This window comes from Marinobacter sp. (assembly GCF_039977835.1).
In the GTDB taxonomy this organism is placed as follows: Bacteria; Pseudomonadota; Gammaproteobacteria; order Pseudomonadales; family Oleiphilaceae; genus Marinobacter.
In genome coordinates, this window is the sequence record NZ_JBDWCL010000045.1 from 1 (window position 1) to 57671 (window position 57671).

The 57671-nt window shown below is 55.5% G+C and carries 54 protein-coding genes, 1 tRNA gene and 1 pseudogene (1 of these 56 running past the window's edge); 28 read left to right on the forward strand and 28 right to left on the reverse strand.

From position 1 onward, the window contains the following. Positions 1–212 precede the first annotated feature (212 nt). A complete protein-coding gene (locus tag ABJM11_RS14230; RefSeq protein ID WP_348295578.1) occupies positions 213–1139 on the forward strand; it encodes a LysR substrate-binding domain-containing protein in 927 nt (308 codons plus the stop codon). A gap of 25 nt (positions 1140–1164) precedes the next feature. Here ABJM11_RS14230 and ABJM11_RS14235 read toward each other — a convergent pair. Both ABJM11_RS14235 and ABJM11_RS14240 read right to left on the reverse strand, forming a co-directional pair. Beyond that, positions 1165–1344, reverse strand: a pseudogene (locus ABJM11_RS14235) (hydrolase); the annotation flags it as partial. A 105-nt stretch (positions 1345–1449) separates the two neighbouring features. Continuing rightward, entirely contained in the window at positions 1450–2037 is a 588-nt protein-coding gene (locus tag ABJM11_RS14240; RefSeq protein ID WP_348295579.1) for a TetR/AcrR family transcriptional regulator, read from the reverse strand. Between the two features lie 59 nt (positions 2038–2096). Between ABJM11_RS14240 and ABJM11_RS14245 the strand changes: the two genes are divergently transcribed. The 3 genes from ABJM11_RS14245 to ABJM11_RS14255 all read left to right on the forward strand — a co-directional run bounded on the left by ABJM11_RS14245 (position 2097) and on the right by ABJM11_RS14255 (position 5460). After that, the gene (locus ABJM11_RS14245) at positions 2097–2606 is read left to right on the forward strand and encodes a DoxX family membrane protein (protein WP_348295580.1); all 510 of its coding nucleotides are present in this window, start codon (positions 2097–2099) and stop codon (positions 2604–2606) included. Between the two features lie 186 nt (positions 2607–2792). Then, positions 2793–3341 (forward strand): methanogen output domain 1-containing protein, encoded by a 549-nt coding sequence (locus ABJM11_RS14250; protein ID WP_348295581.1) that lies wholly within the window; start codon positions 2793–2795, stop codon positions 3339–3341. A gap of 13 nt (positions 3342–3354) precedes the next feature. Further along, a complete protein-coding gene (locus ABJM11_RS14255; RefSeq protein ID WP_348295582.1) occupies positions 3355–5460 on the forward strand; it encodes an EAL domain-containing protein in 2106 nt (701 codons plus the stop codon). 66 nt (positions 5461–5526) lie between these two features. Here ABJM11_RS14255 and ABJM11_RS14260 read toward each other — a convergent pair whose 3' ends face one another. Next, positions 5527–6279 carry a VIT1/CCC1 transporter family protein gene (locus ABJM11_RS14260; RefSeq protein WP_348295583.1) on the reverse strand — a complete coding sequence of 251 codons (753 nt, stop codon included), beginning with the start codon at positions 6277–6279 and terminating at the stop codon, positions 5527–5529. Positions 6280–6746: 467 nt separating this feature from the next. Then, complete coding sequence (locus tag ABJM11_RS14265) at positions 6747–6947, reverse strand: hypothetical protein (protein ID WP_348295584.1); 201 nt, start codon at positions 6945–6947, stop codon at positions 6747–6749. 451 nt (positions 6948–7398) lie between these two features. Between ABJM11_RS14265 and ABJM11_RS14270 the strand changes: the two genes are divergently transcribed. Beyond that, positions 7399–7833 (forward strand): Rid family hydrolase, encoded by a 435-nt coding sequence (locus ABJM11_RS14270; RefSeq protein WP_348295585.1) that lies wholly within the window; start codon positions 7399–7401, stop codon positions 7831–7833. A gap of 74 nt (positions 7834–7907) precedes the next feature. Here ABJM11_RS14270 and ABJM11_RS14275 read toward each other — a convergent pair whose 3' ends face one another. Further along, complete coding sequence (locus ABJM11_RS14275) at positions 7908–8732, reverse strand: MipA/OmpV family protein (RefSeq protein WP_348295586.1); 825 nt, start codon at positions 8730–8732, stop codon at positions 7908–7910. A gap of 302 nt (positions 8733–9034) precedes the next feature. Between ABJM11_RS14275 and ABJM11_RS14280 the strand changes: the two genes are divergently transcribed. Then, on the forward strand, positions 9035–10342 hold the full coding sequence (locus ABJM11_RS14280) for a carboxylate--amine ligase (protein WP_348295587.1): 1308 nt from the start codon (positions 9035–9037) through the stop codon (positions 10340–10342). A gap of 192 nt (positions 10343–10534) precedes the next feature. Next, on the forward strand, positions 10535–11851 hold the full coding sequence (locus ABJM11_RS14285) for an MFS transporter (RefSeq protein WP_348295588.1): 1317 nt from the start codon (positions 10535–10537) through the stop codon (positions 11849–11851). Positions 11852–11913: 62 nt separating this feature from the next. Here the strand turns inward: ABJM11_RS14285 and ABJM11_RS14290 are convergent, their stop codons facing one another. After that, the gene (locus tag ABJM11_RS14290; RefSeq protein WP_348295589.1) at positions 11914–12240 is read right to left on the reverse strand and encodes a rhodanese-like domain-containing protein; all 327 of its coding nucleotides are present in this window, start codon (positions 12238–12240) and stop codon (positions 11914–11916) included. Positions 12241–12414: 174 nt separating this feature from the next. Between ABJM11_RS14290 and ABJM11_RS14295 the strand changes: the two genes are divergently transcribed. Next, on the forward strand, positions 12415–12612 hold the full coding sequence (locus tag ABJM11_RS14295; RefSeq protein ID WP_348295590.1) for a hypothetical protein: 198 nt from the start codon (positions 12415–12417) through the stop codon (positions 12610–12612). Between the two features lie 16 nt (positions 12613–12628). Here ABJM11_RS14295 and ABJM11_RS14300 read toward each other — a convergent pair whose 3' ends face one another. After that, a complete protein-coding gene (locus tag ABJM11_RS14300) occupies positions 12629–12871 on the reverse strand; it encodes a hypothetical protein (RefSeq protein WP_348295591.1) in 243 nt (80 codons plus the stop codon). Positions 12872–12974: 103 nt separating this feature from the next. On the opposite strand from ABJM11_RS14300, the gene ABJM11_RS14305 reads away from it, so the two are divergent. Next, the gene (locus ABJM11_RS14305; RefSeq protein WP_348295592.1) at positions 12975–13880 is read left to right on the forward strand and encodes a LysR family transcriptional regulator; all 906 of its coding nucleotides are present in this window, start codon (positions 12975–12977) and stop codon (positions 13878–13880) included. Here ABJM11_RS14305 and ABJM11_RS14310 read toward each other — a convergent pair. From ABJM11_RS14310 to ABJM11_RS14330, 5 genes are all read right to left on the reverse strand, one after another. Further along, positions 13867–14559 (reverse strand): RES family NAD+ phosphorylase, encoded by a 693-nt coding sequence (locus tag ABJM11_RS14310; RefSeq protein ID WP_348295593.1) that lies wholly within the window; start codon positions 14557–14559, stop codon positions 13867–13869. The two genes, ABJM11_RS14305 and ABJM11_RS14310, sit on opposite strands and share 14 nt — an antisense overlap. Then, a complete protein-coding gene (locus ABJM11_RS14315; protein WP_348295594.1) occupies positions 14556–14957 on the reverse strand; it encodes an antitoxin Xre-like helix-turn-helix domain-containing protein in 402 nt (133 codons plus the stop codon). Before ABJM11_RS14315 ends, ABJM11_RS14310 begins: the two co-directional genes overlap by 4 nt. Positions 14958–15045: 88 nt before the next feature. Further along, positions 15046–15636, reverse strand: a complete 591-nt coding sequence (locus ABJM11_RS14320; RefSeq protein ID WP_348295638.1) for a RimK/LysX family protein — start codon at positions 15634–15636, stop codon at positions 15046–15048. Further along, the gene (locus tag ABJM11_RS14325) at positions 15636–16211 is read right to left on the reverse strand and encodes an ACP phosphodiesterase (RefSeq protein ID WP_348295595.1); all 576 of its coding nucleotides are present in this window, start codon (positions 16209–16211) and stop codon (positions 15636–15638) included. The genes ABJM11_RS14320 and ABJM11_RS14325 overlap by 1 nt, the downstream gene beginning before the upstream one ends. Positions 16212–16280: 69 nt before the next feature. Then, complete coding sequence (locus tag ABJM11_RS14330; protein ID WP_348295596.1) at positions 16281–16826, reverse strand: porin family protein; 546 nt, start codon at positions 16824–16826, stop codon at positions 16281–16283. 253 nt (positions 16827–17079) lie between these two features. Here ABJM11_RS14330 and ABJM11_RS14335 point away from each other — a divergent pair, with 253 nt between their 5' ends. Continuing rightward, complete coding sequence (locus ABJM11_RS14335; RefSeq protein ID WP_348295639.1) at positions 17080–18495, forward strand: TrkH family potassium uptake protein; 1416 nt, start codon at positions 17080–17082, stop codon at positions 18493–18495. 3 nt (positions 18496–18498) lie between these two features. Here the strand turns inward: ABJM11_RS14335 and glgP (ABJM11_RS14340) are convergent, their stop codons facing one another. The 6 genes from glgP (ABJM11_RS14340) to glgC form a co-directional block, all read right to left on the reverse strand. Further along, entirely contained in the window at positions 18499–21027 is a 2529-nt protein-coding gene (gene glgP, locus ABJM11_RS14340) for an alpha-glucan family phosphorylase (protein ID WP_348295597.1), read from the reverse strand. 30 nt (positions 21028–21057) lie between these two features. Beyond that, complete coding sequence (locus ABJM11_RS14345) at positions 21058–21828, reverse strand: glucose 1-dehydrogenase (protein WP_348295598.1); 771 nt, start codon at positions 21826–21828, stop codon at positions 21058–21060. Between the two features lie 19 nt (positions 21829–21847). Next, positions 21848–22207, reverse strand: a complete 360-nt coding sequence (locus tag ABJM11_RS14350; protein ID WP_348295599.1) for a PilZ domain-containing protein — start codon at positions 22205–22207, stop codon at positions 21848–21850. Between the two features lie 106 nt (positions 22208–22313). Next, positions 22314–23801, reverse strand: a complete 1488-nt coding sequence (gene malQ, locus ABJM11_RS14355) for a 4-alpha-glucanotransferase (protein WP_348295600.1) — start codon at positions 23799–23801, stop codon at positions 22314–22316. Then, complete coding sequence (locus tag ABJM11_RS14360) at positions 23798–25522, reverse strand: glycoside hydrolase family 57 protein (RefSeq protein ID WP_348295601.1); 1725 nt, start codon at positions 25520–25522, stop codon at positions 23798–23800. Before ABJM11_RS14360 ends, malQ begins: the two co-directional genes overlap by 4 nt. Continuing rightward, positions 25512–26777, reverse strand: a complete 1266-nt coding sequence (gene glgC / locus ABJM11_RS14365) for a glucose-1-phosphate adenylyltransferase (protein WP_348295602.1) — start codon at positions 26775–26777, stop codon at positions 25512–25514. The genes ABJM11_RS14360 and glgC overlap by 11 nt, the downstream gene beginning before the upstream one ends. 188 nt (positions 26778–26965) lie before the next feature. On the opposite strand from glgC, the gene glgB reads away from it, so the two are divergent. From glgB to glgP (ABJM11_RS14380), 3 genes are read left to right on the forward strand one after another with little or no spacing between them, the layout of a single operon-like run. After that, entirely contained in the window at positions 26966–28852 is a 1887-nt protein-coding gene (gene glgB, locus ABJM11_RS14370; RefSeq protein WP_348295603.1) for a 1,4-alpha-glucan branching protein GlgB, read from the forward strand. Next, a complete protein-coding gene (glgA, locus tag ABJM11_RS14375) occupies positions 28849–30300 on the forward strand; it encodes a glycogen synthase GlgA (RefSeq protein WP_348295604.1) in 1452 nt (483 codons plus the stop codon). The genes glgB and glgA overlap by 4 nt, the downstream gene beginning before the upstream one ends. Positions 30301–30344: 44 nt before the next feature. Next, on the forward strand, positions 30345–32897 hold the full coding sequence (glgP, locus tag ABJM11_RS14380; protein ID WP_348295605.1) for an alpha-glucan family phosphorylase: 2553 nt from the start codon (positions 30345–30347) through the stop codon (positions 32895–32897). Between the two features lie 19 nt (positions 32898–32916). On the opposite strand, the gene ABJM11_RS14385 is transcribed toward glgP (ABJM11_RS14380), so the two are convergent. Beyond that, a complete protein-coding gene (locus ABJM11_RS14385) occupies positions 32917–33576 on the reverse strand; it encodes a carboxylesterase (RefSeq protein WP_348295606.1) in 660 nt (219 codons plus the stop codon). 15 nt (positions 33577–33591) lie between these two features. Then, on the reverse strand, positions 33592–34797 hold the full coding sequence (locus ABJM11_RS14390; RefSeq protein ID WP_348295607.1) for a 1-acyl-sn-glycerol-3-phosphate acyltransferase: 1206 nt from the start codon (positions 34795–34797) through the stop codon (positions 33592–33594). Between the two features lie 152 nt (positions 34798–34949). On the opposite strand from ABJM11_RS14390, the gene recQ reads away from it, so the two are divergent. After that, positions 34950–36809 carry a DNA helicase RecQ gene (gene recQ / locus ABJM11_RS14395; RefSeq protein ID WP_348295608.1) on the forward strand — a complete coding sequence of 620 codons (1860 nt, stop codon included), beginning with the start codon at positions 34950–34952 and terminating at the stop codon, positions 36807–36809. A gap of 9 nt (positions 36810–36818) precedes the next feature. Here the strand turns inward: recQ and ABJM11_RS14400 are convergent, their stop codons facing one another. Beyond that, positions 36819–37370 carry a DUF4442 domain-containing protein gene (locus ABJM11_RS14400; protein ID WP_348295609.1) on the reverse strand — a complete coding sequence of 184 codons (552 nt, stop codon included), beginning with the start codon at positions 37368–37370 and terminating at the stop codon, positions 36819–36821. Between the two features lie 202 nt (positions 37371–37572). Here ABJM11_RS14400 and ABJM11_RS14405 point away from each other — a divergent pair, with 202 nt between their 5' ends. Beyond that, entirely contained in the window at positions 37573–38532 is a 960-nt protein-coding gene (locus ABJM11_RS14405; protein WP_348295610.1) for a hypothetical protein, read from the forward strand. Here the strand turns inward: ABJM11_RS14405 and ABJM11_RS14410 are convergent. Continuing rightward, positions 38515–40401, reverse strand: a complete 1887-nt coding sequence (locus ABJM11_RS14410) for a methyl-accepting chemotaxis protein (RefSeq protein ID WP_348295611.1) — start codon at positions 40399–40401, stop codon at positions 38515–38517. The two genes, ABJM11_RS14405 and ABJM11_RS14410, sit on opposite strands and share 18 nt — an antisense overlap. Positions 40402–40587: 186 nt before the next feature. Here ABJM11_RS14410 and ABJM11_RS14415 point away from each other — a divergent pair, with 186 nt between their 5' ends. The 4 genes from ABJM11_RS14415 to selD all read left to right on the forward strand — a co-directional run bounded on the left by ABJM11_RS14415 (position 40588) and on the right by selD (position 45721). Continuing rightward, a complete protein-coding gene (locus tag ABJM11_RS14415) occupies positions 40588–42135 on the forward strand; it encodes a bifunctional GNAT family N-acetyltransferase/carbon-nitrogen hydrolase family protein (RefSeq protein WP_348295612.1) in 1548 nt (515 codons plus the stop codon). 122 nt (positions 42136–42257) lie between these two features. After that, a complete protein-coding gene (locus ABJM11_RS14420) occupies positions 42258–42656 on the forward strand; it encodes a hypothetical protein (protein ID WP_348295613.1) in 399 nt (132 codons plus the stop codon). Between the two features lie 48 nt (positions 42657–42704). Beyond that, entirely contained in the window at positions 42705–43445 is a 741-nt protein-coding gene (locus ABJM11_RS14425) for a helix-hairpin-helix domain-containing protein (protein ID WP_348295614.1), read from the forward strand. Beyond that, complete coding sequence (gene selD, locus ABJM11_RS14430) at positions 43445–45721, forward strand: selenide, water dikinase SelD (RefSeq protein WP_348295615.1); 2277 nt, start codon at positions 43445–43447, stop codon at positions 45719–45721. Before ABJM11_RS14425 ends, selD begins: the two co-directional genes overlap by 1 nt. Here selD and senB read toward each other — a convergent pair. Next, positions 45711–46685, reverse strand: a complete 975-nt coding sequence (gene senB, locus ABJM11_RS14435) for a selenoneine biosynthesis selenosugar synthase SenB (protein WP_348295616.1) — start codon at positions 46683–46685, stop codon at positions 45711–45713. The two genes, selD and senB, sit on opposite strands and share 11 nt — an antisense overlap. 147 nt (positions 46686–46832) lie before the next feature. Here senB and ABJM11_RS14440 point away from each other — a divergent pair, with 147 nt between their 5' ends. The 4 genes from ABJM11_RS14440 to ABJM11_RS14455 all read left to right on the forward strand — a co-directional run bounded on the left by ABJM11_RS14440 (position 46833) and on the right by ABJM11_RS14455 (position 50574). Beyond that, complete coding sequence (locus ABJM11_RS14440) at positions 46833–47702, forward strand: putative selenate ABC transporter substrate-binding protein (protein WP_348295617.1); 870 nt, start codon at positions 46833–46835, stop codon at positions 47700–47702. Next, complete coding sequence (locus ABJM11_RS14445; RefSeq protein ID WP_348295618.1) at positions 47702–48352, forward strand: ATP-binding cassette domain-containing protein; 651 nt, start codon at positions 47702–47704, stop codon at positions 48350–48352. The genes ABJM11_RS14440 and ABJM11_RS14445 overlap by 1 nt, the downstream gene beginning before the upstream one ends. Positions 48353–48368: 16 nt before the next feature. Next, positions 48369–49835 (forward strand): ABC transporter permease, encoded by a 1467-nt coding sequence (locus tag ABJM11_RS14450; RefSeq protein ID WP_348295619.1) that lies wholly within the window; start codon positions 48369–48371, stop codon positions 49833–49835. A 145-nt stretch (positions 49836–49980) separates the two neighbouring features. Beyond that, positions 49981–50574 carry a hypothetical protein gene (locus tag ABJM11_RS14455; RefSeq protein WP_348295620.1) on the forward strand — a complete coding sequence of 198 codons (594 nt, stop codon included), beginning with the start codon at positions 49981–49983 and terminating at the stop codon, positions 50572–50574. Between the two features lie 11 nt (positions 50575–50585). Here ABJM11_RS14455 and ABJM11_RS14460 read toward each other — a convergent pair whose 3' ends face one another. Together ABJM11_RS14460 and ABJM11_RS14465 are read right to left on the reverse strand one after the other, a co-directional pair. Further along, positions 50586–50891: a hypothetical protein gene (locus tag ABJM11_RS14460; protein ID WP_348295621.1), complete on the reverse strand. Its 306-nt coding sequence runs from the start codon at positions 50889–50891 to the stop codon at positions 50586–50588. Positions 50892–50960: 69 nt separating this feature from the next. Further along, positions 50961–51443, reverse strand: a complete 483-nt coding sequence (locus ABJM11_RS14465; RefSeq protein ID WP_348295622.1) for a hypothetical protein — start codon at positions 51441–51443, stop codon at positions 50961–50963. Between the two features lie 122 nt (positions 51444–51565). Between ABJM11_RS14465 and ABJM11_RS14470 the strand changes: the two genes are divergently transcribed. The 3 genes from ABJM11_RS14470 (at position 51566) to ABJM11_RS14480 (ending at position 53820) form a co-directional block, all read left to right on the forward strand. Further along, positions 51566–52486: an ABC transporter ATP-binding protein gene (locus ABJM11_RS14470; protein ID WP_348295623.1), complete on the forward strand. Its 921-nt coding sequence runs from the start codon at positions 51566–51568 to the stop codon at positions 52484–52486. Between the two features lie 15 nt (positions 52487–52501). Then, the gene (locus ABJM11_RS14475) at positions 52502–53263 is read left to right on the forward strand and encodes an ABC transporter permease (RefSeq protein ID WP_348295624.1); all 762 of its coding nucleotides are present in this window, start codon (positions 52502–52504) and stop codon (positions 53261–53263) included. 65 nt (positions 53264–53328) lie between these two features. After that, a complete protein-coding gene (locus tag ABJM11_RS14480) occupies positions 53329–53820 on the forward strand; it encodes a DUF192 domain-containing protein (protein WP_348295625.1) in 492 nt (163 codons plus the stop codon). A 6-nt stretch (positions 53821–53826) separates the two neighbouring features. Here the strand turns inward: ABJM11_RS14480 and ABJM11_RS14485 are convergent, their stop codons facing one another. Next, a complete protein-coding gene (locus tag ABJM11_RS14485) occupies positions 53827–54618 on the reverse strand; it encodes an enoyl-CoA hydratase (RefSeq protein ID WP_348295626.1) in 792 nt (263 codons plus the stop codon). 127 nt (positions 54619–54745) lie between these two features. On the opposite strand from ABJM11_RS14485, the gene ABJM11_RS14490 reads away from it, so the two are divergent. Beyond that, entirely contained in the window at positions 54746–56212 is a 1467-nt protein-coding gene (locus tag ABJM11_RS14490) for a patatin-like phospholipase family protein (RefSeq protein ID WP_348295627.1), read from the forward strand. Between the two features lie 4 nt (positions 56213–56216). Next, positions 56217–57089, forward strand: a complete 873-nt coding sequence (locus ABJM11_RS14495; RefSeq protein ID WP_348295628.1) for a DMT family transporter — start codon at positions 56217–56219, stop codon at positions 57087–57089. A gap of 39 nt (positions 57090–57128) precedes the next feature. Here ABJM11_RS14495 and ABJM11_RS14500 read toward each other — a convergent pair. Beyond that, positions 57129–57215, reverse strand: a tRNA-Leu gene (locus tag ABJM11_RS14500). 86 nt (positions 57216–57301) lie between these two features. Then, positions 57302–57671: the 3' portion of a class I SAM-dependent methyltransferase gene (locus ABJM11_RS14505; RefSeq protein WP_348295629.1), read on the reverse strand. Its footprint extends 254 nt past the window's final position; the window shows 370 of its 624 coding nt (coding positions 255–624); its start codon lies beyond the right edge, outside the window — the gene reads right to left on this strand; its stop codon occupies positions 57302–57304.

Genomic DNA, 57671 nt, shown 5'->3' on the forward strand with positions numbered 1-57671 from the left:
GGGGATTCCGGCATCGTGACCAGCGATTCCGGAAAAACGTCCAAAATCGGTCACGATAAAACGGAATGAGCGGTCACGATCACCCGGAACGGGCGGTCACGTTCAAACGGAATGGGCGGTCACGATGGGCCGGAATATGCATCTGACGCAGATAACTGAATGTCGCGTCGTCTATGCTTAATTAAAACTTAACCGTAGGCAGAATAGAGCCCGTGCAAAAACTACCTCCATTAAGGGCATTACAGGCTTTTCGATACGCCGCCAGAGAATTGAGCTTCAAGGCCGCAGCGGAGGCGCTGAACATTTCCCAGGCAGCCGTCAGCAGCCACATTCGTGGCCTGGAGGATTTCCTTGGTTTCACGCTTTTTGTTCGCCTAACCCGCGAAGTGAGATTGACGCATGAAGGCAGAGCGCTTTCGGGGTATGTGGAAAAGGGTTTCCAGGAGTTGGAAAGGGGTATAGCGCTGTTTGCGCCAAACTCCGATCCCGGGCGCCTGACCGTGGCAACGGTGCCATCGTTTGCCAGTCGCTGGCTTGTACCCAGAATTGATTCGTTTCAGAAAGCTCACCCTGAGATCCAGCTAAGCCTTCAACCCAACCTCCAGTTAGTTGGTTTTCAGGGTGATGGTGCGGATCTGGCGATCCGTTTTGGTAACGGTGATTATCCCGGGCTCGAGTCCAGGCTTTTGCTCGAAGAAAAGCTGCTGCCGGTGTGCCACAGCATGCTCACTGATAGTGAGCCTGTGACGCCTGAGCGCCTGGTAACACTTCCGTGGCTTATCGATGAATCAATCGACATGGAAAGCTCGTGGAGAGCGTTTCAGGAAGAACTCGGCATCGAAATACCTGACAGTTCAATAACGCTTCGGGTAACAGAGGGAACGACACTTGTAGAAGCAGTGCTTGCAGGCAGGGGGATCGCGTTGATGCGATACAGCCTTGTTGCTGATCTTCTTAAAGCCAGCTTGCTTCAATGCCCACTCAACATTTCGGTGCCGGCGGAATACCAGTATTACCTGGTTGCACCGGCAGCAAAATTTCGCACGGATAAGGTTCGTGCCTTTGTGTCCTGGATTACTGGCGAAGTCGGTTGCCCTCAGCAGCCTAGCGAAATAGCCAGTTCGCTACCAAGCGAATGACCTTTGGCATAATCAGGTAAATCACGAGCGCAACTACCGTTGCCACGCCGGCAATCAGCAACTGTTTCTTGCCTGTGGCCTTTACTGCCTTCACGAAGTCGTCGTTGTCCCAGCAGTTGATCTGGCCAGGGCGAGGGAAGTAGGGCGTATCTGGAAACATTTCCTTGAGTTCAGGCACCATTGGACCATTGGGGCCATCCTCATATGGAACACTCCGTTTGCAAGTTTCGGGCTTCAGAACTCCCATCGAACCTCGCCACCACTAAAAAAGGCCATTGAATCGACAACCTTCTGGAGCAGATATGTATCGTCAATCGATTTTTTGGCTCCCATTGTTGCTTTTTGCGATATCCAGATGCCCGAGCACCGACTCGATCAATTCTGGCAACTCCTCGGGGTCGAGCAGTTCCTTCGCAAGCAATCGGTCGATCAGAATTCCTGAAAGGCCATGGACCAGGGCCCAAGCAGCGAGTGTGCCACTTTGATCCTGATCGGCCCTTCCGGTTTGCTTACGCAGCCGGTTAAAAGCCTCACTTGCGGAATCACTGAGAAACTGAGGTTTCGTGCGGTCCAACTCTGGACTGAACATGAGTTTATAAAGTGAGGGGTTTACAACAGCAAACGCAATATATGCCTCTCCCATTGCCTTGAGGGAGGTATCTTCTTTTGCTCGCAGGCACTGAGACAATTCGTTAAAACCCTCCGCTGCCAAGGCCGCTAGTAAGTCCTGTCTACTAGCAAAGTGGCGATAGGGCGCGCCGTGGGAAACACCTGTTCGACGAGCTAAATCTCTCAGACTCAGGCCACTGGCCCCTTCCTGTTCAAGTGTTTCGCGCGCTGCTTTTAGTAGTGATTCTCGAAGATCACCGTGATGATACTCAGATTTTTTTGAACTCAATGTTGACGCTGCCTACTTTAGAGTTTATGTTTACGTTGTCTACATCAGGGGAGTGTACCATGATTTTTTTTCTTTGTTTGCTTGTTCTGACCGGAGCTGCACTACTGCTCGGCTCATTCGGGGTGGCTTACCTACGTCAGGGACGTACCTGCATGAGGCTGGCACTGGCCATTGCTATGGTCATCTTCGGTGTCGATCACTTGCTAACCCCCGAACGTTATCTTGCCATGATTGATAGCTGGTTACCTTCGGCAAACGCCCTCGTCGCAGTAACCGGTTATTGCGAGATTGCGGGAGGCATTGGGCTGCTGATACCCGGACTGCAGCGCTGGGCAGGCCTTTTGCTCGCGGCTTATTTCGTTGCCGTGTTCCCTGCCAACGTCCACAACGCCCTCTATGGGCTTGATGCACAGGGATTACCTTCAACCCAGTGGTACTACTGGGTAAGGCTTCTCTTTCAACCACTAGCGGTGTGGTGGGCATTGTACTGCACCGGTTTTATTCGTTGGCCTTTCCGTAGAGCACGCCCTGAAATCGTTGGTCATGAGAATAAAGCTCCCGCTGGTTAAAGTTCGGCGCGGAGACTATCACTGCTGACCTTCTGACACGCTTTTCCGTGTTTCGGAGATAGGCTGAGCTGGCAGGTCAGTAGTTGCTAATCTTTAACTTGCAGCCTGCACCGATCGCCCTCCAAATACAGCTGTATTGTTGTACGCTGAGAGGCATCCATTGAACGCAATCAGTAGGACTCTGTTATGGCAGCGTTTGATTCCGACCCCCGACGCATACCAATAACCGAACTCGAGATACCGTTGGAAAGAGACCTCTTCCTTCGCAACCTGGTACGCGAACTGTCCGGCGTTTTGGAAGATGTTGTGGGACTTGAAGAAGCTTCCGGTTTTATCAGCATCGTCGGCCAGAATATTGGAAATCAAATGGACCTTGACTATAAAAAAGCCTTGGGAGTTTCCAATCTTACGAGACCACAGGTTGCAGAAGTGCTCGTGGATCTGAAAGACCGAATCAAAGGTGACTTTTATATTATCGAACAGAGTGATGATCGTATCGTGCTTGGCAACCGGGCCTGCCCCTTTGCCGAGCAAGTTATTGGGCGCTCTTCCATGTGCATGATGACCAGCAACGTGTTTGGCATCATTGCCTCCCAGAGCTTGGGTTATGCCAAGGTGTCCCTGGAAGAGACCATAGCCCGGGGGGATCCTGGCTGCCGAGTCGTTGTTCACCTGCAACCCAACGCCGAGTCCGAAGCTGCATCAGGACACGAATATTTCAAATCAGAAGCCTGATGATGAGTAGGGAATGAATAATAAATCCTGGGAAAGCCTGGTACCAGAGCCACTTCTGCTGTTGTCCGGTCAGGGTGAAGTGGTGGATGCAAACCTTGCGGCCCGTAAGATATTCCACGGTTTGGGCAATGGAATGGAGCTCCATGATCTGGTAATTGATCCGGCCAAACTTGAGTCTTCGATCCGAAACTGGGCTCGGAGTGGGGATTTTATCCGTGGCCAGGTGGTCATCAAGGGCCCAGAGGGCGAGCGCTACACGACGTACGGGGCCCGACTGCCGGGCGAACGGGGTTCAGTAACTCAAATAATCGTACGCTGTCGGGCCGAGAGTGCGGCTAACCAGCGCTTTGTCGAACTCACCCAGCGGGTATCCGCCCTCAAACGGGAGGTGTCTCGTCGTCAACAGATGGAAAGCCAACTGTTTGCCGAAAAAGAATTAGCTCAGGTAACCCTGAAGTCCATCGGCGACGCGGTTATTACTACCGATACGGAAGGACGTGTCAATTACCTGAATCCGATTGCAGAATCCTTGACTGGCTGGTCGGAAACCGAAGCGCGGGGGCTTCCACTACTCCAAGTCTTCGATATTGTAAATGAGCATACTCGATTACCAGCGGAGAACCCAGTATCACGGGTGATAGCGAGTGGAAACACGGTGGGGTTAGCGAATCATACGGTCTTATTGCACCGGGATGGGACAGAGTTTGCCATTGAAGATTCCGCTGCGCCCATACACGACCGGGCAGGGCGGCTCGTCGGGGTCGTCATGGTTTTCCACGACGTATCTCACGCTCGCCAACTGGCCGCAAAGGTCTCCCACCAGGCAAGCCACGACGGCCTCACCGGACTTCTTAACCGACAGGCTTTTGAACAACGTCTGCGTAATTTGTTAGAAGCGCCAGGGGGAACGGACGGCTCCCATTGTCTTATGTTTATGGATCTGGATCAGTTCAAGGTCGTCAACGATACCTGTGGTCACTTGGCAGGGGACGCTTTGTTACGGACACTAGGCCCCGTACTTCAGAAACATCTCAGGCATTCTGATCTGTTGGCACGCCTGGGCGGTGATGAGTTTGGGGTGTTGTTACAAGACTGCCCCGAATCTGTTGCACGGCGTATCGCCAAGGCTCTCAAAGAAGAGGTTGAGGATCTCGGCTTTACCTGGGGTGGCAAGCCTTTTCGCGTTGGCCTGAGCATCGGACAGGTTAATTTCAGTGATGACCGGTGGTCGTTGGCCGACCTGCTAACTGCGGCCGATAATGCGTGCTACCTTGCAAAGGAGAATGGCCGTAATCGAATCCATCTGTACAGAAGTGACGATCAGGCACTGGCTAACAAATTCCGGCAAACCCAATGGGTCGGGCGAATTCGGGAAGCATTTGAGGAGGGCCAGTTCCTCCTGCATTGCCAGCCTATCATGCCTACCTCCTATGCTTCCCAGGCCCTGACCGATAAAGAAGGAGCGCATTTCGAGCTGTTACTGCGTCTGCTCGATAAAGGTGGAAAACTGATTCCACCCATGGCTTTCATACCGGCTGCAGAGCGCTTCAATCTGATGGTGAACATTGATCAATGGGTGTTGGGCACGGCCTTTGCCCAATTAGCCAAGGCCGGCACCGAACGAGTTGGAACCTGTACAATTAATCTTTCAGGGGCGTCCCTGGGGGACGACGGATTCCTGAAGTTCATCACCAATTGCTTCGAGCGTTTTCCCGTTTCTCCCGAGGTCATCTGTTTTGAAATTACTGAAACGGAAGCCATAGCCAATCTGGCCAACGCTCGCCATATCATCCAGTCGCTGAAAACACTCGGGTGTCGTTTTTCTTTGGACGATTTCGGAAGTGGGATGTCCTCATTCGGTTATTTAAAGAACCTGCCGGTGGACTATCTGAAAATAGACGGCGCATTTATCAAGAACCTCACGAACGATCCAATTGACCGCGCCATGGTGGATGCCATCAACAACATTGGTCATGTTATGGGATTGAAAACAATCGGCGAATTCGTTGAGAACAGCAGTACCGTACGGGAGTTACTTGAGATCGGGGTAGACTACGTTCAGGGTTATGGCATAGCGAAGCCCGAACCCTTGGATACCTTCCTGGTAAACCTTCGGTAGGCCTAACGGCGTGTGATACTGCGCATAATGTATATTATGTTAAATACGATATTCACCGCTGAAGAACTAACCTCCTAATAACCCCTGCGCAAAATGCCCAGTAGCAAATGCCAGCCCCGCTGCAGCCGTACCCATGATCAGAGTCCGGAGTCCTGATCGCATTGCTGGTAAGCCATAGACGATACTTTTAAGCATTCCGATACCAAGGAAGACGACTCCTGCCAAACCAAGACTGGTCAGGAACTGAATCTGACTCTCCAGACCTGGGATTGCATAAGGCAGTAATGGTAAAGAACCGATCGACAAAAATGCGGCAAACGTAGTCAACGCGGCTCGGCGTGGGCTAAGTCCGGCACCCGAAAGTCCGTACTCTTCTCGCAACATGGTTGCTACCCACACATCGGGATTACGACAAATGGCCTCTACAACTTGCTCCAGCAATTCGCCGCCGAAACCCTTCGCCTGAAACAGTTGTCGAATTTCCTCGCGTTCACCTTCTGGCACAGCACTTATATGCTGACGTTCTGTGCGTTCAGCAAACTTGATCTGGTTCAACTGGGCCTGACCCGCTTCGTAATTGCTCACCGCCATGCTGAACCCATCTGCAATCAGATTTGCAAAGCCGAGTACTAACGCGACCTGTGGCGAGAAGCCTGCACCGAAGGCACCCGATACAACCGCAAACGTTGTGACGCAGCCGTCGATGCCGCCAAGCACAGCGTCTGGTAATGTCGACCTCTTAACGGGGCCAGCAAGCCGTGCACGAACGGCATTTGGCTGGTGCTCGCTGAGCAGTCTTTCATTTTCTGTGGGTGGCATGTTTCTCAGCCTCCTGTTCAGGACGCTATGTTGTGCTTTGGGATTATAGGCTCAGTTCGCAAGAAAACACCCCTGGCCTCTCTGGGTTTCACTATCGATGTGCAACGGTTTGAGAATGTCTTCTATAACGTGCCGCACGGCCGCAGCCATATCCCGGCCACCACAGAACTGTTTGCCCTTAAGAAAGCACCTTTCTTTGATCCCTGGTGAGTAGATTCTGATTAGCGACCAGCAAGAGCGCAGCAAGTGGGAGGCAGGCGACGAACAATAGCGACACAGCTGACCAACCGTAAGCAGCCACTACCCCCCTGCTACGGCCGGGCCAATCAACAACCCTATAATTACCCTGCATGGCGAAGCCGAGAGTGGCCCCAACCAACGCACCGTGTGGCGCGGACGGTGAGACAGTTGGCCGGATGTGGTTGATGCACCGGACAGACGAGCCTCTCGGCCCCGCGGCTAAAACGTTAAGAGCTATACTCAAGAAACGCTTTTAAGGTTCTCAAGTCCTTTTCAACAGCTTTTTTATCTTCCGCGAACTGCTTTTCAGACATACCTGTTGATAGTCCCGCAGGCAAACGGGGCAAGTTTTCCGGGTTGGAAGCGAACTTATAAACATCGCTTGGGCTGCGGTTGGTATAAACAGATATATGCCGAACGTCGTTCATTTGAGTTTCCTTTTCCTCGCACCCTGGTACTGCAATTGCCGCTAGCTATTCGGCTGGCGGCGCCTTAAATGCCTTACTGTAGTAGCCTGAAGGATCAAAGCAGCACACTCTCTTCTTACCAGAGGCAAGCATGTCATCTGCGCCGGAATCTTTGAGCATTGGCACTTGCTTCTTTGCGCAGAGTCGCGAAACCCCATGGGTTACCCTCACCGAGTTCTTTGGGCCGGCGTAGTTGTGTGGTGAAACGGGACTTTGTCTCTTCTCGCATTTTTAGTCCTTTAAAGATCAAGTGGGAGCTCCGAAATAGTACATCTGGCGTCTTATATGAAAAATACAACTTCTCAGCATGTCACAAACGCCGAGGCTCATCCGTCTACTTCAATAGAACCAACTATGGGACCGAACCATGTATTCCTACATAACCAGAGCTTTTCAATTTGGAGTAATATCTATGAGTATCATGCTGAGCAGCGCACAAGCCGGCGGGGTGAAGACCGATATCGTCAATCCGCCCGGCCTGTATAACCCTGCCCCCAACGGCTATAGCCACGCAGTTGTGGCGCGCGGAGGAAGCCGGGTTGCGTACATTGCTGGTCAAGGTGGTGAAAACGGGAACGGCGTATTGTCAGAGTCTTTTGCGGATCAGGTGGCCCAGGCCTATAGCAATCTTCAAACCGTACTGAAGGAGCTGGAGGCAAAGCCGCACCAGGTCACGCGCATCAATACATATGTGGTGAATTATGACCCCTCTTTACTGGATGTCATGACCCGCCATGTAAAAGACACCTTTGGTGATGCGCTGCCGGCGCAAACGCTTGTGCCGGTCCCGCGCCTGGCACTGGATGGCATGTTGTTTGAAGTTGACGCGACGGTCGTACTCGACTAATCGGATCAGGAGCCTATCGGCATGAAGGACCCGCCTGCGCGACAGTTTGTACTCACAGCGGACCTTAAGGAACCTCAAAAAACATAAATGAAGCCAACACCGATCTCCGCTTCATAATCATTCCGAGATATTGGGCTATCTGAAACCTCACTCCCATATGCTTCGTAAAGTGCTTCACCGAAGATCTGCCAGTTCTCGCTCACGTAATTACGGTAGCTTACATTGACTCCCGTTGATCTATACCCGCTATCAACATCGGTTTCCGGAAGGCCTGAATCCATCGCCTGTCGAGTGTCTACCCCAAAGTCCCGGTTGGCGAGCTTACCATCGTGGAACGTGACAACAGCGCCAATTTCCCAACCAGTGCCATCAGGCTGGCAGGCCAGGCAGGTTCCGGCGCCGAAGATCCCGAGCGTACCAATTTCTCCTGCAGAAACACGACCATCCAGAAAGTAACGCCAGTCTTCTGCAAGCGCATAACGCACCTCCAACAGCGCTGTCGCCCCAGAGCTGGATTCGCCTAACCCATCCAGTCTGCCATCTTCTGAATCATCCTCTTCACGGCCTTCTTCGTAGCCTACTGAGGCTTGAAACAACCAGGCATCCCTGGCCAACGTTCGCCAGCCAATTGCTTCACCTGCCCAGAAGAAAATGTGATCACCCGTTCGCCACTGAACAGCCCCGGCAGGATCCGCCTCAAACTCGAATTCGTCCGAACCTTCATAAGCAGTCTCATATTCAACGCTCAGCCCCAGGCCGACACCCCAACCATCGCCATCTGTAAAATCGCCGATAGAAGGAAGCGGAACGAGAGCGGTTCTGGTCTCCGTCGCATTTACCGGTCCAAAACATGAAAGAGCGCCTAGAAATGTGGCGAATGGAGGGACTATTTTCTTCACAGTTTTTCCCCTGATGGGCAGTAGGAGGCTATACGACTTACTCATCACTATAGATGAGTATTTTTACCGCACTACTGCTCTTTCGAGTTTAACCAGGCTCCGGGTTGATCCAGTGATGGATATCGTCGCCCGAAGTAAACTATTCCGGTGCTTTCTTTTCAATTTGTAACCGGGCCGACTATATTGTGGTAGTAACACGGATGTACTCATCCCCTGAACGACATTGCCTTAACGCTCAGCTTGTCTGGTCCGCCTCAATGTCGGCGCAGTTTTACCAGGTAAGCCAGCAAGGAGAACGTCGAATGTCTATGGCATCGGAAAAACAGTTACCCACAGAGGTGGCAGCCTGGCTCGATCCCGACATGGACTCGGTTAAAGGCACCGAGACACCGAAGGATCCGAACAAAGGTTACATCGCCCTACTCGGCTGGAGCGTCAACGCGATCAAGGCTGCACAGAAATTTGATCGCCGCTACATCGTCGTTGCTCCGGAATGGGCTGCGGATTTCTGTACCGCAAACAAGATACCCTTCATTCCATGGGATTTTATCCGGCTAAACGACCGGTCTCTTGAGATTGCCGAAAAACTGAAGGCGGAAGGCGTTGATGTTGCCATCCCGCTGTTCGAAGAAACCGTCGAGTGGTCCGGGGCGATCAATTCTGTCCTGCTCAACAACCCTCGTATGTATGGGCAGTCCATTCTGTTTCGTGACAAGGCTCTGATGAAGCGCCGTGCCCAGCTCGGCGGTATTCGTGTGGGTATCTTCGAGGAGGCCCACGAGAAGGAAGACATCGTGCGCTTTATGAAACGTGTTAACCAGACGCTGCTCAAGCTAGATGGCGACCCGGATGACCCGATTCACGTGAAAGCGTTCGATAAGGCCGGCTGTCTTGGCCACCGGATGATCCGCAAGATAGAAGAAATCGACACCATTCCGGCCGAGGAATATCCTCTGCTGATGGAAAGTCATCTGGATGGCTGGGAGTTCGCGGTTGAGGCCTGGATTCACGACGGCAAGATCAAGTTCCTCAATATCTCCGAATACGTTACGTTGGGGTACTCGGTATTCGTTCCCGCTACTGCCCAGCTCGAGAGCTGGCGGAATGCGATTACCAAGCAGATCGAGTTGCTGATCAAAACGTTCGATATTCAGTTTGGGCTGATCCACCCCGAGTACTTCGTTACCGCTGATGGCGAAATGTACTTTGGCGAAGTTGCCTATCGTCCGCCCGGGTTTAAAGCATTTGAGCTGATTGAACGTGCTTACGGCTTCAACGCTTACCAGGCTTCAATGTTGGTTTTTGATCCGAAAAGCACTAAAGAGGAAGTGGACAAATTCTTCCCCCGCGAAGTGGTTGACGCGAAAGGCTACGCAGGTTGCTTCGGTGTGTACCCAAGGCGTCGCGTGGTCAGCAAGCTGGAAATGCCCAAGGAGACGACTGAGCATCCCTATTTCGAGTCACACGAACTGATTGCACCGACAGAAGAAACCGTACCCGACAGATCGGCCTTTGGTACGCATTGGGGTCTTGTGTTTTTCTTCGGTGACGACCCCATCAAGATGCGGGATCTGTTGAAAGCACAGGAAGACCTGGACTTCTACGTCTAGAGGCCCTCAGAAACAATTGCGTTATTGCAGAGTTTGCCTTCCATGATTCTGGTCACCAGCACTCCAGGATCATGGAACGGCTAAGGCCCTGTCCTGGCCTCTCCCCTTTTATTCAGCAGCCTCATCCCCACAGTTCTTGTAAGGCATCATCAGACACGGACGCGCCTTTCCATCACCCTGACAGGAGGATTGATGCAAAGAACCATCACCAGTCTCTCGTCACTCATCCTGAGCATTATCCTGCTCATCATGGGCAACGCCTTCCTGATGACCCTGCTCGGCCTGCGGCTGAGTATCGAGGAATTCAGTGCCAGCGTTATCGGCTGGATTCTGGCGTTCTATTCCATCGGTTTTGTCGCCGGCACCCTCTACGCCGGACGGATTATCGAGAAGGTCGGTCATATTCGGGCATTCGCGGTTTTTTCCGCGGTACTCGCCGCCTCGATACTGATCTACCCCATGGCCGTTGAAGCCAGTTTATGGGGCCTACTAAGGGCGCTTGGCGGTTTTGTGATGGCGGGGCTGATGATCGTCATGGAAAGCTGGTTCAGCAGCAAGGCCGATAACCGGAACCGGGCCAGCCTGTTTGCGATATACCAGGTTATCTTCTTCCTCTCTACTGCGGGTGGCCAGGTAATGATCCGGGTGGCGGACCCCGCGGGTTTCATTCCGTTCTCCCTGGCAACGATACTGGTTGTTCTTGCATTGACTCCCCTGTCGATGACCAGTCGCGCGTCACCGGTTATTACAAAAGGCGACCGGCTGTCGTTAACCAGTCTCTATCGAAAATCGCCGGTAGGCACCCTGGGTGCGTTAATTGCCGGGTTGTTGATCAGCGCCTTCTACGCCATGGGCCCGGTGTACGCCGACCGGATTGGACTCGACCTCGGACAGCTCTCCAACTTCATGGCTTCTGCCATTGTGGCGGCCATGTTACTGGCCTGGCCTATTGGTCGCCTGTGCGATCATTTCGATCGTTACCGTGTGATGCTGGTTGCGGCCATTGTTGCCGGCCTGTGCAGTCTGGCCGCGGCCTTTATCGGCAACCTCAACATGATTGCCCTGGTTCTTTTTGTGGGGCTTTATATGGGCATCAGTGCCGCGATCTATCCCATTGCAGTGGCCATCACCAACGACCTGATGGAATCCCATCAGGTGACTGCGGCCAGCACTGCCCTGCTTCTCAGCTACGGATTAGGCAGCATCATCGGGCCGCTTATCAGCGCTCTGTTCATGGACATACTCGGGCCTCACGGGCTTTTCATCAGCAACACACTTATATTGGGTGGTCTGATCGTATTTATAGCGTTCGCGTCGAAACGCCGTCATCCGCCGGTGGAACAGCAGGAGCAGTATTACACCACAACCCCGGAAGCGGCCCTGGGCCTCTCGGAGCTTGACCCACGAAATACTGAATTCGAGGAGCAAGACGATGTGGACGATGGTGAAGTACCTGAAGGTACTGATGGGGGGGAAACAGAGAACGAGAAAAATGCGCCCGTAAGCTGAAAAGCCGTATGGAAGGCTGCCTGGAGTCGGGCTGCCTGCCATACGTTAACGGTGGAAATGGGTCAGGCGGCGCGTTTCTGGTCAAACCAGTCTTTGGTGCCGCCTTCATAGTCGTAGACCTTCGTAAAACCGGCCTCTTCCAGCTTCTGGGCTGCCTTGGGCGAAGCATCGCACTCGAAGTTCGCGCAGTAGACGACGATTTTCCGGTCCTTGGTGCCGGCAACCGCCTCTACCTGCTCCAGAAACGACGGCTCCTCCACCGGAACGTTGATGGAGGTCCGGATGTGTTCCCGGTTGAACGTATCCCGAGGCAACACATTGATGAGCACAAAATCCTCGTGCTCGGTTTCGTTCATTTGCTTGAGGTCATCACGGCTGATCTTCTGCATAGCGTTTCTCCTTCGCTGAGAAAATGGCTACCTCCTTCTTATACCATGATGGTCTCTGGATCGATTTCAAGGTGTTTTACTGCCTTCCGGTCTGTGCCCCCTCAAAACCGCCAATCTGTGTCTGTTCTGAAACGACGGGTTAAATACAATTTCATGAAGCACCCGAGGTGAATCATGAAATACGGTACAACCCTGACTGTCACGCTTGCAAAATACCTGGCCAATCACAAAACCCGCCGACAGCTGATGAAGCGCCTGAGAGGCATGCCAGCAAGGGAAGTGGATCGGTTGGCCTGGGATATTGGAATATCCAGAGCCGAGCTGCTGCACGAGGCTCACAGCCCGTTCTGGAAGCAGTGTCGTTCGGCGTGAGTCTTAAGGAAGAGAATTACTCCCGCCAGAAAGGTTTGTGCGCCTCCTCATACAGGCTGCCGGCCGGCACTCCTATATCCTTTTCAATCAGCTGAGTGTCCATTTCATAAAGCGAGTTTCGCAGACGATAGCGCCTGATCCAGCGGTCCAGGTACACCCTGAGGGTGCCATAAAGGCGTTTGAACGCGCGGTTTACGAAGTGTTGATTGCTGATGGCTGGGGAGGGGCGAAGTGCCGGGTTCATAGTGGTTGGTTTCATTTTCATCTTCCTATAAATATGAACGATGACTACAATGAAACCATTCTCGACCCATGTTTTAAGGTCGTCCATGGACATTATATGAACCCGGTGTTCGGAAAATATGAACATAAAACTGGACAGGCTCAAGTCATTTCTTCTCGTGGCCGAAGAGTCCAACCTGACTCGGGCGGCGGCACGCCGTCACTCCACGCCCTCCGCGGTCAGTGACCATCTGCGCCAGCTTGAGGATGAGTTCCAGGTGTTATTATTCGAGCGCAGCAAGCAAGGCATGGCCCTGACGGCGGCTGGCGAACGCCTGCTTACGCCGGTCCGTCAGGTGTTCACGGCGGTAGAGGACGTCCGCAATACGGCACTTTCCCTGCGTTCGTCGCCGCGGGCAACCCTCCGGCTCGGACTGAATTCTCCGCCAGAGTATCTTCGGATGGACGAGGTGCTCTACCGTAAGACAACCACCCTGCCTCACCTGACCCTTGAAATGCGAACGCGGTCGTCGGCCCAGATCATCGAAGAGGTACTGTCCGAAGAGCTGGACCTGGGCTACGTGTATGGAAAGTGGAAGGACCCGCGGCTCAGGATTGTGCCCCTGGCACCGGTATGCATTTCCGTGGTTGGGCCTGCAAATTCCGGTATCGACGCCTTGCCTGGAGATTTCGATGAGCGCCGGCGCCTGCCGTGGGTGTGGCCCAACCGCGATTGCCCTTTCTTTGATTTCATGACCGATCTGCTTGGCCCGCAGGCAAGTCTTTCGGAAGCTGCCACAAGCTCCGATGATGAGTACTCGACGGTCGTTATGGTGAAATCCGGTATGGGGTTCGGTCTTGTGGAAAGGGAGTTTGCATTGCAGTCGCAACAAAGGGGCGGAATTCGCCTGTTTGATGAGCCGGAGCTGAGTACCGATCTGAACCTTGTATGCGGCGTGCGCAGTTATGAACGAGCCGAGCTACGGGCCATGTTCGATCTGATTGTCGGCGAATGGCAGTCGCAGCGGGCTTTCACGCCCGTGTGAATTTATTGACGGAACTGATTTCCTCACCGTTCCAGATAAACTCGAAATGCGCACTCTGGATTACGCTGAGAACATGCCTCGGCGTGAATAACCCCCAGCATGTTGCGCCGGGTTTTCTCACGGAATGATATTGCAGCCCGTCAGAGCCCGCCTGGTAAAGCTCACGCCCAAAAGCCCGGGATGCAGCGTAACTGTTTTCGTCGTAGATCGGATCATTAAAGGAAATAGTCGTGGCGTCGTGAAGTTCTGTCTGCCCTATTTTGCATTTCAGCCCCCGGAAAACCAGGCGATCGTAGTCCAGGCCATGGACGCCTTGCCAGTACTTTGACTGATGATAGGCAACCTCGGCAATGGCGGTATCAATGCTGTCGCCCATATACAACACCCCGTACTGGCCGTCGCTGAAGCGACTACCGTCGGGGTTTACATGAGTAAACGGGCCGGTGGCATAGGAGCACCCCGATATTCCGAACGGTATGTCCTCTCGCCGCACCAGGTTGAGATTGCCCAGCTCTGTCTGCAAGCGGGGGTTGGTTATCGCCTGGAGTTCATAAAGAGCCTCGAACTCATCCTCATCAGCAACATCATCAAAAAGGCTGGTGGGTGGAAATTTCGAGTTGATCAGGCGATACCCGGTGAGGCTGGCCAGCTTGATGACTGGCGGCAGATCCACGTTCACCAGAGCCCCCCGCGCAGCACATCGATACGTTTGAAGGTTTCATAGAGCGCTGAGAACTGGCCGGTACTGATGACTTCCAGCGGGCTTTTGCCATTGAAATACGGATTGTCGTTCTTCAGCCCCATAAACCCGTAAACGTTCTTTGGGTTTTCGAAGATCATCCGCAGGCTACCGTGAATATTCACCAGATAACTCAGCCGCTCTATCTGATCGTGCGTCAGGTTAGCCTGTGCCGGATTCTTACGGTATTTGTAGTAGGCCGGACGTGAGATCTGCAGAATTTTCTGGACCTGCTCCGGCGTGCAGCCCCAGCGGTCCAGAATCGTGAACACAGTTTTGAGGCCAACGCCGGAGGCTCTGCTTTTCTCAACGGGTTCCAGCTTCTTTACGCTGCTCATGATTGATACCACCAACCTGCTTTTTAATGATGGTATCAGTGTATACATTTTCTGCGGTTTAGTCTACCTGGATACTACAGGCTCACGCTTAGTCAACGTGCTGGTCAGCCAGTTCAGCCAGGCTCTTGTGTTCACATTCTTTTTGAGAAAGGAAAGCATCCGACGAATCAATCAGGATGTTGTCATCACTCATAAAGCGACGTCCCAGCAGCGCCGGATAGGAAAACTTGCTGCGGTCAGTGAGTGAGAACTCGGTTTTGTGAGTGGTGCCGGCAATGCAGAATTCCATATTGACGACGAAACGACGCTGGGAGGGAGCACCCTTGCGTTTGATTTTAACGGTGCGCTCTACCGGTAAGCTGAATTCCAGGATAACCTCTTCCAGATTGGCTCCGTCAGCATCGTCCTGATCCTGATGATCGGCCAGTGGTAACTGAAAGCTCACCCATTCTTCGTCATCTTTTTCGAAAGGTTCCACATTGACCGCGTGCAGGGAGGAAGTCTTGGCCCCTGTATCCAGGCGGGCCTTCAGGCGAAGGCCTGTTTCTTCGAGTACCACCCATTCTACAAAACCAAGTTTTTCAGGAACGCTGTTTTCATCATTGTGTGCATTAGCCAGCAGCACTGCGGGGCTGAGGAAAAACACGGCAGCAATACACTTCATGGCTCTTGTCAGCATCATATATCCTCTGTGGCAAAATGTTTGAGTGCGGGAAAAAACTGTAGAAAACGGTGTTCCAACTCATCATCGTGTTCTTCTATTTCCTCGATAATTCCGCTGAACGCGTTAGTGAACCGGACACGACCTGCCACTCGATCCATAGCATATCCAATATTCTCGAGGTGCCTGTACGAGCGGAACCAGTCGTTACGCACAATCTGCCCGGTCACCCGCTGCATGGGTTCTGGCATCAGTGATGAATTGGCATCAAGCTCCCTGTATACCTGGTCAATGAAGGTATCAGATTCCACATGGCTGAAGAGTTTCCAGTTTCTTAACAGATAGTGATCATAAAGAATATCCAGGGCAACGCCGGCAAAACGTCGTCGTTGTGCGGAGAAAAGCCGTTTGCTGGCAATAACCTCAGGGTGACGATCCGTGAATGCGTCTACCGCACGATGATGGTACAGGCCTGTCCTGACCTTTTCTGGAAGATTTTCGGGAACCACGCCTCGGGCGAAATCGCCAAGCAGGCTTCCAACGCGGGCCTGGGGGTTGTCCGGTGCAAGAAAAAGATGGGCAAGGTGGTTCAAGGCGGCTCCTGACATTCTGGCGACAAACAGGCGCCTGCCGCCAGAAACCCAGACCCGGACTCAACCGGCTCAGAAGCTGAAGGTTACGCCCAGTCCAAGGCCGTCTACGGTAGCGCCGTCCTTGTCATAGTAACGCATGTATTCCAGGTTGCCAGCCAGTTCCTGGGTGAGGTCGACATTGACACCGGCACCGTACGAGAAGTCGGTTTCGTCTTCGGTTGTTGTGCCCAGGAATGATTGTGCTTCCAGCTCAACGCGGGTAAAACCGAAAACCAGATAGGGCGTGGCAGGCGACTCATTGGCCAGGTTAAGGGTGGCGTAGCCCCCGAAAAAGTTGTCCAGTGAGTAGTCAACGCCATTGATGCGGTCATCATCGACACCAAAACCGGCACGGGCTTCCAGACCAAAAAATGGCGAAAGCAGCCCCCCAACCTTGGCGGAGATCGCACCAACGTCGACTTCGTCGCTACCGTTTTCAACGTCGATGAAGCTGTAGTTCAGGCCGGCGTAAAGGCTGCCGCCACCGGATTTGTACATATCAGCATAGGCAGCCTGGGAAACGGCCAACGCCGAAACCGAGGCAAGGCCCAACATCAGCGCAATTGGCTTCTTCATACTCGATACTCCTTTTGGTTTTATAACCACGCTCACTTATGGAAGTTGCACCAGCCTGACGATGAACACCAGAAGCAGGATCCGGATTTACGTGGAATTTACAGTGATTTAATAAATCTGTAAGGCCCTGACACTCGGGGGGTTCTACCTTGCGAAAGCGCCAGGCCGCCTGTATTCTGTCGCGATCTCTTTGTTCAGCCGGCTTGAGCATCCTTTGAGAAACCTGAACCCCGTAATCTTCATCGTCAGCGTCATGTTCATACTTTTAAGTATTTTCATGGTGTTGCCCGTGCTTCTTCTAGCTAATTCTGAAGCGCCAAATGCCATGGCATTTGTGGAGTCGGCCACGATCTGCTTTGGCGTGGGCCTGCTGGGGATATTGGCCACCTACCGTCAGGCAAGAGATCTCAAGCCACGCTTCATGTTTGTGCTGACCGTCTCCAGTTGGTTTATCATCGCCCTGCTCTCCTCATTGCCGTTTTACCTCAGCGACCTTGGCCTCACTCTCGGAGAAGCCTTTTTCGAGGGCACTTCCGGTATTACGACCACCGGTGCTACCGTGCTTACCGGCCTGGATAGCATGGATCAGGACCTGTTGCTCTGGCGCTCGGTGCTGCAATGGATCGGTGGCATCGGCATCATCGGAATGTTCGTAGCGGTATTGCCCTTCCTGCGCGTGGGTGGCATGCGCCTGTTTGCCACTGAGTCCTCCGAGTGGACGGACAAGGCACTGCCGCGGATGAAAACGCTCAGCCGTGGCCTGCTGCTGGTTTACGTGGCATTTTCGGTCATCGCGGTGACAACGTACTGGTTCTCCGGGATGACTCTGTTTGATGCGTTCAACCATGGTTTGACCAGCATTGCGACTGGCGGGTTCTCTACCTCAGACCTGTCCATGGGCAAGTTCGATTCCAATCTGATTCTGCTGGAAGCGACGTTTTTCATGATGATCGGCAGCATGCCGTTCTTCCTGTTTGTGAGGGAACTGCATGGGCAACATGGTGTGCTGTTCCGGGACCAGCAGGTTCGCCTGTTCGTCAGCATTCTTCTGGTGATCCCTGCCTTACTGACCCTGTACCGATGGTATGTGTCGCCGGGCGAGTTCGATCTTGTAAACGGATATGTTTCAACGCTTTTTAATGTCACTTCGGTTGTAACAACCACCGGCTATGCATCTGAAGATTATTCGGCCTGGGGGCCGCTGGCATTCGTGTTGTTCTTCTTCCTGATGTTCGTTGGCGGGTGTTCCGGCTCGACTGCAGGGGGAATGAAGATTTTTCGCTTCCAGCTTTCGCTGATTGTGCTGCGGGAACAACTCATGCGCCTGTTGCACCCGAGAGCGGTATTCACCCGCAACTACAATGGCCGCGCGGTAAGTGATGAAATCATCTCCTCGATGATTGCCTACACCTTTATCTTCCTGCTGTGCCTGCTGATCATAACGATTGCATTAGCAGCGCTGCAGCTTGATTTCATTACCAGCCTTTCCGGAGCCCTGACGGTGCTGACGAACGTGGGCCCTGCCCTGGGTGGCACTATCGGTCCGGCGGGTACGTTTGCGCCGCTGCCTGAGGCAGCCAAGTGGATTCTGTCGGTAGGTATGCTGATGGGCCGGTTGGAAATTCTCAGCGTCGTCATTGTTCTCTCGCCTGCATTCTGGCGCAGCTGATGCCTATTTCAGCCAGAGTACGGCCGGATTTTCCAGCGGCAGATTCAGGCGTTCGTCCTTAACCCGCAAGCGTGGCGTGTAATGCCCTTCCGGGCGTGCAGGCACCATGCATTCATACAGATAGCTGTGGGGTGATCCGGCGAGTGGGCGTTTCATGGGCATTTCAATGACGGTGCGTGGCCCCCAGTCAGAAGCTTCTGCCACCAGTTCCATAGCGATGCGCGATACTTCAATACCGTCCAGATAGGCCTCTGCGGTGTAGGTCTGGCTGTCCCCTGATGCGCTGACATGAAAGGCGCTGAACCGCAGCCTCGGCCAGTGCCTGAGGAGCTCCTGATGCTCGGTAACCATCTCTGCTACGTTGGTGGGAAGACGCTGTTGTCCCTGTTCTACCATCGGCAAATAGAGCCGCTCCACATACTCTCGAACCATGCGGTTGGCAGAATAGGTCGCGGTTAACTGGTCCATACTGGCGCGTATCCGTTGCAACCACGACCGCGGGATTCCCTGCTCGTCTACGTTGTAAAATTCAGGAATGATTTCACGTTCCAGTAAGTCATAGAGTTCCCCGGCATCTGAAAGGTCGTGATCGTTCGAGTTGCAGAGTTCTTCGAACGTCGCTCCGGGGCGGATGGCCCAGCCAACCTCCCGATTCCACGCCTCGGCCCACCAGCCGTCGTGTTGGGAAAGGTTCAGGCCGCCGTTGACCAGTACTTTCATTCCGCTGGTCCCACAGGCCTCCCAGGGGTGCTGGGGACAGTTCAGCCACACATCCACGCCCTGGATGAGCTGGCTGGCCACACCAAGATCATAGTCTTCGATAAAGACCACCTTGCCTTCCACCTCCGGGCGACGGGAGAACGCCTTCCATTGCCGGATCATGTCTTTGCCGGGCCGGTCATAGGGGTGGGCTTTCCCGGCCAGCACGATCTGTAGGGGTCTGTCACGGCTGGCCAGCAGTCCCAGCAGGCGTTGCTGCTCCTTGAGCAACAGAGCCGGCCGTTTGTATTCTGTAAAGCGCCTGGCGAAGCCCAATGTGAGGGTTTCATTGTCCAGTAGCAGTCCACAGGCGGCGGCCGGACTATTACCGGGGTTCTGGTCACAATGTTGGCTGGCCAGGCGCCGCCGCAGGTATTGCACCAGGCGCTGGCGCTGTAATCGCCGCATATCCCAGAGCTCTTCGTCCGACACGCCGTTCATCGGACACGCATCCCGTAAGGGGCGTCGCCAGCGCTCAGTGCCGCAAGCCCGTGTCCATATAGCATCCGCTTCGGGCGAATCCCAGCTGGGAGTATGCACCCCATTGGTGACGTATTCCGCAGGAATGTCCTCGGCCGGCCAGCGCGGGAAAAGGGGCTGAAAAATAGCTTGTGAAACTTTTTGATGGATGCGGCTGACCCCATTGATCCGGCCGCTCATGCTCAATGCCAGGTAAGCCATGTTCAGGTTCTGGCCAGCCTGGTCTGATCCGGGTGTCACGCGTTCACTACCCAGCTTTACCAGTCCCTCAACGGTGAGATCCCTGGTTGCAAGCCAGGGGCTGAGATACAGGCGAAGGAGCGATTGGGAAAAGTGGTCAAAACCGGAAGCGACAGAGGTGTGGGTGGTGAACAGGTTGGTCGCCCTGGTCGCCATACGGGCGGTCTGAAAGTCGGTCTCCTGTTGTTCCTGCCAGCCAAATGCCCGCTCAATCAGGGCCAGAGCACAGTGGCCCTCGTTGAGATGACAAACTGAGGGCTGAATGCCCAGTTGCCTGAGCAATCGCCAACCGCCAATCCCGAGCACCATTTCCTGTTGCAATCGCTTTTCCGCGTCACCGGTGTATAGTTCGCTGGTGATGCCCCGATCCCCCGGCTCATTACGCGGGTCGTTACTGTCAAGCAGCAACAACCTGCAGCGCCCCACCTGCGCTTGCCAGGCTCTCAGCAGAACTGAGCGGCCCGGGAAAGGAACAATCACCCTCACCCACTGGCCGTCATCGTCCCTGAGAGGAGAAACGGGGAGCATGGTAGGGTCGTTGTACGGGTAAAATTCCAGCTGTTCGCCCTCAGTGCTGATGGCCTGCCGGAAGTATCCCTGCTGATACAGCAACCCGACTGCTGTCACGGGGACGCCGAGATCACTGGCCGCTTTGAGGTAGTCGCCGGCGAGAACGCCCAGGCCGCCGCTGTACAGTGGAAGGGACTCGCAAAGACCATACTCCATACAGAAGTAGGCAATGCCTTCGCCCAGTTCGCCCGGGCACTCGTCAGAATACCAGGTACTGGCCTGAACAAACCCGTGGTAGGCAGCAACCTGGTAGGAGTAGTGCTTCTGGAACTCCTGGTCCCTGGCCAGTTCCTGCAATCTGTCATCGGAAACGCTGTTCAGTACCAGCCATGCATTCCGGGTGGTCGCCCAGGTTTCTTCGTCGAGGGCGCGCCACAGTTCGTCACTGCCATGGTGCCATGTCCAGCGGAGATCCAGAGCGAGCGTAAACAACTCGCTCACGGATTCCGGTACGAATCGTGGCGTATAGGCTGCCAGGGGCATAGTGAACGTCCGATCAGGTCTGCGATGACATTAGCGCGCGGTGTAACCGCCATCAATGACCAGTTCGCTGCCGGTTACAAATTTGGACTCGTCCGATGCCAGATAGACCACGCCCCAGGCAATGTCATCGGGTTCGCCCATATGGCCGACAGGATGCAGCGCGTCTGTGGCTTTTCTCGCCTCTTCCGGGTCAAGCCCAGTGGTTTTCAGGTGTGCTTCAACCAGTGGTGTCCAGATAAATCCGGGATGAATGGAGTTGGAGCGAATGTTTTCAGTGGCGTACAACAAAGCATCGGTTTTGGACATCAACCGGACAGCGCCCTTGGAGGCGTGGTATGGAGGAATATCCGGTGCGCTGATGAGTCCATAGATGGACGACAGATTGATAATGCTGCCGACGCCTGCCTTTTTCATGTGGGGAATCGCGTGCTTGGTGCAGAAAAACACGCCTTTTACGTTCACATTCTGCACCACGTCCCACTCTTCCTCCGTGAGTTCGTGAGTGGGTTTGTTGGGGCCTGCGATGCCGGCGTTGTTAACCAGCACGGTCAGGCTGCCGAAGGTCTGTGCAACTTCGTCCAGAACCTGTTTTACTTCCTGTTCCTTGCTGACATCACAATGCCAGTAATCGGCCTTGAACCCGCGATCCGACAGTTGACTGGCGAGGGCCTTACCTTCCTGGTCATTGCAATCGAGAATAGCCACAGCTGCGCCCTCTTCTGCCATGCGGGTTGCAGTCGCTGCTCCAATTCCGACCGAGCCGCCGGTTATAACGGCAACCTTACCTTTCAGTCTTTCCATGGCACTGTTCCTTAAAATCTCAGTAGGCTTGCTGGCGGACGGGGAAATAGATCATCGGCCTGTGGTGTTTTGTCAGCCATTGAATGAGTGCAGAGACCGTAAAACTATCGTTATCAACCCCCTCGAAATCGACGCCCAGGCCATTGGGAGACTTACGGACAACATGGGCGGTGAGCCGGCGAAACTGCTTTTCCTGTTTGTGAGGAAAGCGAAATTCAAGCTCCAATGTCTGGTTCAACTGAACGTCTGTGTAGTCGGTAGCAATAAACAGCCCCCGCTTTGAAGCATCGCGGATCTGACCGGTAGCCACAGGCATTCCACGTTTGTAAACCAGCAGGCCAAGCTTTCCTTGTATACGTTTGCTGAGTCTGTGTTCCATGTTCCCCCCTGTGACTCATAAAGAACGCCAATTGTTTAAACGACCTGTTATTTATAGCGGAGTATTGCGTACACCTTTTTGATGTTGATCAATAATCGAGCAACCATCACGGCAGCCGTCCATGCCGCTGTACGGTTTCAGCAATTCTGTTTGACAGGTCGCTCCTGCAAAGATTCCAGTCCAATTGCCATATCCAGTTATTTATGACGGTTCCGGGCGTGTTGAATCTGGCCTCTGTACCGAGTCCCATAAAGTCCTGTAACGGCACAATAGCCAGGGAGCACACTGACCGGAATGCTGCATCAATCATTGGCCAGGGCATATCCTCTCCTGTGGCGCCCAGGTAATCGTAAACGTAGCGCCGGGTATGCTCGTCCAGGCTCTGGTACCAACCAAGCGTAGTGTCATTGTCGTGGGTTCCTGTGTATACAAGATCCCGGGAATGGTGGTTATGCAACAGGTGCGGGTTTTCCGGGCTGCCATCAAACCCGAACTGCATGACGGTCATACCCGGCAGCCTGAACCGGTTTCGCAGCTGTTCCACTTCGTCGCTGATGACCCCGAGGTTCTCGGCAACCAGCGGTAAATCCGGAAACCGGTTGAAACATGCTTCAAGAAAATGGTCCCCCGGGCCAGGCACCCAGTAGCCGAATCTGGGTTCCGGTGTTCTGGCCGGAATTTCCCAGTAAGCCTGGAGGCCACGGAAGTGATCAATACGAATGAGATCGAAAAGGTGGCGCTGGCTCTCGAGCCGCTCCAGCCACCACTGATAGCCATCTACTGCCATGGCATCCCAGTCATAGAGCGGGTTTCCCCAGTGCTGGCCTTCCGGGGAAAAATAATCCGGTGGTACCCCGGCAATCACAGTAGACTCCCCCTGTTCATCAAGCTTGAACAGGTGTCGGTTGGCCCAGACATCGGCACTGTCGTGAGCCACGAAGATGGGAATATCGCCAAACAGCACTATGCCCTTTCCCCGCGCGTAGTCACGCAGAGTCTGCCACTGATGATTAAACAGGAACTGTTCGAAACCAATCCTCGCCAGACGAAGCTGGTTCTGCTCAATGAAACTCTGTAATGCGCCGTAATCACGGTCACGAAGAGGTTGCGGCCAGTGAAGCCAGCCCGGTGCAGCCTGAATTTCGCGGATGCCACAGAACAGGCAGAAATCATCCAGCCAGTAAGCATTGGTATCACGGAAGTGTTGATAGCCGGCAAGATCCAGCCCATTCAGCCCCGCCCCTTCTCTGTTGAAGAAACGCTCTGCCGCCATTGTGAGCAACTGGTGCCGGGCATCAGGAGACGGTTGCGTCAGCTCCGCTTCTTTCAGCAGGTCAGCCTCGACAAGTTCTGACAGGTCAATATGATGCGGATTGCCAGCGTGAGCGCTCAGGGACTGGTACGGCGACAGGTCCGGATGTGTTGGCCCGATGGGAAGCGTCTGCCAGACACTCAGGCGACAGTCCCCCAGGAAATCGACAAAGGTGCGGGCGCTTTCACCCAGTATGCCCCAGGCTCCGGGTAAGCACGTTGGATGTAGCAGGACCCCGGCGCGGCGCGCACTGAACAGATCGTCGGCGCTGCTCGAAGTCATACCGTTTTATCCGCTTCATGCCCGGGCCGCATGGCGCCACCCCGGGCCGGGTCACCACTGCCCTGGCTAAGTTGCTGGAACACGGATGATGGTGCCGGATAACCGATCATTTCATAAAGATTTACCAGATGCCTACGGTACAGATGCTCGAAATCGCTGACGATCTGGGCGGGGTTGTAGTCCCCGAACCACCAGAACCAGTCCGAGCCTTCACAGATGGCCAATTGTTTACTTGCGGCTTCTTTCTGCTCCGCATTGAGGCTCCCGTTGTCCATCACCCTGTCGTAATGGATCTTCGCTTCACACAACAGGTCCCAGGCACGGTTCTTATCCGGGTCGCCAATCCAGGTGGAAAAAGTGCCGTAAATCCAGCTTCCCGCTACCAGGCGAGGCAGTCGGACCGGGTCGGCGACCGGGTGTGCAACCAGATCACTGTAGGTGGCCAACTCCAGGGTTGGATGTTTCGCAAGTACCCGGTAAAGTTCGTTTAGAAAGTGAAAGCCATTCTCCGGATAGTATTCCCAGGCGTTCTCTCCATCCATAATAACGGAAATGACCTGACGGCCCCTGTTCCTGGTATGCTTCGCGATGTTTTCCATATGATGGACCAGGTCACCAACAGCATCTTCGGCATGCCAGTCTGCATAGGTGAAACCAATAAGATCAGACAGGCCGTCGTCCCGAAAGAACACGTTGATGGCACTCTCACCGAAAATGTACGGCTGGTGAATCCCGTAATCAGGCAGTTCCGGGTATTCTTCCCGCGCCCGGTGCAGGCTGTTGTTAATGACCGAGTCTCCGCTGGCAGTCCACTGAAAGCCTGCGCTATCCAGTAATTCCAGTGTGGCCTGGCTCAGTCCGCCTTCAGAAGCCCAGCAACCAGTGGGCTCGACGCCAAAAAACCGATGAAAAACGGCTTTAGCCTGTTGCAACTGCCAGCCTGCCCGCTCGCCCCCGCCGGGATAGCTGCTGTGGACGGGCAGGATAATCTCAGGCATTGCTTCCCGGGCAGATTCCAGCTTCAGCAATAATGGCAGCATGGCGTGCGTATAAGGGCTTACAGAGAGCTCTACCTGGCCCTTCGCGGCCAGATGCCGGTACCTTGGCCCGATTCCGGACAATACATCGAAGATCACATCCAGCATGGCCCGGCGGTCATCCATCGTGAATTGGTGGCCTTTCTCCTGAAGGCTCTGAATACAGTGGTTTTCAAGGCGAATGGTCTCCCCCACCCAGCCCAGGTGATACCAGACCAGCAGGTCTGACAGGAACCGGCTGGAAATGTACCTCTGCAGTTCCGGTTTTTCCCGATAGATATCGGCCAGCTCGGCCAGTCGTGCAAAGGCGGGATAACGGCTGATGATTCGGTCCGAGTTCGCGCGGAGGCATTTCTCCATCAGGCCCAGGAAGGCCGGCGTGCCGGTTTCCGGCAGTTGGTCCGCTACCAGAGCAGCCAGTAGCGGGTCTCCGATCTCGCCGGCCCCATGTCGCCACTGTTCAATCTGGACCAGATAGATTTCAATCTGCTCAAGCAGAACCGGTGCAAAATTAACCACGGCCCTGGCCTCCGGCTCATGTTCCAGATGCGCCGCCATATCGCTGTAGTCCTTGATGGTGTGGAGGTACACCCAGGGAAACAGAAACTGTCCGGTACGCATATCCTGATATGACGGCTGATGCATGTGCCAGCAAAGCACGACCGGGGTTTTATCAGAGGCCATGGGGGTAATCCTGCCCGAGCATCTCGGGCGTGATCAGCACAATACCTTTTGGAGAAACATGAAACCGCTTCCGGTCTTCCGCGTCGTCAAAGCCGATGCGCGAGCCCTCGGGGATGCGGCAACCGCGATCAATCAGGGCATTGCGTATGTGACAGTGGCGGCCAATGTCTACATCCGGATAGATAACCGAGTCTGATATATCACTGTAAGAATGAATTCTAACTTGCGAAAATAAAAGAGAATGCCGCACGATGGCACCGGAAACGATGCAGCCTCCCGCAACCATGGAGTCCACCGCCATTCCCCGTCGGTTCTCGTCATCAAATATAAACTTGGCCGGCGGCAACTGTTCCTGGTAGGTCCATATTGGCCAGTGAGAGTCATAAAGATTCAGTTCAGGGCTGATGCCGATCAGTTCCAGATTAGCCTGCCAGAGCGCATCAATAGTGCCTACATCCCGCCAGTAGGCAGGTTTGTTCTGTACCGGATCCTGGAACGGAAAAGCGACTACCCGCAGGCGCCTGATCACGGACGGAATAATATCCTTGCCAAAATCGTGGGAAGAATTACCGTCCATCTGGTGATCCCGGGTCAGCTCATCGAACAGTACCTGGGTGCTGAATACATAGATTCCCATCGAAGCCAGCGCCTTGCCCGGCTGGCCGGGCATTGGCCGGGGGTTCTCGGGTTTTTCGATAAACTCGGTAATCCTGAATTCCTCGTCCACCGACATCACGCCAAAGGCTGAGGCCTCTTCGACAGGAACCTCAATACAGCCCACGGTTATATCGGCATCATTCTCGACATGCGCAGCCAACATTGTTCCATAGTCCATCTTGTAGACATGGTCGCCGGCGAGAATCAGAACATACTCCGGCATATGGCTGCGGATGATATCGAGGTTCTGGAGCACCGCGTCTGCGGTTCCCTCGTACCAGGAGGTTTCGATGCGTTGCTGCGCTGGAAGGAGCTCTACAAATTCGTCCAGCTCACCACGGAGAAATCCCCAGCCACGCTGTATGTGCCGGATCAGTGAGTGGGATTTGTACTGGGTGATCACCCCCACCTGGCCGATGCCCGAATTGATGCAGTTGGAGAGAGGAAAATCGATGATCCGGAACTTTCCGCCAAAAGGCACCGCAGGCTTGGCGCGCCACCTGGTGAGATCGTGAAGTCGGGAGCCACGGCCTCCTGCAAGTACCAATGCTAGTGTCTGACGAGTAAGACGACTGACGAAACGTTTGGCCGTGTGCATAGCTGCTTCCCTGAAGAAACTCTGTCCCTGTGGCCGGTTGCTCAACCGAGGGTTCGCCACGTTTTTGACGCTTCTTACTATATTAGAACACTATCACGGAATTATGACGTAAACTTGTTCTGGGTCATTTTTTAATCAGGCCCTGTAACGTCCAATGGAAGCCACCCTGGTCAGGAAAAGCACGGTCTATGGACAGCCCAACGCTCAGCGAATTCGACCTTCATCTATTTTCTGAAGGCCGTCATTGGCATATCTATAACGTTCTTGGCGCTCACGTGTGCAGAACCCGGGATACCGAGGGTGTCCGATTCGCCGTCTGGGCACCCCACGCCCGGTCGGTCAGCGTTGTCGGAGACTTCAATCATTGGGACTCAGAACTCCATCCCATGAGCCTGCACGACAGCACGGGTGTCTGGTCCTGTTTTATTCCGGGCGCCGGCACGGGAACCCTCTACAAGTTTTCGATCACCACCGGGGCGGGAAGCGAGGTGTTGAAAACCGATCCCTACGGCCAGGCCTTCGAAATGAGACCCGCTACCGCCGCCGTGGTAACGGAACGCGGCCATTTTTCCTGGAGCGACGGCGACTGGCTTGACAGCCGTGGCCACTGGGACTGGCAGGGTTCACCCGTTTCAATATACGAGGTTCACGTTGCATCCTGGCGCCATCACGGCTCCGGGCGGTGGCTGAACTATCGTGAACTTGCCGACCAGCTGATCCCCTATGTGCTGGAACTCGGCTTCACCCACATCGAGTTGCTGCCGGTTACCGAACATCCGCTGGATGAATCCTGGGGCTACCAGACCACCGGCTACTACGCTCCCACCAGTCGCTTCGGTACACCGGATGACATGCGCTATCTGGTTGACCAGTGCCACCGGAACAATATCGGCGTAATTCTGGACTGGGTCCCCGGGCACTTCCCCACCGATGAGCACGCCCTCGCCATGTTTGATGGCAGCGCACTATACGAACATGAAGACCCGCGCCAGGGCCGCCACCAGGACTGGGGTACGCTGATCTACAATTACGGTCGCCACGAGGTCCGGAATTTTCTTATCGGCAGCGCTCTGTTCTGGCTGGACGCCTTCCACATAGACGGTTTGCGGGTGGATGCCGTGGCTTCGATGCTCTACCTGAATTATTCCCGCAATGAAGGCGAATGGTTGCCGAATGTGCATGGCGGCCACGAGAATCTCGAAGCCATTGATTTCCTCCGAGAATTGAACCGGGCCTGCCAGTGCCGGTTTCCCGGGGCCCTGGTATGTGCCGAAGAGTCCACCTCCTGGCCGCGGGTTACCCGACCACCGGAGATTGATGGCCTCGGCTTCAATCTGAAATGGAACATGGGCTGGATGCACGACACTCTTGATTACCTGCAACAGGATCCCGTGTACCGCCAGTATCATCATGACAAGCTGACCTTTGGCCTGGTTTACGCCTTCACTGAGAATTTCCTGCTCCCTCTGTCACACGACGAGGTTGTGCATGGCAAAAGCAGCCTTATCAATAAAATGCCCGGGGACGAATGGCAGCAGCGCGCCTCTTTACGGGTGCTGTTCACCTATTTGTATGGGTATCCCGGCGCCAAGCTACTGTTTATGGGGGGCGAGTTCGGCCAACGCCGGGAGTGGAGCGAATCCAGGGAACTCGACTGGTCATTACTGGCCTATCCTGAACATCAGGGCATCAAGCGCCTGGTGCAGGATCTGAATGGCCTTTACCGCCAGGAAGTCTCACTACACGGCGCCAGCTTCCGGCCTGAGGGGTTTGAATGGATCGACTGCCATGACTCGCCCCAGTCCGTGATCAGCTTCCTGCGAACCGCGAAAGGCGAAACGTCGGTGGTGGTGGTGAATTTCACACCCATGCCACGGCATCAATACAGGATCGGGCTGCCCCAGGGCGGCATCTGGCGGGAGATTTTCAACTCGGATTCCGAATACTACGGTGGTAGCAATCTCGGCAACCCTTATCCGATGCAGGCCGAGGAAACAGCCTGGATGAATCGGAACTGGTCACTGGAGCTGACTCTGCCGCCGCTGGGGGCCATTATTCTGAGGCCAGGGTCGTGATCCGGGTTCTGTTTGCCACCAGTGAGGTCTACCCACTGGTTAAAACCGGCGGTCTCGCGGATGTGTCTGCCAGCCTGCCCGAGGCACTCTGCAGGCTGGATTACGACGTCCAGATTCTCTTGCCGGGTTACCCTGCCGCTATCAAAGCTGCCAGAGAAGCAGGTTCCCGCAGGAAAACCCGCTTCCGGATAGGGCAATACGAGGTCAGCCTCTGGCAGACCCGGCTTCCGGGAACGGCGGTCACGCTCTGGCTGGTAGATTGCCCGCCCCTGTTCGAGCGGCCGGGCAACCCCTATCAGAATGAAAAGGGCCAGGACTGGTGGGATAACGCCCATCGGTTCGAGCTGTTCGGCAAAGTCGGTGCCATGATGGCCATTGGCGAAGCCGGACTGAACTGGCGGCCGGACCTGGTGCACTGCAACGACTGGCAGACCGGGCTCATTCCGGTCTTTCTGGAGCACTACCCCTATCGGCCGGGCACGGTATTCACCATCCACAACCTTGCTTACCAGGGTATTTTTTCCCATGAAACCTTTCGGGCCCTGGGATTGCCGGATTCACTCTGGCGGCTGGACCAGCTGGAATTTTACGGACAGTTGTCCTTTATTAAGGGGGGACTTGTATTCAGCGACCGCATTACCACTGTCAGCCCCGAATATGCCAGAGAAATTCAGATGCCTGAATTCGGTCATGGTCTTGATGGCGTTCTACGGCATCGGGCAAGCCATCTGACCGGTATCCTGAATGGTATCGACGCCCGTATCTGGGACCCGGAGCAAGACTCTGAACTGGCTTTCCATTACGGCCGTGATCACCTTAAAAACAAAACCCAGTGCCAGGCCCAGTTGCAGCAGGAACTCGGCCTTGAGGTCAGCGGTGGGCCCCTGTTGGGGTTTATCGGCCGCCTGGTGGAACAGAAGGGAGTGGACTGGCTGATCGCGGTGATGCCCGAGTTACTGGAGCGCGGATGTCAGTTTGCGGTGCTCGGCTCCGGTGAAGCGCGCTTCGAGAAGCCATTGCAGCAACTGGCGCGGCAGTGGCCCGGCCAGATGTCCCTCACATTGGGGTACGACGAGGGGCTCTCCCACCGTATTACCGCCGCATGCGATATTTTCCTGATGCCCTCCCGGTTCGAGCCCTGCGGTCTGAACCAGATGTACAGCCTTCGCTATGGCACGATTCCCGTGGTGCACGCGGTTGGGGGGCTTGCCGATACCGTGAACGATCCCGATGAGGCGGGCATTGGAAAAGCCAACGGTTTCCGGTTTATCAGGGCGGATGAGCAGGCCCTGCTGGCAGCGATCAACCGGGCACTGGCGTATTTCCGGGTTCGGAAATCGTGGCGACGGCTACAGGAGAACGGCATGACAGAGGACTATTCCTGGAAGCAGCGGGCCAGAAGCTACGGCAACCTTTATCAGAGCATTCTCAAAGAGCGTGATATCTAACGGCTGGACCAGTGCGGGCATGCGCCCGCCCGGAGGCAATGAATATGCACAAGGCAACGGAGTTCCGACTTGAGGCCCACCCCCTTATTCCGGAGGCCCTCGGGCGTCTTGAAGAATTGGCGAATGATCTGTTCTATAGCTGGGATCACGGGGTTCGTAGCCTCTTTGCCCGGATTGACCTGCGGTTGTGGCAGAAAGTTGAGCATAATCCCAAGCTTTTTCTCAGGCGCGTTGCCCAGGACCGGCTCGACGAAGCGGCGGACGACCGGGCATTTCTGGCCGAATACCGACGTGTTTTGAGCTCCTACGATGCCTACCTGGAAGCGGGGCCCGGGTCGGAAGTCACGGAAAAACTGGACCCGGAAACCGCATTGGTGGCCTATTTCTGTGCCGAATTCGGGTTTCACGAAAGCTTTCCCATCTATTCCGGTGGGCTTGGCATTCTGGCAGGGGATCATTGCAAGGCGGCCAGCGATCTCGCCCTGCCCTTTGTGGCTATCGGATTGCTGTATCAGCAGGGTTATTTTATTCAAAGCATCGATGCGCAAGGGCAGCAGATCGCGCGATACCGTTCCCATTCAAGTGATGAGCTTCCTATCACCCCCTTGGAGAGAGACGGTGAGGTGCTCAGAGTATCTGTCCCCTTCCCGGAGCGGGATGTTGTCGCCCGCGTGTGGGAAGCCCGTGTTGGCCATATCCGGTTGTATCTGCTTGACAGTAATACCGAGGAAAACAGCCCTGAAGACCGGAAACTAACGCTGCAGCTGTATGGCGGAGACGAGTCCACACGCATAAGCCAGGAAATGCTCCTTGGCATCGGAGGAACCCGCGTGCTGGAGGCCCTGGGGCTGAAGCCGACAGCCTGGCACATCAACGAAGGCCACGCCGCATTCCAGATTATAGAGCGATGCCGCCAGGCCATGGCTGCGGGTTTGAACTTCGAGGCCGCCCTGGAGGCGGTTGCCGGTGCGACCCTGTTTACAACCCACACACCGGTTGCAGCCGGCCATGATATCTTTTCCAGGGGGCTGGTCCAGGAGGCGCTGGGACGCTACCTGGAAGAATCCGGCCTGGACTTCGAGAAGGTATTCGCCCTGGGGGCCAAAGACAACGGCGACACCTTCAACATGACCAGTCTCGGCCTTCGTGGTTCCCGATTCCATAATGGCGTCAGCAGGATTCACGGAGGTGTGGCATCGCGGATGGAGGGGGATATCTGGCCCCAGGTGCCGCCGGAAGAGAACCCACTTGGTTACATCACCAACGGAGTACACGTGCCCACCTTTCTGGCGCCTGAATGGTCAAGCCTGTTCGACATCCAGGCCCCGACCTGGAAGAGCGAGCTGAGAAACCCGACATTCTGGGAATTTATCGATCAGATTCCGGACTATCACTACTGGAGTGTTCACAAGTCGCTCAAACAGCAGATGGGCGAATACATCGTTCGCCAACTGAAGCGCCAGCACAAACGAAACGGCACGGGGCATTCCGTGACAGAGCGCATGACGCGCCAACTGGTCTCCACAGAGAAGGATACTCTGGTGATTGGATTTGCGCGGCGGTTTGCCACCTACAAGCGCGCTACGCTCATCTTCTCCGACCTTGACCGGCTCGAGCAGATTATTACCAATGCGGATCGCCCTGTAGTGCTGGTGTTCGCCGGTAAGGCGCATCCTCAGGACAAGCCCGGTCAACAACTGATCCGGGTCATCCATGACCTTTCCATGCACCCGTCCCTGATGGGGCACGTAATTCTGCTGGAGGATTACGACCAGGCCATGGCCCGGCGGCTGCTCAGTGGCGTGGATGTCTGGCTGAACACTCCGGAATACCCCAAGGAGGCCAGCGGTACTTCCGGAGAAAAGGCCGCACTGAATGGCGCCCTGAATCTCAGCGTGCTGGATGGCTGGTGGGGCGAGGGTTACAACGGCAAAAATGGCTGGGCCATTCCGCCCAGGGATACCGAAATGGATGCCGAGTTCCGCAATCAGGAGGAAGCCCGTGACCTTCTGGATCTGCTGGAGTTCGAGGTGGTTCCGCTCTACTACGAGCGCGCCTCCCAGGGCTATTCGAAGGGCTGGGTGAAACGTTCCAAAGCGTCCATGAAAACGATTACCCCACAATTCAACAGCCAGCGCATGGTGATGGATTACGTCACTGATTACTATCAGACTGCATCCAGCCAGGGGGCCCGGTTAACGGCCGACGGCGGCGAGATGGCCACGGCGCTTTCAGACTGGAAAGCAAGGGTACGGGAAGCCTGGCCAGGGGTAGAAATAAGCGTTGTCGGGTGCGTGGATAGCCGGTGCCCCCACGACGGCTCGGTAGCGCTGAGTGTCGAGGCCCGGCTTAACGGCCTCAGTGCCGACGATGTGCGCGTAGAGTGCCTGGTAAGCCCTGAATGTACCGGGACCCACAAGAATCCCGGCCCTCCGAGTTTTTTTCTTGAGCGCGAAAGTGAAGCTGATGGCAGGACCGTGTTTGCGACACAGGTTCAACCGTCATACCCCGGGCTTCAGACACTCAGGCTCAGAATGTATCCTTACCATGAGGCATTGACGCACCCCCTGGAAATGGGCGCCATGCTCTGGGTCTGAAGCCGGCGACGGCAAGGCGTTATAGAAGGTGCTCGCGGATGAAACGGCCAATATCCTGCACTTCTTCCAGGCACACACTGTGCTCCATCGGGAACGTCTGGTAAGACGGCTCGAAGCCCATTTCTTTCAGCTTCTCCACGCTCAGTCGACCGAGCGATTCCGGCACCATCGGATCGTGGGTTCCATGGTAGATACTGATCGGAATACCACGATTGGCGTTGGATACTTCAACGGTTTTCGCGGTCGCAAAGTAAGTAGACAACGCCAGGATACCGCCCAGGCGTCTGGGATAACTCAGCCCCAGTTCATAAGCAACGGCACCACCCTGTGAGAAGCCCGCTATCACAATGTTCTCGCTTTTTACGCCGCGCTCAATTTCGCGGTCCACCAGCCTGGCGACAGCATCGGCTGAAGCCATCAGTTGGTCAGTATCCACCACCCGGTCGATGTCCATGGCCTTGATGTCGTACCAGGCCGGCATGATCATGCCGCCATTAATGGTTACCGGGATGTTCGGCGCATGGGGAAATATGAAGCGGACCGCAGCATCGTCAGGCAATCCCAGCTCCGGTACCACCGGCTCGAAGTCGTGACCACTGGCACCGAGGCCATGAAGCCAGATAACCGCGGCTGTCGGATTGGGTCTGGTTTCCAGTTCAATATATTCAAGTTCTTGCACAAAATACCTCGGGTATCAGGAATGTTCTGTTGGGGCGTTCGCGCTGCCATTGTGGGCCTCAAGCGCAGTCACCACTGGATTGGCGTACATATCCAGCAGGTAGGGCCGAATAGCCGGATCACATGCGTCCAGCCTTCGTTCCATTTCTGCTTCGGCCGCCTCGATCTCTGCTGCCGACCACGCTTCCGCTGTAACCACTGCGTCACTGACCGTATCCGGCGTGGCGTGCGAATCCGGGTGAATGCCCCTTTGCTGGTAGGCCACCAGATTTGATGTATGCAGGTGGTAGTTGGCGTGCATTTCCCGATCGATTCGCGCTGCAAGATCTTTCGCGTTATCTTCGGCGTCGGCAATCGGGGCACCGAAATGCACGTGTACATGCCCCTTGAATCCGGTCAGGCCCCGCATGATCTGATCAGTATCCTCACCTTCCCTCTTGATGTACTCCCCCGTACGCGCACGGGTTTCCAGCTCACGGGCCTTGTCCACGTCACACGGATCGTATTCATAGGCGATGGAAACCGGAACAATATGCAACCGGTTCATGGCCTCCCCGAACGCCAGCCCGCTTTTTTTCCTGCTCATATAGAACATCTTGATAATAGCCGGATCGGTATAATCCAGACCGTTCTTGGCGCGGCCTTCCCGTTGCGCAATCCAGATACTTTCGTTGTTATCAATGCTGTGGTTGATGAACGAGGAAAGCATGATATAGGCGTCCCGCATCTCCCGGGGGCTGGTCATGCTGCGGCGCACAACGAAGCTTTTGTTCAGCCTCATCATTTCCGCGAAAACCCGGTTTGCCAACAGGTTGTCGCCTATGGCAATGCGGGTGGTCTTGAAGCCGTTGGCAAACAACAGGTAATTCACCACCATGGGGTCGAACACAATGTCCCGGTGGTTGGATATAAACAGGTGAGCGCTGTGTTTGTTGAGATTTTCCAGTCCGCTGTGGGTAACACGGGTTGTTGTGTGGTCCACCAGCTCACCGACATACCCGGACAAGCGGGCCTGAAGATCGTCAATTCGGGTAAGACCGGCAAAATGGCTGATGAGCCAGCGCTTCACCCAAAGCCTGAGCATACCGGGAGCCCACTTCGCCAGCATTGGCGACTTGAAGCGGCCAATCATATCCAGAAATTCCGGGTCCCGGACCAGATTGTTGATGGCCGTTCCGGTTTCCTCGTCCGAATAAGGACGAATGGCGTCAAATTCCTGCATGAAGATCCTGTTTGTTGAGTGCAGAAAAAAGCCGCATTGTAGCCGTTTAAAGGTTTGTTTGTCTTCGCCGATTCCGTGACGTGATTCTGGTATCATTGCACCCCTGCCAGAACCTCAGGTTTTAACAGTTCACCAATACCACCGGCCAAGTCATGGATTTTGCACAGCTAAGCACAGAGCGCCCCAGTGTTTCCGATCAGGACCCGGAAGAAGTCCTGCACCGCATATTCGGGTACGAGACCTTCAGGCCACTTCAGGGCGACATTATCCGTGAAGTGGTCAGTGGCGGCGATGCCCTGGTTTTGATGCCCACCGGTGGCGGTAAGTCACTGTGCTACCAGGTACCGGCCCTCGTGCGGGCTGGAACGGCCATCGTGATTTCCCCTCTCATCGCGCTTATGCAGGACCAGGTGGCCGCCCTCAAAGAACTCGGTGTACGGGCTGCCTTTCTGAACTCCACCATGGACTTCGAGCAGGCCAGGGATACCGAGAATGCCCTGATGACCGGAGAACTGGACCTGCTGTACTGCGCACCGGAGCGGCTGATCCAGCCACGTACCCTGGACCTGCTTCATCATGCCTCTATTTCACTGTTTGCCATCGACGAGGCCCACTGCGTCTCCCAGTGGGGCCATGACTTCCGGTCTGACTATCTGGAATTAAGTCGCCTGGCGCACGAGTTTCCCGGAATACCCCGCATTGCATTGACGGCCACCGCCGATGAACGTACACGCAAGGAAATCGCCGAAAGACTGTCACTGACCGAAGCCCGCCACTTTATCAGCGGGTTTGATCGACCGAATATTCAATATCGTATTGCTCCAAAAACCAATGCTAACAAACAGTTACTGGATTTTATTAAAGCAGAACATGATGGTGACTGCGGCATTGTATATTGCCTGTCCCGGAACAAGGTAGACGCCACCGCGAAAATGCTCAGTGACAAAGGCTATACCGCTCTGCCCTATCACGCCGGCCTTAACCCCGGAGACCGGGCCCGACACCAGGAACGCTTTCTCCGGGAAGACGGCGTGATCATCGTGGCCACCATCGCCTTCGGCATGGGAATCGATAAACCGGATGTGCGATTTGTTGCTCATCTGGACCTACCGAAAAGCCTGGAAGCCTACTATCAGGAAACCGGCCGTGCGGGTCGGGATGGCAAGCCTTCCACTGCCTGGATGGTCTACGGTCTGCAGGATGTGATCAAGCTGCGCCAGATGCTTGAGGGATCGATGGGCAACGACCACTTCAAGCGTGTCGAACGTCAGAAACTGGACGCCATGCTGGGGCTGTGCGAAGTGACCAGTTGTCGCCGCCAGGTGCTGCTCCGCTATTTTGGCGACAACCTTGAGCAACCCTGCGGCAACTGTGATACCTGCCTCAACCCGCCGGAAACCTGGGACGGCAAACTTGCTGTGCAGAAAGCTCTCTCCTGCGTATTCCGTACCGGTCAGCGTTTTGGCGTGACCTACCTGATAGATGTTCTGCGCGGTTCAGAAAACGAGCGCATTCTTCAGTTCGGGCATCAGGCGGTGTCCACCTACGGCATCGGCACCGAATTGTCCGCCAGTGACTGGAAATCTGTGTTCCGGCAGCTCGTGGCCAACGGCTACCTGAGGGCAGATCCGGAAGGCTACGGCGCGCTGCAGCTCACGGAGGAGTGCCGGCCGCTGCTCAAGGGCGAAGTGCCCATTCAATTGCGCAGGGACCCGGTGGTCAAATCATCCGGAGGCCGCGGCCCCTCCGGCAACTCGGGGCGCCGCAAAATTGCCGACCAGATTACCGACAAAGCGGGATGGGAAGCGCTGCGGGCCTGTCGCAAGGCTCTCGCGGAAGAAAAAGGCGTGCCACCCTATGTGATTTTCCACGATGCCACTTTGTTCGAGATTCTGGAACAACGCCCGAACAGCCTGGCTAAAATGGCCGAGATCAATGGCGTGGGCGCCGCAAAGCTGGAGAAATACGGAGACACATTCCTGGCCGCCCTGCGGGAACTGGACGGCCTTTGATTTGCTGAACTAAGGTGCCTTGAACCCCTTCTTGCGAACCCGATACTGGGCAATAGACGTAGCTACGTGATTGCCTTCCTGGTCGTACAGAGTTCCCTCCAGTGCAAACGCCGCCCGGCCGGTCTGGTCCGCTTCCGCCTTGATGGCTTCAACGGTCGCCTCATCCAGCGAAAACTCTACAAACACATCCGAATTGGCCGGCTGAAGGAATTGCAGGGTCATCTCTTTCAGAATCGGAGTATAGGCCGGGCCCAGGTCAAACAGGGCAAGTACGCCACCGGGGATTTCCGCCACGAGGAAATATGCGCCGGCATAAAGGCTGCCAAAGTGATTCTTGTTGCCCTTGAGGCGAATCTTCGCCTTCACGAACCCCGGCCTTACCTCTTCCACACTGAAACCGTTGCGCGGTGCAAACGGAATCGACAGCCCGATAATCCGGTTCACAGCGGCATAACCACTGGTTTTCCGCAGCCAGGCCAGCGGCCGGGTAATTTTCGCTCCCGGATCCGATGAAGACACCCACTGCCCCGTTGCACCAATCAGGTTATCGATTAATGTCATGACTTTGCTCTCCTGAACGCAATATTTCCGGCAGGCCGGACCAACAGGCGTAGATATTTACAGGGAGGCCGGAACCATCGCAACTTTTTTTGCCAGTTTCAGTTACCAATTCCTGTTGTGGTCGGAAAATTCACCTAAACTGCTCAGGTGTCGCCAAATACGGCGGTAGGAGAGAGTGAATGGAAGCGGGAGACAAGGCCCCATGAAATCGGGCTTGGCAGGTTGGATACTGATAGGCCTGATATACGGGTGCTCGGGCGCCGGCCTCGTATTGTCTGCGGAACACCCCACCGCGGGCCTGGCAAGTGCCCCCGCTGTGACCGAATACCGCCTGTGGTACCGGAGCTACGACAGCCCGCCTATTCGTGCGCTGGTTGCCCTTGCTTTCCAGAAAACCCCTGAGTACGGACCTTTCAACATTAGCCGCAGCCCGGAGATGGCGCAGGGCCGGGTTGTCCGCGAGCTGGAACAGCCGGGCTCCGCGCTGGTAGACATTGCAAATGTCGCTACGTCGGATGAGCGGGAGGCCAGCCTGCGGGCCATCCCCGTCCCGATTGACGGAGGGTTACTGGGGTTCAGGGTCTGTGTGGTCATGCAGGAGTCCCTGTCGATGTTCGAAGGCATCAACAGCATTTCAGATTTGCAGGAAGCCGGAATACGCATTGGCCAGGGTAGCCACTGGCCTGATACGGCCGTTCTCGAGGCCAATGGGGTAACGGTCATTACCCATTCACGGTATGAAATTCTTTTCAGGATGCTGGAAAATCACCGGTTCGAATGTTTCGCACGAGGTGTCAGCGAAGTTCTGTTTGATCTGGAACTGCAAGGCAACATGGATCTGGTCATTGAGCCGGATCTCCTCATTGCTTACCCCATGCCCTCCTACTTTTTTGTCAGCCGGCGTAACCACGAGACCGCCCATCGTTTGCAACTGGGTATGGAACGGGCGATTCACGACGGCAGTTTTGGCCGGTACCTTGATCATTTTTACGGCAGGGCAATGAAAGAACTGCACCTCGAAGAACGAAAGGTACTGGTCCTTAACAACCCCTATTTGACCGAGGAGTCATGGTCCATCGGTCGCCACACCCTCAGGAAGCTCCAGCAGCGCATCCGGATCCTGTCGCCGCCAGATGAAACCGGATCAGACTTTGAACCTTGAAACGTTCTGGCGCAGCGTTGTTCCAATTGCCTCGATCTGCCCGCTGTATACATCGTTCTCGCTGGCTGCCTTCGCAGCCTCCTGGCCCTCATCCGCAATGCGGGTGATGGAGGAGTTCAGCTCTTCGGTGACCGAGGTCTGCTCCTCAGAGGCCGTAGCAATCTGGGACGTCATCTGACTGATTGAGGTGATCGCCTCTGCAATCCGGTTTAGTGCTTCCATGGCGTCCTGGGCTTTTTCCATACTGACGTTGGAAACAGCAGTGGATGCTTTCATCACGTCCACCGCGTTGTTGGCGCCGCTCTGCAGACGCCCGATCATGTTGTTGATTTCTTCGGTGCTGTCCTGGGTGCGGCGTGCAAGGTTGCGCACTTCGTCTGCCACAACGGCAAAACCGCGCCCGGCATCCCCTGCCCTTGCTGCCTCAATGGCAGCATTCAGAGCCAGAAGATTCGTCTGCTCGGCGATACCCTGAATCACCTCAAGCACCGAGGTGATATCAGTCACGTCCTTACCAAGTTTGTCGATCACTTCAGCGGCCGCGTTAATCTCTTTCGACAGTTTCTGAACGGCATCCCTGGAAGCGGCAACGGTTTCCAGCGAGGCGCGGCTGTCTGTGTCAGCAGTATTGGCGGCATCTGCCGTCTGTAGGGCGTTCTGGGCGATCTCACCGGCCGCCGCAGACATTTCGTTGATCGCAGTGGCCACCATATCGACTTCTGCCTGCTGCTTCTCCACACTGTTGCGGCTGGTGCTGGCGGTCTCCCGCAGCGAGGCCACGTTATCTCCCAGCTCTGCTGCGCCCTCCTGAACATCCCGGACAACATTCTGGATATTGCCGACAAAACTGTTGAATTCCCGAGCCAGTGTTCCGAATTCATCGTTGGCACTGTCATCCAGGCGCTTGGTCAGATCGGCTTCGCCACTGGCGATCGATGACATGGCACGATTCAGATTCCTGACCGGGGTCATCAGTACACGTATGCCGAAGTGCAGCACAACCAGCGACACCAGCAGGCCGATAACGGCAATGATCAGCCCTGTCACACGTGCCGCCTGTACCGGGGCATTGATCTTGTCTTCGTTGACAAAGGTGCCGAGATACCAGTCAACACCACGAGCACCGGCAATGGGGTGGAAACTGGCCGTCCAGCTGAGGTCATCTGACTCGTAGCGGTGGGTCTCGCCGTCAAGCTGCGGAGCTTCACCAAGCAGTTTGCTGATTTTCTTGCCTACCAGCGCCTGGTCCGGGTGGAAAAGCACGGTGCCGTCATCACTTATCAGTGCGGCATACCCGGTATCAGCAAGGGTAATGGCGGAAAGGGCCTGCTCTATGGTTTTCAGTGCAATGTCGCCGCCGATCACGCCCTCAAAGTCTCCGCGCTTTACCGGCGCAAGGGTCGAAATGATGGTGCCGCCTGTGCCAGCATCCAGATAGGGTTCGGTAAACGAAGCAGTGCCGGTCTGTTTTGCCTGCTTGAACCAGGGACGGGTGCGCGGGTCAAAGTCATCCGGAAGGTCGGCTTCAGAGGCGTCGTCTTTCATCAGCATGTAGCCATCGTCACGCCCGATATACACATCGATAAAACCGCCACCGGTAGTGGCTGCTGCCAGAATCACCCGGGCCTCTTCATCCGCAGTGACGGACTCAAGGGCTTTCGCGGTCGCTTCGGTCATCGTCAGCCGTGTATTGAGCCAATCCGCAATACTGGACGTACTTTGTGCAACTGCGTCATCGATCAGCGCCTCCACATAGGTGTCTGTGGTGCTCTGCAGCCTCAGGTTGCCACTTATGGTGAATGCCCCCATAACCAGCACTAGCAAAATTCCGAAGGCTATCAGCAACTTCTGGCCGAAACTCAGATTCATTATCCGGGTCCTTTTGATTCGTTGTGCACAGGAGGCGTAAGCTTGCCACCTTCGCAACCTGCGTTCTGTTCATGGTTGTTTTCGGCCTTTGCGGCGAAGTCTTTAGCGTGATCTGATAAAATAGGGTCTTTATTCAACGCACTCTGTCTGCGTCCTTTACTCGTCATCCAACCGGAGCCGCCGTCTATGGCCCACGAAGAACTTCACCTTAACCTTCGTAACCTTACTATTGATGACTACCCCCAACTCCAGCAGCTGATGGACCGGGTTTACGACGATATTGGCGGTGCCTGGCCCGAGGAAACCATCAAGGCGCTGGTTGAGCAGTTCCCGGACGGCCAGATATGCATTGAGGAATCCGGAGACCTGATCGCAGTGGCGCTGACCGTCTCCGTCAAATATGAACGGTTCAGCAACCCCCACACCTACGATGACCTGATCCTGCGTAACGAAAAGATCTGGCACAACGCCAATGGCGATTCCCTGTACGGGCTGGACGTGTTTATTCACCCGGATTATCGCGGTTACCGTCTCGGGCGGCGGCTTTATGAAGCCCGCAAGGAACTCTGCCGCTCGATGAATCTGCGGGCTATCCTGGCGGGTGGCCGGATTCCGGGCTACCACAAGTATTCGGACCAGTATTCCCCCGAAGAATATATTCAGCGGGTGGATCGCAAGGACATCTACGATCCGATCCTCAGTTTCCAGTTGTCCAACGACTTCCAGGTTACCCGTCTGATGCACAAATACCTGCCGGAAGATGAGAAGTCTCTGGGCTATGCAACGCTACTGGAGTGGCGGAATATTCTTTACACCCCACCCTCACCGGTACTGAGTGTCAAGAAGACCCAGGTGCGGCTGGGCGCCGTGCAATGGCAGATGCGTGAGTTCACTTCCGTGGACGAGGTGCTGGAGCAAGTCGAGTATTTCGTGGACGCGCTGTCTGATTACAAAAGCGATTTCGCACTGTTCCCGGAATTCTTCAACGCGCCGTTAATGGGCCTGACCGACCAGATGGACCAGACCCGGGCAATCCGCTTCCTGGCGGGCTTTACCGAGCAGTTCCGCAATCAGATGTCAGAAATGGCTGTCAGCTACAACATCAACATCATTACCGGTTCCATGCCGCTGCTGGAAAATGACCGGGTGTATAACGTCTCCTACCTCTGCCATCGGGACGGTCGCGTGGACGAACAGCGTAAAATCCATATCACGCCCCATGAACGGCGGGACTGGGTAATCGAAGGTGGCGAAAAGTTCCAGGTGTTCGACACAGACGCCGGCCGGGTGGCCATCATGATCTGCTACGACATCGAGTTCCCGGAGCTCGGGCGACTGGCAGCCAGCGACGAGGTGGACATTATTCTGGTGCCCTTCTGGACCGATACCAAGAACGGCTATCTGCGGGTTCGCCATTGTGCCCAGGCTCGAGCCATTGAAAACGAGTGTTACGTGGTGATCACCGGTAGCGTTGGAAACCTGCCAAAGGTTGAGAACCTTGATGTTCAGTATGCTCAGTCTTCGGTGTTCTCGCCGTCGGACTTCGCCTTTCCCCATGATGCCGTCATGGCAGAAACCACCCCGAACACGGAGATGATCATGTTCTCGGACATGGATCTTGAGAAACTCAAGCTGGTGCGCAACGAGGGGTCCGTCACCAACCTGAAGGACCGGCGCACGGATATATACGCTCTGAATACGATACAGAAAGGCCAAAATAATACCGAGAGTTGAAGAACTGTCTGAGAGCTCTATCGTATGACACTGAACACGTTGCCAAACAGTCGGGTAGTGGCTATTGTTTAACCATGTACCATCAGGTCGCTTCCCCGGAACAAACCAGAGATCACTTGTAAATGAACGAAGCACTACCGGATCTTGTTGCACAGTTTCATGTCAGGCGGGGCCTGTTCCGTCGTGAGCGGGTTGAGGCCGCTCTGTTCGAACTGGACAATTTTGGCTGTGTGATGAAAACCGACAAACTGTTCAACCCGGGCGATACGGTTGTTCTCGACCTGATCATGGAAATGCCTTTTGATAACATCCGGGCCGATGGTATCTCCGGGCTTGTTACTGAGCGTAGAAAACACTGCAGCAACTTCTTCTATTCTATTGATTTTGTAGAACTTAATGGACAGGCATCGCCTGCTCTGACAGACAAGCTCAAGCGAATTCGGGATGTTGTAAAGAAGAAGCAGTTGCTGAAATCCAGACGTTCATCCGGGCCTGCCTCGGGCCTCCGTCAAATGGCCTGAAATCACACGCTCACACGAAACAAACCGTACTGTAAGGAGACGATCCTCATGGCCAAGAAAGCCAAAAAGCAGAATGTTGATAAAGTTGTCAAAAAAGTGAACAAGGAGTTTGAAAAGACGTCATCCCAGATCGAAAAGCTGATCAACGACGCTCTCAAACAGTTTGACGGTCTTCAGAACCAGATTCAGGAGCCGGTGCGCAAGCTACTGAAAGAACTCGATGAGCTTCGTGACCGGGAAATGAAGCGCTTCAGCGACGAATATGAGCGCCGCCTGGGAGAGTTCCACGAACTGCAGAACAACATTCTGGATCGACTTGGCATGGCCAGCAAGGAAGCCAAAGGGGAGGTAAAGCAAGCCGCAGGCAAAGCTTCGAAGAAAGCCCCCTCTACTAATTCGAAAGCTGCTCCGAAAAAAGCCGCCTCCACTAAAACGACCGCCAAAAAGCCCGCTGCCAAAAAGTCATCAACAACGAAAAAGGCAGCCAAACCCAAGACAGCTACTGCCGCCAGAAATCCGGCGTCTGCTGCAAAACCTGCACCCCAGAAGGCAGCGGCCACGGCGAAAAAACAGGCTGCGCCAAAACGCGCACCAAAGCCGAAGGATAAGAGCGACCTGACACAGGTAAAAGGCATTGGCCCCGCCACTGCCCGCAAGATGAACGAAGCGGGTATTACCTCGGTGGATCAGATTGCCAACCCATCTGCGGCGGACCAGGAAAAACTGCAGGCGTTTTCAAAGGTGAAGGGGTTCAGCACCTTCAGTGACGAAGCCAAGAAAGTCATTTGATGCAACAATCCGAACAGCCTGTATTACGGGATATCGTCCTGGTTGGCGGCGGGCACAGCCACGTCGGGGTTCTCAAGCGTTTCGCCATGAAACCCGTACCGGGTGTCCGCCTCACCCTGATCTGTCGTGACACTCATACGCCCTACTCGGGAATGTTGCCTGGCTATGTTGCCGGGCACTACAGCTATGACGATGTTCACATTGACCTTAGCAAACTGGCGGAATTCGCCGGTGCCCGTTTCTACCGTGACGAAGCCATCGGCATTGACCGTAACAGCAAGCGCGTCAATTGCCGGTCTCGGCCGGATGTGCCGTACGACATTCTGTCGGTGAACATTGGCTCCTCGCCCCGCGTTGGGGACGTGGAGGGCGCCAGTGAGCATGCAGTTCCGGTCAAGCCCATTAACGGTTTCAATAACCGCTGGCTGTCGCTCCTTTCCCGACTCGAGAATCACGAAGGCCCGATGTCGGTCGCCGTGGTTGGCGCCGGCGCGGGCGGTGTGGAGCTGACTCTTGCTATGCAGTTCCGGCTCCGGAACGAACTTGATATACGTGGCCACGACCCTGACCAGCTGCACTTCCACCTGTTTGATGCGGAAAGCCAGATACTCCCCACCCATAATGCAAAGGTGCGCGCGGTATTTGCCGATAAGCTGGCCAGCCGCGGGGTGAAGGTTCATCTGGGAGATGCTGTCTCCAAAGTCGAGACAGGCCACCTGACCACGGAATCCGGTGAAACGCACACCGTGGACGAGGTACTCTGGGTAACTCGTGCTGGTGGCCCACAGTGGTTGAATGACACCGGGCTGGCCCTGGACGACGGTGGTTTTATCCGGGTAAAAGATACTCTGCAGACGGAAACCGACGACGATATTTTCGCCGTTGGCGATATCGCCAATGTTGTCAATCACCCCCGCGAGAAAGCCGGTGTATTTGCCGTGCGCCAAGGCCGCCCCCTGGCGGATAACCTCAGGCGGCACGCACTGGGCAAGTCCGTCAAACCCTTCAGCCCCCAGAAAAAGTGGCTGGCATTGATCAGCACGGGTGACAAATTTGCGGTGGCGTCTCGCGGGGACATGTCTGTTGCGGGCAAATGGGTCTGGCGCTGGAAGAACCACATCGATAAGCGCTTCATGGCAAAATTCAACGAACTGCCGGCCATGGAAGAGAACGCCGCCCTGCCCGACACCGGTGCCGCACAAAACGCTGAGGAAGCTTCCCAGGCCATATCCGCGGTTGCCATGCGGTGTGGCGGATGCGGCGCCAAAGTGGGCAGCACGGTATTGTCACGGGCTCTTGGCGAACTACGTCCCATTGAGCGGGATGACATCCTTATCGGCCTGCATGCGCCCGACGACGCGGCGGTGCTTACGGTGCCGCCCGGTAAGGCGGTTGTGCATACCGTCGATTTCTTCCGTGCATTTATTGATGACCCCTATGTGTTTGGCAAAGTTGCTGCTAACCACGCCCTGGGTGACGTGTTTGCGATGGGTGCGGAAGCCCAGAGTGCCACCGCCGTTGCAACCGTGCCCTATGGCATTGAGTCCAAGGTGGAGGACATTGTTTACCAAATGATGTCCGGCGCCGTGGAAGTGCTCAACGAAGCCGGTTGTGCCCTGGTTGGCGGTCATACCGGCGAAGGCCGCGAACTGGCACTGGGTTTTGCGGTTAATGGCCTGATTGATCCTGGCGAGGTAATGAGCAAAGGTGGCTTGCGGGCGGGAGATGTTCTGCTGCTGACCAAACCCATTGGTACCGGCACCCTGTTTGCTGCCCACGCCAGGCTGGAAGCCAGAGGCCGCTGGATTGATGCAGCGCTGGCCTCAATGATGCAGTCCAATAAGGCGGCGGCGGAATGCCTGCGCCGCTATGGCTCGAAAGCCTGTACAGACGTTACCGGTTTTGGCCTGCTGGGGCATCTCGTGGAAATGACCCGGCCATCAGGTGTGGATGCGGAGCTGGACCTGGGCTCGATTCCGATCCTGGCCGGCGCCGAGGAAACCGCAGCCGCCGGCATCCTCAGCTCGCTCCAGCCTGCCAATATCCGACTGCGGCGCGGTATCCGAGATCAGGAAAAGTGGGTGAAGCACCCTCGTTATCCGTTGATCTTCGATCCCCAGACTGCGGGCGGTTTGTTAGCCAGTGTGCCGGCTGAGCAGGCCGAAGCCTGTGTCGATGAGCTCAAGGCCCTGGGTTACCCGCATACCGCGGTTATTGGGCGGGTATTGCCCCAGGACGAGAGCGGCCCTATCGAGCCAATCAGCCTCAGGGATTGAGCCGGGGGCGCCCGGCCACTGCCCTGTCAATGGCTGCCAGCAAGGCAGCCTGCTCTGATTCCGGGGTAAAGGCGCCGGCCAGCTTCGCCACTCGATCCTCAATTTCTGCCAGAAATTCAGGGACATTTTCCGCCTGCTGTAACAGTCTGGCCAGTTCGGTGTCATCACCTACAGGGAAATACCCCGGGTAGTCCTTACCCAGAAGACCGATATTACCCGAAATGCTGGAAGCAATAACCGGCAGGCCGGCGCGGCATGCTTCAGACACCACATTGGCGCCGCCTTCCATCACTGAACTGATCACCATGGCGCGGGATCGCTTCATCAACTGGAGGACGGCAGGCTTTTCCACTTCGCCAAGCCACTGGAAGCGCGGATTTACGTTCTGCTCAGCCAGCGCCTTGTGTTCCCACTCCGGCGTATGGGCCTTGCCAGCATTGATGATGCGAATGGTGGAGGCTTCCGGCAGCCGGCGTGCTGCCAATGCTGCACGTAGAGGGTCTTTTTCGTCGCGGAGATGACCAACAACGCAGATATCAAAGCCCTTTTTCGGCTCTGATACCTGCCCGGGGTTATCCGCAGACTGGAGTACGGTCGTCAGCTTATGAGTGAAACGCTCGGGAATGTCCTGACTGACCCGGTGGTGAAGGCCGATGAGACAATCTGCCAACGCCATGGATTCATGGGTTATTTCGGGGAATCGGTGTTGATGGTCATAGATGTCGGTGCCCGTCAGCACAACAATCAACGGCGTATTCGGATGTTCGGCCCGGAAATGGACAACCGCTTCATGACTTCTCCAGGCGTGCAGTGCAATAAACAGGTCGCAGGATGCTCCCTGGTACTCTGTTACCACATCAGCACGATGGCCCGCCTGGTCGAGCAACTGTTTCCAGCGCTCGGCGGTTGCCCGGTTGCCAGCCCGGGACCCCGGAGGTGCTGGCGTGACTATTGTTATATTCATGGATACATCGCTCCGGGGCGTTTTCTGTTTTTTTGATGGCTATCCCATAACCTGTTCAGGGCATTGAATCGTATAGATGTTCAGAGTTGAGGTAAATCACGTTATCCTGACGCGCTCCATTCAGGAATCAAACATAAGGAAATCCAAATGCCACTTAACCTGATACGGAAGTTAGCTGTAGCCAGCTTACTGACTTTTGTTGCATCTACCACAGCTTCGGCGGAAACCCTGGTATTTACGGCCATCCCGGATGAAGACGAGACCAAACTGGTTGAACGCTTCCAGGGTATCGCCGACTACCTGTCCGGGGAGCTCGAGGTGGACGTTCGTTATATTCCGGTGAAATCCTATGCCGCGGCCATTTCGGCGTTCAGAAACAACCAGGTTCAACTGGCCTGGTTCGGCGGCCTTTCAGGCGTTCAGGCACGGGAACTGGTGCCAGGTTCTGAAGCAATTGCCCAGGGTGTCGAGGACAAGGCGTTCTACACTCACTTTATCGCCCATAAGAGCACGGGGCTTGATGAGATGGAGAACCTTTCGGAGGAACTCCGTGGCAAAACCTTTACCTTTGGATCCAAGGGTTCCACCTCCGGCCGCCTGATTCCGGAGTACTACATTCGTGAAGCGTTTGATGAGGGCCCGGAAGATATCTTTGCACGCGTTGGTTTCAGCGGTAACCACACCCGCACGCTTCGTCTTGTCGAGGCTGGAACCTACGACGTTGGCGCGATCAACTTCTCTGTGTGGGACAAGGAAATGGAAAACGGCAATGTCGATACAGGCGCCGTTAAAGTCATCTGGACCACGCCCTCCTACCCGAACTACCAGTGGACTATCCGTGGTGATGTCAATGAACGGTTTGGCGAGGGTTTCTCCAGGCGGGTTCAGGAAGCCCTGCTTGCAATGGATGATCCCGATCTCCTCGAGAGCTTCCCACGCAGTGGTTTTATTCCGGTTTCAAACGACGCCTACGAGCCGATCCGGGTGGTTGGCAAGCAGATCGGAATTATCGATTAATGTCAGGATTTGACCTAACCGGCCTGACGGCATCGTTTGGCGGAGAGCGGGTTATCGGCCCGCTCTCCCTGAGCGTAAAAGAGGGCGAAAAAGTGGGCCTGGTTGGCCGTAGCGGTGCCGGTAAATCGACATTGATCCGGCTCATATACCAACAGGTTGAAAGCCTGGCGTCACTGATTCCCCAGGAGCTGGGCCTGGTAAACGCATTGCCCGTCTTCCATAACGTTTTCATGGGCCGCCTGGATGCCCACGCAACCTGGTACAACGTGGTGACGCTGATGCGCCCGTTTGCAAAGGACAGCCGCGAAATAAAAGACCTGCTGTCCGAGTTGGCGATGCCGGAGAAGGCATGGATTCCGGCGGCCTCGCTCTCTGGCGGGCAGCGCCAAAGGGTTGCCATTGCCCGTGCCCTTTACCGGCAGTCCGGTCTTTTGCTGGCCGACGAGCCCGTGTCGGCGCTGGACGGCCCCATGGCTCACCAGACAATGCGATTACTGAACGAACGTTTCCAGACCAGCGTTATTGCACTTCACGACGTAGAGTTAGCGTTAGCCTATTGCACACGGATTGTCGGTATCCAGGACGGTCAGGTCGCCCTGGACGAACCCAGCGAAAAGCTGACCCCGGCTGACATCATGCCGCTTTACTGAACCAGAACCCCTATTTATGTTGTCATCGCCAACCGTAAAAGCCAGCCTGATCTTCACTGCCATTGCCCTGGTGGGACTGGTTTTTGCCGATATAGCGATTACTGCGGCCAACCCCTGGAAAGACCTGGGGCGGTTTTTCCTTGGTGTTGTAACTCCGGATTTTTTCAGTACCGAAGGGCTGGCTACCGCACTGCTTCGAACCGTTGCGTTTGCGTTCGTGGGTGTGGCTCTGGGCAGCGTGTGCGGATTTCTGCTGGCATTGGTTTACCGTGCCTATCCGGTACGGATTTTCTGCGCCTTTATCAGGGCCATCCATGAACTTTTCTGGGCCCTGATTTTCCTCCAGTTTTTTGGTTTCCACCCGTTGACAGGGGTACTGGCGATTGCCATTCCCTACTCCGGTATTTTTGCCAAGGTCTATTCCGAGATCCTGGAAGAAGCAGACCCGGAGCCGGGGCGCCTGCTACCCCCGGGAACCGGCGTAATTTCCGCGTTTCTTTTCGCCCGAATCCCGGACTGCTGGGTACAGATGCGCACCTACACCGCCTACCGCCTGGAATGTGGCCTCAGATCAAGCGCAATCCTGGGCTTTGTAGGCCTGCCCACACTCGGTTTTTACCTGGAATCCGCCTTCTCCCAGGGGCACTACTCCGACGCCGGCGCCATGCTGATCCTGTTCTATGTGCTCATTGCCACACTGCCGCTGTGGGTTAAGCCAAAACTGCTTCCGGTGTACATTCTCGGGGCCCCATTTTTTCTCGGTGAGGGCATGCCCATCGTCTGGGGCAACGTAACCCGCTTCTTTACCCAGGATATTGTACCCTCCCCCCTGAAGAACGAAGAGGGCTGGGCCGGTATGGCGAACTGGCTGGGCGACCTTTTCGTCAACCAGGCGCTGCCCGGCATCTGGAATACGGTGATACTTACCCAGATAGCGCTGGTTGCCACGGGCATTATTGCGCTGCTGGCATTCCCTTTAATCTCTACCCATTTCGGTGGACCAGTAAGGCGGACGAGCGGCCACGTGTTCCTGGTTATCCTGCGTTCAACGCCCGAATACATCCTTGCGTACATTCTGCTGCAATTGTGGGGGCCGTCCATGCTGCCTGCTGTGGTAGCGCTTGCCTTGCATAACGGCGGCATTATTGGCCACCTGATCGGACGCCAGTCGAGTTCCATTCGCCTGCGGCCAGACGCCCCCTCAGGTCTTGACCGATACACCTATGAGCTTGTCCCCCGTATTTACCGGTCGTTTCTGGCGTTCCTGTTCTACCGGTGGGAGATCATCATGCGGGAAACCGCCATTCTGGGCATCCTGGGAATCTATACACTTGGTTTCTATGTTGACAGTGCTATCCAGAATATCCAGTTCGACAAGGCCATGGTGCTTATCCTGATAACCGCCTCCCTGAACATCGGTGTCGACATACTCGGACGGTTTATTCGCAGGAAGCTTGCCCTGCAGACCATGCCTACCTGCTAGGCCCGCCCCCTTTCAATGGTTACCACGTCACAGTTCCGCAGTCTCGGGGCCTGATTCGCCCCCGTTTCCTTCTTGCACCTGGATACATTTGGTTACAATCTGGATTACGGATGTAACAGTCACTCCCAGCTAACCCGGAACGCCTATGACACCCAGCTTCGTTTTACTGATCGAATTAGGGCTTATTGCTCTGTTATTGCTGCTTGCCTTTCGAATGCTGACACTGGTTCGAAATGACCCTTTCGAGCCAGCAACCGCGGCCTACGCAGAACTCGCGACACAAGCCCCTGCCCCGCAGCCGGTCAAGCCACGGGGATTCAGTGCTGGCCGCGGCTTCGCCAGTCAGGGACTGGATAAATGCGAGCTGATCACCCGGTTGCATATACTGCTGAGCATTCAGGAACGGCATTGCCGTGAAAAGGGCCTGGAACTCGACACAGCCCCACACGCCGTAAAGGAATACGTTGCTGCCTGGCTCTATGGCGCCGCGTGTTCTTTGTGTGACAAATCACAACGCCACTCAGGTGCTCTGGTCACCCTGGTAAGTCAACTTGCCAACCGTAAAACCGGCCTTCGACAGCCCGAAGCGGTACAGGTGCTGTCAACGCTGACTGGCAGCGCTACCTTGTTGGCCTGTTTCCGATATGGTGTGGAGGGGGCGGAATACTGGAATGAACACCGCCACGTGCCGACGGCCTGCAGTCTATACAGCGCCATTACGTCCAACGCATTTATCTGAACAGGGCTGGTTCAGAGGCGGGTTGCAGATTCTGCCAGGGCCCAGTCCGTTCCAAGGTCCCGGGCTTCAACGGTTTCCGGGGCATCGGCGGGTGCGCCTGTGATAGCTGGCCTGGAAAAGCTGCCATCGTCCAGGCGCTCCATACTGTCTACATCCACAGATCTTACGATATAGCTCTTGCCACCACACTCCACCCTGGAGCGATGGGTTAAACCGAAAATAAAGCGACAATAATCCAGCTTCAACTGAAGCAAGTCCTGTTCCGCTTTCTGTATTTTCCGGAGCAGAACCTTTTGTACGCTATCGCCATAATCCATATGTGCTTCCCTAGCTAATCATTGCAGTTCAGTGATTTTACACAATCCTGATCGGCTGTCATCCCATCGTCAGGCACTGCCCTCTGCCTTGAAGATCAGTGTCACCGGCATATCGAGCTTGGTATCCATGCCCGTTTGCAGGTCTATTCTCCACGTCATTTCCCGGTCGGTGGTGCAATACGGCGCGGTAAAACGGGCTTCCCAGAGTTCGCCGCTGCCATCCGCCGCTACCCCTGCCCTGGTCATCGGTACAGGATATTCCCCCATGTACATGGATTCGCCCCGCAGCACGGCCAGCAACCTCTCCGGGTTCATGTTGGTTTTTACCGACAGCCGGTACTCTGTACCTTCAGCCTGAACACCATCTTTCACCAGATGAGCATCCCAGTGACTGCCCTGTTGCGTCCACCGACACGTATCATAGAGCACGTCACACTTTTCGACGCTCTGAGCGGAGCGGCTTTCGGCATCCAACATGAGCCAGCGCGGGCCAAAAAGGCCAAGGGCCACGACACCTGCAATGGCAATTAAGGCCACAAGCGCTCTCAACACAACCAACCCTCCAAAGTTAATGGAGCATTATGGGGATTATTGCTGCCAAGGCAAAGCTTTCTAAACCAGTACCGGTCATGAGAAAATACCGCGCTTTGATTCACCACCAACAGGATAAGCCCGTGCAACCGGACATCTCCGTAAAGCACCTCAACAAAGTCTATGCTGATGGTTTCAGTGCTCTCAAGGACATCAACCTGGATATCGAACCGGGTGAAATTTTTGCGCTCCTGGGCCCCAATGGTGCCGGCAAGACCACATTGATCAGCATTATCTGTGGCATTGTGAATCTCTCCGACGGGGAGGTAAAAGCGGCGGGGTACGACATCGTCAAGGATTACCGCAAGGCCCGGGAAAGCATTGGCCTGGTCCCCCAGGAGCTCAACACGGATTCGTTTGAAACCGTCTGGGACGCCGTTTCATTCAGCCGGGGCCTGTTCGGCAAAGCACCGGCGCCCGCCCATATCGAGAAGGTCCTCAAGGATCTGTCACTGTGGGACAAGCGTAATAACCGCATCATGTCGCTGTCCGGAGGTATGAAACGCCGCGTGATGATTGCCAAAGCGCTGTCCCACGAGCCTCGTATCCTGTTCCTTGACGAGCCAACCGCCGGGGTGGATGTGGAGCTGCGTCGCGATATGTGGGAAATGGTCCGTAAGCTCAGGGAAGACGGTGTCACCATTATCCTCACCACCCACTACATCGAAGAAGCTGAGGAGATGGCAGATCGCATCGGTGTTATACGCCACGGTGAAATCATCCTCGTTGAGGACAAAACGCAGCTAATGACCAAGCTAGGTAAAAAGGAACTGCGCCTGCACTTGCAAAGCCCGCTTGCAGAGATACCGGGGGAACTGATACTGGAACCGGTGGATCTGTCCGGGGACGGCTACGAGCTCGTTTACACCTTTGACTCCCAGCAGGAACAGGCCGGAGTGGCAAAGTTACTGCGCACACTGGGCGATCTGGGCATTGAGTTTCGCGATATCCAGACCAGGGAAAGCTCCCTGGAAGAGATTTTCGTGGGCCTGGTCAATAAATAACGCGGGAGTGATGTAATGAATCTGTACGGTGTCCGTGCAATCTACAAGTTTGAAATGGCCCGCATGCGGCGCACCCTGATGCAGAGCGTGGCTTCGCCTGTTATCTCAACGTCCCTGTATTTCGTGGTGTTCGGCTCTGCCATTGGCAGCCGTATGGGGGATATCGACAATATCAGCTATGGCGCCTTCATCATTCCCGGACTGGTGATGCTGTCCCTGCTGATGCAGAGCATCTCCAATGCCTCTTTTGGCATCTATATGCCGAAGTTCTCCGGCACCATCTACGAATTGCTGTCTGCGCCCGTATCCTACATGGAAGTGGTGCTGGGCTATGTGGGGGCGGCTGCCACCAAGTCGGTGATACTGGGCGTGATCATACTGATAACCGCCAGGCTGTTCGTGGATTACGACGTGCTGCACCCGTTCTGGATGTTCGCGTTCCTGGTGTTGACCGCCATCACCTTCAGCCTGTTCGGGTTCATTATCGGCATCTGGGCAGACGGGTTCGAAAAACTCCAGATTGTACCGCTGATGATCGTTACGCCACTCGTCTTCCTGGGTGGCACCTTCTACTCCATCGATATGCTGCCGGAAGTGTGGCAGACCATCAGTCTGTTCAATCCGGTGGTGTACCTGATCAGTGGCTTCCGTTGGGCGTTCTACGGGGTGTCTGACGTGCATGTGGGTATCAGCGTGGGCATGACCTTGTTGTTCCTCACCGCCTGCTTGGTGGCGGTGTGGTGGATTTTCAAAACCGGTTACCGGTTACGTTCCTGATGAACACTCGGACGCCGGCGCACAGGTCGGCGGGTCTGACCAGGATGGAGGGTCGGGTCACGCGGATGGCTCGTCCCACGCGGATGGCTCTTCTCGCGCTGACCGCTCTGCTGTTCTCTGGTTGCCTCGCAGCGCTTCCGGACAATGACTTCTTGCCGGTGAAACAGGCGTGCCTGATAGCCGATCAGCAGGCGATTCCCATTACCCTGGAGATCGCCAGAAGCTCTGAGGAACGCAGCCGTGGGCTGATGGAGAGAGCAAGGCTGGCAGCGGATGCAGGCATGTTGTTCGTATACAGCAGCCAGCGGCGTGCCGATCACGGATTCTGGATGTATCGCACTCTGATTCCGCTGGATATTGCCTATATGGACCGCAACGGCGTTATCGGCGCCATACAGCAGATGCCTCCGTGCCCATCGGATCGCGGTAGGGATTGCCCCACCTATCCGGCAGGAGTGCCGTTCTACCTCGCCCTCGAAATGAACTATGGCTATTTTGAAAGCCATGGCATTGATGCAGGGGACCGGCTTTCCCTGGAGTCGTCAGACTGCCACTAGGCAGGATTATTCGTCTTTCCAGTCCGGGGCGCGCTTGTCCAGGAATGCACAGATACCCTCCCTGGCATCGGCAGCCTGCAGATTATTGGCCATTACTTCCGACGTGTAGTCGTAGGCCTCGGCCAACCCCATTTCCATTTGCCGGTAGAATGCTTCCTTCCCTATTTTGAGAGTGAAGGCTGATTTCCCCGCAATGGTAGCGGCAAGACGGTAAACACTTTCATCCAGCACCTGCTCATCCACCACCTGGTTCACCAGGCCAATCCGCTCAGCCTTGATAGCACTCACCATCTCGCCAGTCAGCAACATTTCCATAGCATGTTTGCGGGGCACATTGCGAGACAACGCCACCATGGGCGTTGAGCAGAACAGACCAATATTGACGCCCGGCGTGGCAAAACGCGCTGTATCCGCCGCTACCGCCAGGTCACAACTGGCCACCAACTGGCAGCCAGCTGCGGTTGCAACACCAGCTACACGGGCAATCACCGGTTTGGGCAGATTTACGATCTGCTGCATTACCCTGCTGCACAGGTTGAAGAGTTTCAGCTGAAATTCATAGCTGCCGAGTTGGTCACGAACTTCCCTCAGATCATGCCCGGCGCAGAATACCTGCCCGGCTGCAGCAAGCACCACCACGCGAGTCTCCGCGTCGCCCGAGACAGCCTCAAGCTCTGCCGACAAGGCTTCCAGCATGGCCATAGACAAGCTGTTACGGCGTTCCGGCTTATTCATCGTGAGCGTGGTAATGCCGTTTTCTGTATATTTTTTTACCAACACATCGGTCTGATCGCTCATCATACCCCCCCTATGTCCGCTCTGATGGCGGACAATCTCACAGATTTTGCAGTATCAGTCAGCTTAACAGAAGTGTCGAAGCGACTTTGGTCGGAGTATTCGGCTCTCCTGATGTATCCTGTAGACCATGAGCGAAATAAAGAAACAGCGTCGGATACTGGAAAAGCAACTCACCAAAGCCACGTCCTATGAGCAATGGCTTGCCACCGCCAGCGAGCTGGATGACCTGGAAGGCACGTTGGCGTGGCGGGAAGAAGGCGGTTGCGAACTACTGCATGAAGCACTGATTCGCGAACACATTGACGCAATGGTGCACTACAGAAGAAAAGGCGACACTCGCGCCCTGACACGCGTGTTGCAGGAAAGCCTTTACCGCCATCTGGGTGAAATCGCCAACCCGGACCTCTATGCAATTGCCTGGACCGGCACCAAGTATCTGGTCACTGAGTTCCTGGATGAAGTGGAACGCTCCATGTACTTCATCTGCGATCACGACATGCCCGGCATTACCGACCAACAGAAACTCCGCCTGTTCAAGGATGCCGAGCGTGTCTACGGCCGCCCCGCCTTGATGCTCAGTGGCGGCGCGGCTTTTGGCATCTACCACATCGGGGTCACCCGTGCGCTCTGGCAACAAGGCCTGCTGCCAGACGTTATTGCCGGGTCCAGCATGGGCGCCATCGTAGCGGGGGCAATCTGTACACGGAACAACGAGGAGCTCGAGCGCTTCTTCAACCAACCCGGAGAGATACATCTGGACGCGTTTCGCTGGCTGGAGCCCGCCAGAATCTGGCGGAAGCGCCACGCCATGGACCAGACACAGCTGCTCCATCACATTCATACCAACATCGGCAGTACCAGCTTCAGGGAGGCCGCCGAGTGCAGCGGCCGCACTCTGAATATATCGGTATCGCCCACCAGAACGCGCCAGAAACCCCGGCTGCTGAACAACCTGGCTTCACCCGAGGTTCTGGTGGATTCGGCTATCCTGGCGTCGTGCGCGGTACCTGGCATTTACCCACCGGTAACGCTTCAGGCCCGGGACAGTGATAAGGGAAAGAATGGCAGTAAACCCTATATGCCCACAGAGCGCTGGATTGACGGCAGTGTACACGGAGACCTGCCCCTGATGCGCATGGCGCGGCTTCATAACGTAAACCGCACCATCGTCAGCCAGGCCAATCCACACGTCCTGCCGTTTATAAGCCATCACCACGAACGCGGCCCGAGCGCGTCTGCCAAACAGGCAGCGGCGTCACTGTTGCACGCACAGGTGGCCACCACCCTGCAGCTTACCCGTAACAGCTGGTCGTCGACGATACTGCGCCCATTACTCGAACAGGCCCATGCCATGGCCACTCAGACCTATCTGGGCGATATCAATATCCAGTTCCCGTTCCAGCCGTTGCTGTATCGCAAGGTGCTCACCAACCCCAGCCGGGCGGACCTGGAAATGTTTATCAGGCTTGGGGAGCAGTCCACCTGGCCACGCCTGGCCATGATCCGGGATCAGACCCGCATCAGCCGCACCTTCAGCAACTGCATAGCGTGGCTGGAAAAGGCCTGCGCCACCACCGACATGACCGGAGAATAACGGTTTGCAGACCACACGGATAAAAGGCCTGACCATTGCGGCGCTGGGTGTGCTGTTTATTGTTCCGGATGCCCTGCTGGTGAAGATTACTTCGGTGGAACCCGTGATATTCCTGTTCTGGCGGGGCCTTTTGCTGGCCATCAGCTTCCTGGTGATCAGCTGGCTGAGATACCGTTCCCGCCTGACTACAGAAATCAGGCGCTGTGGGCGCAAGGGCCTGTTCTGTGCCGGCGCCTTCGCGGTCAGTACACTCGGGTTCGTTGTAGGCATGAAGAATACCGCCGCCGGCAACGTACTGGTTATCCTCAACACCGCCCCGGTCATCGCTGCCCTTATCGCCTGGCTGGTCTGGAAGGAAACCCTGCCCTGGCGCACCTGGGTTGTCATTCTCGTGTGCGTTACCGGCGCAACGTTCATGGCGATCGGCGAATGGGGCAAAGGCGACCCACTGGGGCTGATGATGGCCGGCATTGCGGCCACGGCCCTTGCCTCCAATCTCAACGTGGCCCGCTCCCGCCCCGACTGCGATATGAGTGTAATGCTGATGTTTGGCGCACTGGCGCTGGCCATCGTGGCAGCGTTCATGGGAGGCGCGCAGACTCTTTCGCCACGGGATGGATTTTTCATCGCCCTGCTCTGCCTGGTATTCCTGCCAGCAGCCTGCATTCTTATTCAGATTGGCCCCCGATACATCCCCGCGGCGGAAGTCAGCCTGATGTTGTTGCTGGAAACCGTGCTGGGCTCATTCCTGGTATGGCTGTTTCTGGATGAGGTACCGCCAAACCTCAGTCTGATAGGGGGCGTGATTGTGTTTTCTGCACTCGCCACCCACGGCTGGATCGAGGTAAGGCGCTACAGGCAGGCACGGGTGACCTAGGGCAAAGCCTGAGGTTGAGTGATGATTTGGTCAGAATAATGGTGCCCGGAGCCGGAATCGAACCGGCACGACCATAAGGTCGAGAGATTTTAAGTCTCTTGTGTCTACCTATTTCACCATCCGGGCATTCGGAGGGAGTTTTGAGGGGCAGGATTGTATAAGGCCCTGCCCGGTAACGCAATTGGGTTTATAAGGATGGTTTTCCAACCGCACTACCCTGGACGCTCTGCCCTGCCTTTGTAGATATAACCCGCGAACCTGGGGGCCTTTGGCATGTAGAGGTTTTCCAGTTCGGTAATTTCGAACCCTGTTTCGCGGATGAGCTCTGCAATGGGGCGGTTGAGGTGGCAGCCGCCGGCGATTTTCTTCCAGGCGGGGGTAATACGGTGTTGCCATTTGCGCACCGTTGCGTCCGGAGCCTGGCCGTGCTCCAGGAACAACAGTTCGCCGCCGGGCCTGAGCACCCGTTTCATCTGTTGCAGGGCTGCATGCCAGTCGGGAATCGTGCACAGGGTGAAGGTGAGCAATACCGTATCCACGCTCTCATCCTGAAGGGGGATTTTCTCTCCGGGAAGATCCAGC

Bases quoted from the DNA above. Each gene is read 5' to 3' on its own strand.
- ABJM11_RS14300 (WP_348295591.1), bottom strand. From the start codon at position 12,871: ATGAAACCAACCACTATGAACCCGGCACTTCGCCCCTCCCCAGCCATC.
- ABJM11_RS14285 (WP_348295588.1), top strand. From the start codon at position 10,535: ATGCAAAGAACCATCACCAGTCTCTCGTCACTCATCCTGAGCATTATC.
- ABJM11_RS14320 (WP_348295638.1), bottom strand. From the start codon at position 15,636: ATGCTGACAAGAGCCATGAAGTGTATTGCTGCCGTGTTTTTCCTCAGC.
- ABJM11_RS14450 (WP_348295619.1), top strand. From the start codon at position 48,369: ATGTTGTCATCGCCAACCGTAAAAGCCAGCCTGATCTTCACTGCCATT.
- ABJM11_RS14295 (WP_348295590.1), top strand. From the start codon at position 12,415: ATGAAATACGGTACAACCCTGACTGTCACGCTTGCAAAATACCTGGCC.
- ABJM11_RS14330 (WP_348295596.1), bottom strand. From the start codon at position 16,826: ATGAAGAAGCCAATTGCGCTGATGTTGGGCCTTGCCTCGGTTTCGGCG.
- ABJM11_RS14260 (WP_348295583.1), bottom strand. From the start codon at position 6,279: ATGCCACCCACAGAAAATGAAAGACTGCTCAGCGAGCACCAGCCAAAT.
- glgC (WP_348295602.1), bottom strand. From the start codon at position 26,777: ATGCACACGGCCAAACGTTTCGTCAGTCGTCTTACTCGTCAGACACTA.
- ABJM11_RS14360 (WP_348295601.1), bottom strand. From the start codon at position 25,522: ATGGCCTCTGATAAAACCCCGGTCGTGCTTTGCTGGCACATGCATCAG.
- ABJM11_RS14440 (WP_348295617.1), top strand. From the start codon at position 46,833: ATGCCACTTAACCTGATACGGAAGTTAGCTGTAGCCAGCTTACTGACT.
- ABJM11_RS14415 (WP_348295612.1), top strand. From the start codon at position 40,588: ATGGCCCACGAAGAACTTCACCTTAACCTTCGTAACCTTACTATTGAT.
- glgP (WP_348295597.1), bottom strand. From the start codon at position 21,027: ATGCCCCTGGCAGCCTATACGCCACGATTCGTACCGGAATCCGTGAGC.
- ABJM11_RS14315 (WP_348295594.1), bottom strand. From the start codon at position 14,957: ATGAGCAGCGTAAAGAAGCTGGAACCCGTTGAGAAAAGCAGAGCCTCC.
- selD (WP_348295615.1), top strand. From the start codon at position 43,445: ATGCAACAATCCGAACAGCCTGTATTACGGGATATCGTCCTGGTTGGC.
- ABJM11_RS14270 (WP_348295585.1), top strand. From the start codon at position 7,399: ATGAGTATCATGCTGAGCAGCGCACAAGCCGGCGGGGTGAAGACCGAT.
- ABJM11_RS14480 (WP_348295625.1), top strand. From the start codon at position 53,329: ATGGCTCGTCCCACGCGGATGGCTCTTCTCGCGCTGACCGCTCTGCTG.
- ABJM11_RS14460 (WP_348295621.1), bottom strand. From the start codon at position 50,891: ATGGATTATGGCGATAGCGTACAAAAGGTTCTGCTCCGGAAAATACAG.
- ABJM11_RS14350 (WP_348295599.1), bottom strand. From the start codon at position 22,207: ATGGAACACAGACTCAGCAAACGTATACAAGGAAAGCTTGGCCTGCTG.
- ABJM11_RS14335 (WP_348295639.1), top strand. From the start codon at position 17,080: ATGTTCATACTTTTAAGTATTTTCATGGTGTTGCCCGTGCTTCTTCTA.
- ABJM11_RS14400 (WP_348295609.1), bottom strand. From the start codon at position 37,370: ATGACATTAATCGATAACCTGATTGGTGCAACGGGGCAGTGGGTGTCT.
- ABJM11_RS14290 (WP_348295589.1), bottom strand. From the start codon at position 12,240: ATGCAGAAGATCAGCCGTGATGACCTCAAGCAAATGAACGAAACCGAG.
- ABJM11_RS14420 (WP_348295613.1), top strand. From the start codon at position 42,258: ATGAACGAAGCACTACCGGATCTTGTTGCACAGTTTCATGTCAGGCGG.
- ABJM11_RS14250 (WP_348295581.1), top strand. From the start codon at position 2,793: ATGGCAGCGTTTGATTCCGACCCCCGACGCATACCAATAACCGAACTC.
- ABJM11_RS14390 (WP_348295607.1), bottom strand. From the start codon at position 34,797: ATGCAGGAATTTGACGCCATTCGTCCTTATTCGGACGAGGAAACCGGA.
- ABJM11_RS14280 (WP_348295587.1), top strand. From the start codon at position 9,035: ATGTCTATGGCATCGGAAAAACAGTTACCCACAGAGGTGGCAGCCTGG.
- ABJM11_RS14445 (WP_348295618.1), top strand. From the start codon at position 47,702: ATGTCAGGATTTGACCTAACCGGCCTGACGGCATCGTTTGGCGGAGAG.
- ABJM11_RS14405 (WP_348295610.1), top strand. From the start codon at position 37,573: ATGAAATCGGGCTTGGCAGGTTGGATACTGATAGGCCTGATATACGGG.
- ABJM11_RS14485 (WP_348295626.1), bottom strand. From the start codon at position 54,618: ATGAGCGATCAGACCGATGTGTTGGTAAAAAAATATACAGAAAACGGC.
- ABJM11_RS14255 (WP_348295582.1), top strand. From the start codon at position 3,355: ATGAATAATAAATCCTGGGAAAGCCTGGTACCAGAGCCACTTCTGCTG.
- ABJM11_RS14345 (WP_348295598.1), bottom strand. From the start codon at position 21,828: ATGGAAAGACTGAAAGGTAAGGTTGCCGTTATAACCGGCGGCTCGGTC.
- ABJM11_RS14265 (WP_348295584.1), bottom strand. From the start codon at position 6,947: ATGAACGACGTTCGGCATATATCTGTTTATACCAACCGCAGCCCAAGC.
- recQ (WP_348295608.1), top strand. From the start codon at position 34,950: ATGGATTTTGCACAGCTAAGCACAGAGCGCCCCAGTGTTTCCGATCAG.
- glgP (WP_348295605.1), top strand. From the start codon at position 30,345: ATGCACAAGGCAACGGAGTTCCGACTTGAGGCCCACCCCCTTATTCCG.
- ABJM11_RS14410 (WP_348295611.1), bottom strand. From the start codon at position 40,401: ATGAATCTGAGTTTCGGCCAGAAGTTGCTGATAGCCTTCGGAATTTTG.
- ABJM11_RS14490 (WP_348295627.1), top strand. From the start codon at position 54,746: ATGAGCGAAATAAAGAAACAGCGTCGGATACTGGAAAAGCAACTCACC.
- senB (WP_348295616.1), bottom strand. From the start codon at position 46,685: ATGAATATAACAATAGTCACGCCAGCACCTCCGGGGTCCCGGGCTGGC.
- malQ (WP_348295600.1), bottom strand. From the start codon at position 23,801: ATGACTTCGAGCAGCGCCGACGATCTGTTCAGTGCGCGCCGCGCCGGG.
- ABJM11_RS14305 (WP_348295592.1), top strand. From the start codon at position 12,975: ATGAACATAAAACTGGACAGGCTCAAGTCATTTCTTCTCGTGGCCGAA.
- ABJM11_RS14475 (WP_348295624.1), top strand. From the start codon at position 52,502: ATGAATCTGTACGGTGTCCGTGCAATCTACAAGTTTGAAATGGCCCGC.
- ABJM11_RS14455 (WP_348295620.1), top strand. From the start codon at position 49,981: ATGACACCCAGCTTCGTTTTACTGATCGAATTAGGGCTTATTGCTCTG.
- ABJM11_RS14425 (WP_348295614.1), top strand. From the start codon at position 42,705: ATGGCCAAGAAAGCCAAAAAGCAGAATGTTGATAAAGTTGTCAAAAAA.
- glgB (WP_348295603.1), top strand. From the start codon at position 26,966: ATGGACAGCCCAACGCTCAGCGAATTCGACCTTCATCTATTTTCTGAA.
- ABJM11_RS14245 (WP_348295580.1), top strand. From the start codon at position 2,097: ATGATTTTTTTTCTTTGTTTGCTTGTTCTGACCGGAGCTGCACTACTG.